The sequence below is a fragment of the Shewanella sp. c952 genome (assembly GCF_019654975.1).
GTDB lineage: Bacteria > Pseudomonadota > Gammaproteobacteria > Enterobacterales > Shewanellaceae > Shewanella.
In genome coordinates this window covers 57,672-115,342 of the sequence record NZ_BPEW01000010.1, presented here as the reverse complement: position 1 = coordinate 115,342, position 57,671 = coordinate 57,672, and the positions used below count along the sequence as shown (strand labels likewise).

Here is a 57,671-nt window from a genome sequence, read left to right as displayed (position 1 = left end):
GCATTGGCTTTATTTGCTGGACAATAGATAAACTGTAGATTGCCTGCTGTTCCAGAAATCATACCTTCAGAGTTAAAGCTTATGCTTTTAAGGCTGGTTTTAATAAAATCATTACTATTAAATGCATCTATTGTGCGAATAACCTGATCCTTAGTTGAATCATAAGAGCCGGTTCCTTCGACATCGATGAACACATCAAATCCATTAATCCAATCGGTTCCACATTTAGAGCCTGAGCGTGGGCAAACGGTTACCGTTGCTCCATAACTTATCGCATGGCTTCTAGCCATAAAGAGTGATTGCTGAATATTACTGCTGGCTGCTTCACTTCGCGAGTTCTCATAGAAATCGGTAAATGATGGCACTGCTATTGCTAATAAAATGGTAGCAATAGCCAGAGTGACCATCAGTTCTACTAATGTGAATGCTTTATCATAATATCGCTTATTCATTACTTATCTCACTTTTAATATCCTTCTTAGTATATGGGAGTTAATAGATAGTTACAGTAGAAATTAACGTTAATTTCCAGTCAAAATAATGACTAAGTAACTAAATGTTGGCGAGTAAGTACTGATGGCGTTTACGGCTATTTACAGGCAATGGTTTTGTTATTAGAAAACCTTGAGCGTCCCGATTGGCTGACAATAATCGCGGCTGAATATTGGCTATTTAGTGACTCGGGGCAATAAGTGAGTGTACCGTTGGTGCCAGAGGCTAGGCCGCTGGGCAAAAATCGTATTGCTCTACGATTATATTGAACAAAATCTCGAGAATCAAAAGGCCCAATAGTGAATAGTAATTGATCTGTTCCATCAATATGATTTGACTCTCCGGTGTCACTAAAAACTGAAATGTTGTTACCCCAGTTAGAATTACAACGGGTTTCTGTTAGCGGGCAAACTGTCACACGTTGGCCATAAGATATTGCATAACTTCTTGCTAGTTGAATGGATTGTTTTATCTCTTTTATGGATAAGTTTGCTCTAACTTGTGCATAGGCTGCACTTAAGCTGGGAATGGATACACTTAATAAGATTGTGAGGATAACTAACGTTACCATGCATTCTATTAGAGTAAACCCCTGATCTTGCTTTAACATCAAATTCAATCCTTGAATGATATAGTGGGATGGACTAATGAGTGTAGTTTTGTGGGCGAGTCAATCTAGGCTGATTATTTAGATTGTTCCGTTATAAGAAGACTGCATTTACTTTTAAGGTCAGCAGCAAATCACTTTAGACTTCAGAGTTTTGGGGCTGCGTGCTAAGCTATCTGCCATAGAATTAGTCAGTTCAGCAAGTTTTAGGAGTATTACAATGAAAAAGGTCGAAGCCATTATTAAACCCTTTAAGTTAGATGATGTGCGAGAGTCACTTGCTGATATTGGTATTACCGGTATGACGGTTTCAGAAGTTAAAGGATTTGGCCGTCAAAAAGGCCATACAGAGTTATATCGCGGCGCAGAGTATATGGTCGATTTTTTACCGAAAGTTAAAATTGAATTGGTCATACAAGATGAACAACTTGATCAAGCTATTGATGTGATTGTTGATACTGCCCGCACAGGTAAAATAGGCGATGGCAAGATATTCGTTACTGATATTGAGCGTGTTATTCGTATTCGTACCGGCGAAGAAAACGAAGAAGCTGTTTAAGCTTCGAGCAGCCTTTTCACATGCTTTAATCCAATAAAGCATGTGAAAAGTAGCTTAGTCTCGGCGCAGATTATTTGGCTAACGGTTTAAAACGATTATTTTGGAGAGGCTGATGAGTCGCGAATAACAGGCTCAGGTACAAATACTCTAGACTGTTCAGAAGTTTGGGCACGACGCTTTGCAATTAGCAGCTCGGTTGCTATCTGGGCAATTTTCTCGTTAGGCTGATGTACAGTGGTCAATTTAGGCCAAGTTTGACGAGAGAAAGGGCTATCCTCAAAACCAACAATTGAAACATCAGCCGGAATATCAACGCCCTCAAGCCTCGCTGCGAACAATGCTCCCGCCGCGATTTCATCGTTACATGCAACGATAGCGGTTGGTTTATCTGACTGACTAAGTAGCTTCTTGGCCCCTTCTACACCGGACTCAAATGAATATTGACCATCAATGACTAAACCATCATCGAGAGCAATGTGATTGTCTTTTAAGGCCTGCTTAAACCCTGATAATCGCTCTTTAGTTGATTCATGTTGCTCATCGCCACTAAGAAACGCTATGCGTTTATGGCCGAGATCAATCAAGTGTTGTGTGATCGAAATGGCTCCTGACTTATCGTTGACGAGCACCGCAAGACCATTGTTATTCTCAACTTTTTCACCCGCAATAATACGCACATAGCTAGCCTCAATCTGATCAAGGGCTGCCAATATTATCGGATCTTCAGATAACGGTGGGGTAAGCACTAATCCAGATAAACGGTTGTGCTTTACAAGCTTTATTAATTCTTCGCATATATCTGCAGACTTAGAGTCGCATGGATGGATAAGTAGTTCATAGCCAAGATCTTTACAAGCGGACAAAATACCATTTTGCATATCGATAATATAATAGGCATTCGGATTATCATAAATAAAACCTATGACATAAGAGCTTGTTCCCGCCAGATTTCTCGCTGCAAGATTAGGTTGGTAATTTAACGCTTGAATTGCGTCATTAACCTTATCAATGGTTGCCTGTTTAACTGAAGGTTCGTTATTAGTGACCCTCGAGACTGTTTTTATCGATACGCCAGCATATTTAGCGACATCATTAATTGTGACTTTCATAAAGCTGTTTTCTCATTAATTAGAGAGCTGGACAACAGTACTTCAGCGACTACACACCATTAACATTTAAGTCGTGCATAGCAGTATTTGTTATCGATTTTAGCCGTATAGTGCGAACTTTTAGGGGAATTAGCAATCATCAAGGCGTAGTTTTTTAGATTTTTTTCCAGAATTTAAAAAAATATTACATCTTTATCCAACAGACGTTAGTTATTTAACCGTCTGTATTTAAAGATTAATAATGTTCGACTCTTTATCTTAATGTTGTTTTTGAGAGATATATTTGATGCGCTAGTTATTTTGTTGTGGCGTAGCTGTTAAATATTGTGTAATGTTTGCTCTAGACATGACAGCGTTGTCATTCCGGTTGGGGAATGGTTATGGATATAAAAAAAAGATAATAAGTTATGGAAGGGAAACGAGATGCGACCATCTACTTTTAAGAAAACTGTACTAGCTACAAACATTGCATTACTGCTCGGTAGTGCTTTTTCTATGTCTGCTATAGCGGCTGATGCTGATGCAACAGCTGCTGCGGACGAAAATATTGAGAAAATTGAAGTGCGTGGTATTCGTGCTTCACAGGCTGCCAACTTGAACTCAAAGCGTTTTGCTGACGGAACAGTTGATGCCATCTCCGCTGAAGATATTGGTAAATTTCCAGATAAAAACGTTGCAGAAACCTTAGCGCGTATACCTGGTGTTACTATTGACCGAACATTTGGTGAAGGCCAAGGCGTAACTATTCGTGGTGTACAGCCTGACCAAAACTTAACACTATTAAACGGTCAAGCCGTTGGTACTAGCCAATGGTTTGTTCTTTCAGATGCGACCCGTAACTTTAACTTTGAGCTTTTAGCATCAGAAATGATCTCTGGCCTTGAGGTTTATAAAACTTCCCAAGCGGATATTGATGAAGGTGCTCTTGGTGGTACCGTTATTTTACATACCCGTAAGCCGCTTGATTTAGAAGCTAATACTTTTAATGCATCAGTAGAAGGCCAGTATGGCGATCTCTCTGAAGAGTGGGACCCAGGTCTATCTGGACTGTATAGCTGGAAAAACGAAGAAGAAACGTTTGGTATGTTAGTTTCTGCGTCGTACCAGAAGCGTTCAGTTCGCCGTGAAACGACCGAAGATTTTGGTTGGTTTGGCCCATCAATCGAGCGTATTGATCCATTAATGGAACCACCTAAAGGAGCTGATGAGAAAGGTGCTACTCCTTGGGGGATTGGTTCTGCATTGTTCGAGCAAGAACGAGAACGCGTCGGTTATGATGTTACCGCTCAGTGGGCGCCTACTGACGAGCTTGATATGACGCTGCATTACCTTAGCTCAACAATGAAAGCTGATAACGTTAACTCTAACTTAATTGGCATACCTTTCCGTGGTGTTGCTTTCTTAGGCGAAGATACTAACGAAGGTACAGTCACTAACGGTATTGTTGATTCACTGGACGTTACTGGTCTGCCAAACCGTCCAGGTTGGGCACGTCACATGGCTTACGATAATATTTTCCGTGATGGTTCTGAAATGTCGACCCAAGTTATCGATTTTGATGGTAATTACTCGCTAGATACTGGCAAGTTACATTGGCAATTGGGTATGACTGAAGGTAAGGGCACAAACCGAGATTTCTTTACTGAATTCTGGGTTGACGCTACGGACCCTCGAGCAGCATTTGATTTCACCAATCCAGGTGGAACGGCACCTGCTATCGACTTCACTGGAGCAAGCCCATGGTTGGAGAATCCAGGTGATGAGATGTGGTTAGGTGGTATTTTTGACCAATTGAATGAAACTACAGATAAAGAAACCTATGCACAGCTTGATTATTCTTGGTATGTCGATTTTGGTGGCGTCCAAGAAATAAAAGTCGGTGGTAAATACCGCGATCGTTCAATGGAGCAGAATCGTTGGAAGACAGATCTTAGTGGCTTAGATCCAATCGGTGCAGGTAGCTTAGGCCCTGCAAGTGATTTCTGGTCTGGTGATATGGTTAATGTAAGCCATTCAGATACCAGCATGCCATCTCAAAGCTATTTCATGCCTGACCGTGACACTATGTATAATGCGCTTTATGCCGTTAACGAGTGTACAGCAACTAGCGCTGGCCTTTGTCGTAATACCGATGTATTCCAAGGAAGCTCTTCTTTTGATGTAGCTGAGAAAATCAGTGCGTTATATGCGATGGCGAAATTTGATGTTGAAGGTGTACGCGGTAATGTTGGTCTTCGTTACGTAGAAACTGATACGACTTCAGAAGGCACTGTAGCTGGCGACCCAGTTAAATATGAGAGTGATTATTCTGAATGGTTACCTAGTATTAATATCGCGTATGACCTGTCATCTGACGTTATCTTACGTGCAGCAGCAAGCCGTGCATTAACTCGTCCAGCACCGTTCCAATTAGCTCCAGCGGTTAACTTGACCCCTGAGACTAGTTCAGGTTCTGCGGGTAATCCATTCCTAGAGCCACTAACCGCGGCTCAATATGAATTAGGTGCTGAATGGTATTTCACGCCTGAGTCTGTACTTGGACTAACGGCATTTAAGAAAGATATAAGCAATTTCATCTATACAACGACTGTTTCAGCTGTAATTGAAGGTGAGCAGATTAACCAGCTGAGAACTCCTGTAAATGGTGGTAATACATCTATTGATGGAGTCGAGTTCCAGATGCAGCATGCATTTGACAATGGTTTTGGTGGTTATGTTAACTATACCTACACTGATGTTGCAGATGCTAAAGTCACTGAAGCTGTATTGATTACCAATCCAGATGGCAGTGTTGTTGCAGCGACACAAGATAGTTATGTTGAGTTGCCAAATACATCTAAAAATTCATACAACTTAGGTGCTTACTACGAGGATGATCTATTTAGCGCTCGCGTTAACTATAACTACCGTAGTGAATACTTCCTTGCTAAAACAGAGATCGGTAACCAATATCGTGATGAGCAACAGCAAGTGGACGCACAGTTAAGTTGGAATGCGACGGAAAATATTACTATTTCTTTCGAAGCGCTAAACATTACCAATGAAATCTGGGAAAACTATTATGAGCGTGATTCAGACGGTGCTCGTTTAGGTGGAACTCAAAGTTCAAATGGCCGTCGTTACTACCTTGGTGCAAGCTTCCGCTTGTAAACCAATGTTAAGTAATGATTGTTAAATAGAAAGTAATAAAAGCCAGTCATTTGACTGGCTTTTTCTTTTAGTACAATGGTATAGAAAAGTAAAATGTAGCATTTTTCTAGATTTAATCATGCGACCTTAAGGAGTAAGAATATGAATACCCCTCGTCATATCGTTATCGTTGGTGGTGGCACTGCAGGGTGGATGGCTGCAAATTTAATGTCGCATCGATGGGCTAAATTAAATTGCACTATTACGTTAGTTGAATCAACAAAAATTGGCACAGTTGGGGTTGGTGAGGGAACAACTCCTTTTTTTCAAGGTTTTTTCGATCGTTTAGGCATCCAAGAGTCAGAGTGGATGAAAGCGGCAAATGCGACTTATAAATGTGGAATTAGTTTTCCCGATTGGGTAACAGCGTCAGATAAAACCAGCTACTTCCATCCTTTTTACTCCTATATTGACAGTCCTCAAGTACCACTATTTTTTTCAAATGCTAATTTCCGCCGAGAGGGAATGGATGTTAATGCGCATCCGGATGATTTTTTTGTCACCTCCAAACTTGCTATGCAATGCCGTTCTCCAATTGCGAAAAAGGAAGTTAGTCAACGTTTGGATTATGGCTACCATTTTGATGCTGGTCTGTTGGGTGAGTTTCTGAAGTTAAAGGGAATTGAAAGGGGGGTAAGGCATATTGATGATAAAGTATCTGATGTTCGATTGGATATAAATGGAGATATTGATAGCGTTGTTACGGCAAATAATGGTGAATTAAAAGCCGATCTATTTATTGACTGCTCCGGGTTTAAAGGCCTGCTGATTCAACAAGCATTAGGTGAGAAGATGATTAGTTATCAGTCTCAACTATTTAACAATAGTGCTGTCGCGATTCCGACTGCTATTGATAGCAATGATGAACTCTCTTCTGAAACCATTTCTAAAGCACTTAGCAATGGTTGGGTGTGGCATATACCTTTAGCAAGCAGATATGGTAATGGTTATGTATATAGTCGAGATTACCTATCACCTGAAGAGGCAGAACTTGAGCTTAGGCAACATTTGGGTGAAAAAGCTGAAGGTGTAAAAGCGCTGCACTTGAATTGGACTCCTGGGCGTATAAGCGAGCATTGGAAGAATAACTGCGTTGCGATAGGGCTCTCACAAGGCTTTTTAGAACCTCTAGAAGCCCCGATGCTAAACATCATCCAACGTAGTATTGAGAATTTTGTAGAGCTGTATGAAAAGTCAGGTTTTACACGAGAGTATCAGCAGGAATTTAATAATGATATTAACGCACTTATAGATGGCACTCGGGATTATTTGCAAGCACATTATAAGCTGAATGGTCGTAATGATTCGCAGTATTGGAAAGATTGCAGAGCTAACACATACCTGTCTAAAGAACTTAGCTCTATCTTAGATGGCTGGATTAGCAATTGTAATTTTGATCAAGTTTTAAGAGAAAATATACATAATCAAGTTTACTTTAAAACGTCTTGGTATTGCATTTTAGCTGGAATGAACCACTTTCAAGTCGCTAATAAACCTGCAGTCAGAGCAGGTAAGCGCAATCATCAAAGGGCTGAAGAGGCATGCCTTAAAAAGGCTGAAGGGTTTATAAAGCATAAAGAACAATTGATGCAAGTTTATAACTCGTAATACTGATTGGTATAATATGTAAGTTAAGCACCGTGGTTATCACAGTGCTTAATTTATGTTCACCTTACCTCTGATATACTTTTTCTAACTGTGCTTTATGGCTGATAAAATATTCATTTGCTACCTTTTGGCAATATTCCTTTGCTCTTAATGCGGGGACAGATTGAGCATTTTCGATAGTAGTAGAGGGAAAGCGTCCCATCCCTGAAAAAAGGCAGTACCAAGATGGGCGCAGGTATACCAGTGAGTCTTGTTGTTGCTTAAGCGCACTCTCAAAGTCACCTCCACTGTCCCACGTTGTTATCAAGTTAGCTAATGAATCTGGTGTTCGTGCATCTTCTCTGCATGCTTGCCAATAAGCGCTGTCATTACGACTATTTAACTTGTAGTGAGCAACAATATAATCTCTGACACCATCAAAAGTTTTATTTAAGTCTTTGTTGTAGTCAGCTTTAGTTAATTCATCGGACTTTGAATCGTCTTCAAAGCTGCTAATAAAACGGTCGATGGTAAACTGTATTAGCATTAGTGCTGTTGCCTCTAGTGGCTCAATAAACCCCTGTGACAGTCCTACAGCTAAACAGTTTTTGTGCCAATGTTGATTTAGGCGTCCAACGCGCATTTTTAAGTGTCTAGCCTCGATATCAGCATCTAATAGCCCAAGCTGAGTTCGTAATTCAGTTTCTGCACTATCAGGACTAATAAAATCAGAACTAAAAACATAACCATTACCCCACCTTGAGGTTAATGGAATTTTCCATGACCAACCGTTGGTTAATGCTCTAGAAACTGTTTGGGCAGGAACCTCAGTGTGTGACGCTAAATTGGTAGGTATAGCGACTGCAGAATCATTGAAAAGGGAGTCTTTATAACTGCAAAATGAAAGGCCTAATGTTTTATTAACAAGTAAACCTGTAAAGCCGGTACAGTCGATGAAAAAATCAGCGTTAAGTGACTGCTGAGCTTCCACATTGACGGCTGTTATATGCCCGTCAACGGAGGTGTCTACACTTGCAACGTTGCCAATGACGTGAGTCAGTCCGAGCTTTAATGCTCTCTCTTTTAAAAAACGACCTAGTTTTGCGGAGTCAAAGTGATAGCCGTAATCAACATCAAATGGAAGGTCAATTCTAGGCACTGGTGATTTGTTTAACTCTATAAGTTGCGATGATACAAAGTAGTGGTTAGGTAGAGCATCAACCTTTATTCCCCTTCTTCTTTGACCGCTATTATGAAAAAACAGATCTGCCGGTTTTAGATCCAGTTTGGAAAAGAAAGGGTGGAAGTAGCTTTCATATCCAGCTTTTGTAGACCAATCAGGAAAGCTGATGCCCGCTTTGTAGGTTGCATCACAAGCTGGCATCCATTCCGACTCTTTAATTCCCAAGCTGCTAAAATATTGTTTCAAATAAGGGGTGGAGCCTTCGCCAACCCCAATAATGCCAATATCTTTTGATTCAACAAGAGTGATTTGGACTGTATTTCCCCATGAAGAAAGTAAGCTATTTACTGCCATCCATCCAGCAGTACCGCCTCCAACAATAACGATGCTTTTTGGTTTAATTTTCATAAAAACACTCCCGCCATAAACATATCGTTGGCACCTTGCATTTAGATGCCCTAACTAACTATTACTTTATTAATAAATCAACTTGCCCTAAAGAGGATAAATGAGCGTAGATAGGACCAAATAGCCCTTGCTTGGCAAACATGACTAATTTGTCATCGGGTAGCGCTTTAAGGCGTTCTTCATCTATGGTGTAAATGCCTTGAATATTATGGTCTTTACCATTGGTTCCTTTAATGGTGAGCACTTTTTGTTGCAGCAACTCGTTGTCAGTTAAATGCTTTATAAATAATGATGTTATATGGTGATACTCGGCAATCTTTCCCATGAACGCTACCTGTTGTTTTAGATAGTCAGTTTGATCACCATTTTCATCAAAAAGGCGATTGCCTTCAGTTGTGTTAACAAGCTTTGAGTTACTGTTAAAACCTATCATGATGCTCTGCTGTTCATTTTCTCTAGCAATAAAAGGCTGACCTCGCAGCACCATTGGTAGATATCGTGCAGTCCATTTTCCTTCAACTACAAATTGATTGGTCTCGGGGGTTAGTCCGAATAAAGCGACGGCTTTAAACTGCATTGATTTTGGATCTTTGGTAAAGATGATGGGAAAAGATGCTGAAGCCTGTATAAACTCTTGCACCATCAATGGTGCCATATGATCATTGCTAAACTCTTCAAAATTGTTCATATCTTTTATACGAATATTTTGATGTTCTTTGTTATTTAAAGCTACGTATGCTGCTTCCATGTTGAATTCCTTATTTATATTTTCGTTAGTTATAGCAGCAACATAAATATGCCACTCCCGATAATCCAGCAAGAAAAAACTAGTTTCAGATTTTTAACAGACATTAACGTTACGATTCTTCGCGCTAATAACCCACCAAGAATAGCGCCAGGTCCAGCAAAGAGAACAATCTGAAAATAGGTTTGAGCTGATGGAGTAAAATGAATGTATGCACTAGCCCACACAGTCGCTGCTGATACGGTCACTCCTGCGGCTATAGCGACTATTGGTGCTGTTCTTTTTAATAGCAAATATATGACGACTAACTCACCGACACCAACAGAAAGCCAGCCAGTGATAATTCCACCCAAAAAGCTTATGAATACTATTGTATACAGCTCCTTCTTTGATAAAAGCCGACGATCTGATCGCTGATTTCGATAAATGCAATTGATCCCCAAAATAACTCCGAGAACAATGGAAAAGACCCCAAAAGTGAATGGCATCGATTGTGGAGGTTGAAGGTCGGTGAATTGACAAAGCCATAGGCCTGCAATAGAGGCCGGAATACAACATTTTAAAATGATTGGATACTGTGACCAATCATTAGCGTTGAGCTGTGAGTGATGTTTTACTTTGTCTTTATAGTATCTCCACCAGGTTAATGTTCCTGCTGTCATACCAAAGCATTGAATGGCGAAAGATGTGGAGAGGGCTTGAAGTTCACTTAATTCTAATGAATTAAAAATAGGAATAAACACCACTCCTCCACCCGCTCCCGTGGTATTGGCAAATATGGCACCGATAATACCTAAAAATAAAAAGTAGAAATAATGACTCGTCACTTCAAAGCTAGAGTCAAATGACATAGCCCAAAGAAGCCAAAGCAATGCTGATAGTGTAATGAAAGAGATCTTTTTAAATCTACTAGGCTGAAAACCAGCTAAAAACGACACAATAAAAAACACCTCACGAATTAGTTATTATTAAAATATCATTCAGATGTGTTCAAGATGTTACTTACTTTAGACAGCGTTGTCATTAAATTCTACCCGCTAAATTTTGCTGAAAGCCATAGTGAATAGGGGATCGTAGTTCTAGGCTCTTGATATAGTGATTCTTGCTAAAAACAATTGTCAAAAAAATGTAGAAATCTTGTTTGTTCTTGTGTATGTTTATTTATGACAGCGTTGTCATCTGCTTGTGTGACAGTTGTTTGTAAGGTCTGCATGGATAGGATGAGGTCTCCTAATTCGTGTTTTTTTAACAAACAAATAGTGTTTGTTATTCCTATAGTCTCTCCCCAGAAACTAGTGTGGGCCGAGTGCTTGTTAAGTGCTCGGCCATTTTTTTCTTAAGAGGCTTGGCCTGTTTTAATCATTAGATAATAAAAATAATAGCTCTTACCTAGCGTTGACTACCGTAGCCACGATTAGGCCATTAATGGAGTGACTAATATGAACAAAACAGTTATGACGCTTATACTGCTATTAAGTGCATTACTTATGGCCAGTCATGCGTTTGCAAAGGACGTGGTGACCACTATTCCTCAGAGTTGGCAATTAACGCTAATGGAAACAGCTCTTGAGCGAGTCAACAGCCAGTATCAGTCTAAAATAATCACCACTGAGATGAACCAAAAGCGTAAAGTTGAAGAGTCGCTAGCGGGCAATGTTGATGTGTTTTGGAGTATGACTTCAGCTGAACTTGAGTCTCAGGTTTTACCTATTCGGATCCCCATATTTAAAGGTTTGCTTGGCAATCGATTGCTTATTATTCGCAAGCAGTCTCAAGCTGATTTTAATCGTGTTCTCAATCAAGCAGACTTTGAGCAATTTACAGCAGGGCAAAATCATTATTGGCCAGATGCCGATATCATTCGTGCTGGCGGTCTTCCTATTGTTACCACCTATAAATACAAGAATTTGTACCCGATGCTTGAAGGTGAGCGCTTTGACTATTTAGCCCTTGGTGCACAGGAGATTTGGGGCGAATTAGATAAACATCCTGATCCTCGTTTAAAGGTTGATGATCGAGTGTTACTGCAGTATCGCTCTCCAGCCTATTTCTTCGTTTCTCCACAACAACCTGAGCTTGCTAAAGATCTATTACAGGGATTGGAGCTGATGGTTAATGATGGCAGCTTTGATAAGTTGTTTAATCAGCATCTGAAGATTGATGAACTTTATGCCAAAGCAAACTTTGAACAAAGAGCGATTATCCGTTTAAAAACCCCAGGGTTAAGCCCGCTCACGCCGATATCAAGATCAGAGCTATGGTTGGACCTGTTTAGTATTGAAGGAGCTATGTAATGAATTCTTTATCTACAAGAGTATTAATCGGTCTAGCTTCGGCGTTGTTTGTTGTCGTCACCATTCTTTTTAGCTCTGCATACCTACTTGAAAAATCTAAACTAGAGCAGCAGTTTGAAGATTACCAACTAAATACCTTAGCCAATCTAGAAGTTACCCTGGCTCAACCGATATTTAACTATGATTTTGAGCAGATTAGTGCAGCGCTATCGACATCATTAAAGTCCTCCCAAATCTACTCAATCTCAGTCCTCGACCATCGTGGTAAATCGATGGCAGAGACCAGTCAACCCTATTCCGTTGATGCAGGTGAGCTATTAGCCCACAGCATTAAATTTACCAATAATGGTAAGGCGACTGGGCAATTATCAATTGAGTTTTCAGCCGCGCCAATTCATAGCGCAATGAATGAGCTCATGACGACTTACATTGTTATGGCGCTGCTTATTCTGGTTTTTAGTGTTGTCGCTATATTCTTTATATTACGCGTATTAGTGATTGCCCCTCTGGCTCATGTCGTCGAGGCGATGAATGAGATTGCAATTGGTGATGGTGACTTAAGTCGTAAATTGCCGGTAGAGAGTCAAGATGAGATTGGTCGATTAGGCTTAGCCTTTAATCAGTTTATTGCGCAGATCCATGGCACTATCATTAAAGTCAGTGAAACCTCGGAGCAGATATTAGCCGACGCCACAGCGCTTGATGCACTTTCTAATACCAATAATCAGCGAGTACAGTCACAACTACTCGATGCAGAAGCCGCTGTAACCGCGATAACTCAGTTAAGTGGTAGCGCCTTTGAAGTAGCAAATAGTGCCAAATCAACAGCGGATGAGGCTACTCGAGCCGATCAAGAGGTTGAGCACAGCCAGTCACAATTTGATGCGGGGTTAGCGCTTACTGACCGTTTAGCCAATGAACTAACGCTATCTGCATCATCCGTTGAGCAGTTACAACAAGAGACGCAAAAAATTGATGAAGTTGTGGTGGTGATTAATGCCATTGCGGAGCAGACCAACTTACTGGCACTTAATGCAGCGATTGAAGCTGCCAGAGCAGGAGAGCAGGGTAGAGGTTTTGCGGTAGTTGCTGATGAAGTGAGAACTCTAGCGAGCAGAACGCAACAAGCCACAGGTGAAATTCAAAAGATGATCCAGCTGGTACAGCATCGAGTGACAGAGACTGTCACTGTAATGCAGTCGAGCCAACTTCTATCTAGCGAGGCGCTATCTCACTCTAAAGAGATTAAAGTTTTACTAGGTAACGTGACAGAAATTGTATCTAATATCAGCAATATGAATTTAGATGTTGCCAGTTCAGCAAAAGAACAAACAGAGGTTACAGCTGGGATCTCTAAGAGCTTAGATGATCTAGTGGCGGTGTCGGGTTCGGCTTCAATAGACAGTGAAAAACTTGCAAAATCAAGTGATCGTTTATTTCACCAGGGGGAGAAATTACGCGACTTGGTTAAATCGTTCCACCTATAAAAAAGAATATGGAAATGAGGATTGTAATGAAGAAAAGATTAATTGTAGCAGCTGTTGGCTTGATATTGGCGACCAGCGCGTGTTCTCAAAAGGATGTTGAAATAACGGCTAAAGGTGCACAAGACGGATCCCCCATTGCACTGAGTCAAGATAAGTTGAGCCTCATCGGTCAGCAGTTGGCTGTGAACTACCGAGTCGTGACTAATGTTGCTGATAATAATTGCGATAAAGACTCTGCAGCTGGCAAGTGCTTTGTGGCAGAAATAGATTTGACCTTTCCTGTGGATGTCGCGGCTAAAGATTGGGCTATTTACTACTCTCAGATGAGACCTGTGCAATCGATTGAAGGTGATGAATTTACCATTTCTCGTGTTAAAGGCGATCTGCACAAAATTGAACCTTCAACGGGGTTTAAAGGGTTAGTAAAAGGGCAGACTAAAACGATTCGTTTTAGAGGCGATAATTGGCAGCTAGCTGAAACTGATGCCATGCCTAACTATTATATTGTTGCTAATGGCTCAGATCCTGTACTCATCGACAGCACCAAGGTTGCCATTGATACCGAGACTGGCCTGGAGCTTCGGCCTTACGCTGCAGATTTTACCGATGCCGAAAAGCAGTATAAGCGCACCGAGAATGATAAAGTTGAGTGGGCGACATCGGGCGTTTTATTTCGTAATAATCTTGCGACTAAAACCGATGCTAAGTTGGCTGAAAACCGCATTATACCAACGCCTACATCGGTTGAGTTAACCGCTGATACTGCGCAAGTCTCTTTGAAAGATGGGCTAAAGGTCAACTATAACAAGGTTAAGCCTCAGTCAGTTGAGGCTGCACTTAAACGTCTAGCAAGATTAGGTGTTGCGGAGTCAGATAAAGGACTCTCAGTTACGTTATTACCGTTAGCAGTAAAAGCCGTGCCAGGCAGTTACCATCTCGATATTAGTGCACAACAGATTACTATTTCAGCTAATGACGATGCTGGTTTTTCTTACGGGTTAGCATCGTTAACATCTTTGGTTGATGTAAACACGCTAGTCGTAAACGCAATGTCGGTGGAAGATTCCCCACGCTATGATTTTCGCGGAATGCACATCGATGTATCTCGCAACTTCCATAGTAAACAGCTGATATTAGATCTGTTGGATCAAATGGCCGCTTATAAGCTCAATAAGTTACATTTGCATATGGCTGACGATGAAGGTTGGCGTCTAGAGATTGAAGGGCTTCCCGAGCTTACTGATATCGGCAGTAAACGCTGCCATGACTTAACTGAGGATAACTGTTTACTACCTCAGCTTGGCAGCGGTCCCTTTAGTGATGTAAAGGTCAATGGCTACTACAGTAAAGCTGACTATATCGAGATTCTGCAGTTTGCAAATGCACGACAAATCCAAGTTATTCCATCAATGGATATGCCGGGTCACTCTCGTGCGGCCATTAAGTCGATGGAAGCACGTTACCGCAAACTGCTAGCACAAGGCTTAACGGCTGAAGCAGAGCAGTATTTACTATCAGATAGTAACGACAAAACGATTTATTCATCGGTGCAATACTATGACGATAACACCCTCAATGTGTGTATGGAGTCGACGTTTACCTTTATCGATAAGGTCATTGATGAAATAGCGGAACTGCATAAAACGGCTGGTGTACCGCTATCGCTTTACCATATTGGTGCTGACGAAACTGCTGGTGCTTGGCTTGAGTCTCCTGTGTGTAAAACCTTTATCGCCAATAACGATAAAGGTGTTAAAGACAGCAGTGAACTTGGGGCTTATTTCATCGAAAGAACTGCTTCGTTACTTGCTGTAAAAGGCATAGAAGCTGCCGGTTGGAGCGATGGTATGAGCCATACTCGCCCAGAAAATATGCCAAAAAAGGTACAGTCAAACATTTGGGACATTGTTGCACATGCAGGCCATAAGCGCGCTCATCAACAAGCTAACTTGGGGTGGCAGACGGTATTGAGTCAGCCTGAGGTACTCTACTTTGACTTCCCCTATGAAGCTGATCCAAAGGAGCACGGCTATTACTGGGGCATTAGGCAAAGTAACAGCAAGCACGTGCATAGCTTTATGACCGATAACTTGCCTGCCAATGCTGAACAATGGACTGATATTGAAGGCTTGCCGTTCGAAGCTGATGACACCGTTCAACGTGATGAAAATGGCAATGTTGTAAGTGGACCGCTTGCTAAGTCGGCTAAATTTAGCGGTATTCAAGGTCAGCTTTGGAGCGAAACCGTTCGCAGTGACGAGATTGCCGAGTACTTGATGTTCCCGCGTGTATTGATGTTAGCCGAACGAGCATGGCATAAGCCTAGTTGGGAAGTGCCTTACCAATATCAAGGGGCTATTTACAACCAACAGAGCGGAATGTTTACTCAAGATATGCGAGCCCAACAGGCATTAGAGTGGCAGGCGATTGCTAACACCTTAGGCTACAAAGAGTTGATAAAGCTTGATAAAGCTGGCATTAGCTACCGAGTGCCGACTGTTGGTGCAGTAATAAAAGATAATAAACTATTCGCTAACCTTATCTATCCAGGACTGGCGATAGAGTATCGAGTTAATGGTGGCGATTGGCAGCTTTATAACGCGGGTGCGCTTGTTAAGGGCAACGTCGAAGTTCGAGCTATTGCCGCTGACGGTGTGCGAAAAGGTCGAACGTTGCGGGTTAAATAATAACAGCATCAGGCAGAGCGCTGTGATGATGTGAGTATTTACTTAGGTTAGATGCGGTAACTAACAGGTGTTACTGCATTTATTATTGTCCTAAAAGCAATGTGAAAAAACAAATGACAACGCTGTCATTGTTGTTGTAACATACAGTTAACTTATTGGGTTTTTCAGTTAAGTTTACCAGCTCAACATTAAATATTAGAACGATAAAGAGGTTTGTCATGGGCATAGGCCAGGCGAAAGAAGCATCCTTGTATATTGGTATTGATGGTGGTGGCAGTAAATGCCGCGCAACTATATATGCGAGTGATTTCAGCATTGTGGGAACTGGCGTCGCAGGACGTGCCAATCCGCTGCATGGTTTAGCACAAACATTCCAATCTATTGAAGAGTCAACTCAATTGGCGTTGGCAGATGCAGGGCTTAAAAGCTCGGACAGTAAACGCTTAATAGCAGGGCTTGGACTTGCAGGCGTTAATGTCTCTAGGCTTTATGAGCAAGTATTGAATTGGCAACATCCGTTTGCTTGTATGTACCTAACTACTGATCTTCATACTGCATGTATCGGTGCTCATGAAGGTGGTGATGGCGCCGTCATCATTACCGGCACCGGTTCTTGTGGCTACGCACATGTTGCTGGTGAGGAGCTTTGTCTTGGTGGTCATGGTTTTGGTTTAGGTGATAAAGGTAGTGGGGCATGGCTTGGACAACAAGCCAGTGAACAGGTGCTACTCGCGCTAGATGGTTTTGGAGAGAAAACCATACTCACAGAACGCTTATTCGCTCATTTCAATGTTAACAATGCCATGGGGATCGTAGACAATTTAGCTGGGCAATCGTCTAGTACCTATGCCAAGTTAGCGAGAAATGTGTTTGAAGCTGCCCAATTAAAAGATGGCGTTGCACAAGACATTGTGCGTGAGGGCGCTGGCTATATAAGCGAGCTGGCAAGAAAGCTATTCACTATAGAACCACCGCGTTTCTCTATGATTGGTGGTCTTGCTGAACCGCTGGCCAATTGGTTAGATGATGATGTTATAGCTGAAATAGCTCCGACGCTACAGCCTCCAGAGTGGGGCGCAGCATTCTACGCACAGCAACAGCATAATAAGCTGCAACAGAAATAGCTTGGTGCTGTTTCGATGGTGGCATAGACAAAAATTGATAGTGAGTTTCAAATGAAGCAGACAATAGTAGCAGAGCGACTTTTTGATGGGCAGCAGTTTCATTCTGAGCTGCCTATCACTTTTGAAGACGGCAATATTATCGCGTTTGATACCGTCAAGGGCGCTAAAGAGTCTAAAGTGAATGGCACTGTTTGCCCCGGATTTATTGATGTTCAGGTAAATGGCGGCGGCGGAGTACTGTTTAATGCAACCCCTACTCGTCAGGGAATCGAAGCAATAGGTCTTGCTCATGCAAAGTTTGGAACGACAGCCTACTTACCAACATTAATAACCGACAACGTAAGTGTAATGCAACATGCTGCCGATGCAGTAGCTGATGCTATAGCCGCTAAAAGCTCTGGTGTTTTAGGCGTTCATTTTGAAGGGCCACATTTATCAATACCGAAAAAGGGCGTTCACCCACAGCCACATATTAGGCGTATTTCAAATGCCGAGCTTGAGGTGTTTAGCCGTCAAGATTTAGGAGTAAGAGTTGTCACTCTGGCGCCGGAGAATGTTTCACCTGAAGTTATATCGGCGCTGGTGGAAAGTGGCGTAAAGGTTTGCTTGGGTCACTCTAATGCTGACTATGACACGGTAAAGGCGGCTTTAGATGCCGGTGCCACAGGTTTTACTCATCTCTTTAATGCAATGTCTGCTTTTGGCTCACGTAGCCCTGGCATGGTTGGCGCAGCGCTTGAGAGTGCAGATGCATGGTGTGGACTTATTGTTGATGGGCATCATGTCCACCCAGCAGCCGCTAAAGTGGCTATTAACGCCAAGCCTCAAGGCAAAGTCATGTTAGTCACTGACGCTATGCCGCCAGTAGGGCTTGATAGCGAAGAGAGTTTCGAGCTATTTGGCACAGAAGTCATACGTGTTGGTGATCGGCTTAATGCGGTAACTGGCGAGCTTGCTGGCTGCGTACTTGATATGGCTGGAGCTGTTAGGAATAGCGTTTCTATGCTTGATCTGTCACCAGAGGAAGCGATGAGAATGGCGTCTCTGTACCCGGCCAAATTCTTAGGTATAGATAAGCAGTTCGGTTCACTAGAGATTGGGAAGCGTGCTGATTTAGTGTTAATCAACGATGAATATAAGGTGCAGCAAACCTATATCGGCGGACAGTTAATTTTTTCTGCGCGTTAAAAGGTATTTGATTCATGTTACCTAAACCTCTGTAGCTTAGGCTATCGAGGTTTTTTGTTATACACCTAAATCGTTGAAATTGAGCCATAGCAGCTATTTGTTTAAAGAGTGATACTAATGACAATAATAAAAGATACCCATTCACAGACAGATCCCAGCCCTAAACAGAAAAAAGTAAGACTTAAGTCACTCGATGCGCTTCGTGGGTTCGATATGTTTTGGATCTTAGGCGGCGAAGCAATATTTGCAGCACTCATCGTATTAACGGGGTGGGGCGGCTTAAATTGGTTCGATAAACAGATGCACCATAGCACTTGGCATGGTTTCACCTTCTACGATTTAATCTTTCCGCTATTTATATTTTTATCAGGTGTTGCACTTGGGTTATCACCAAAAAGGCTAGATAAGCTGCCAATGCATCAGCGAATGCCACTCTATAAGCACGCTGTAAAAAGGTTACTGCTATTGCTATTGCTCGGGGTCATTTATAACCATGGTTGGGGCACAGGTGCTCCTATGGCATTGGGAGATATTCGCTACGCAAGTGTATTGGGTCGTATTGCTTTTGCTTGGTTCTTTTGTGCCTTACTCGTTTGGCATACGAGCCTCAGAACCCAAGTGATCACCAGTGTTACTATTTTAGTGGCTTACGCGGTATTGCAACTGTTTCCACTAGTCACACTTGATGGCACAGGCTCGTTTACAGCTACCGGATCAATAAATGCGGCTATCGATAGCATGTTATTACCTGGCGTCACTTATCAAAATGCAGCGGTTGACCCTGAAGGGATCTTATCAACTATTCCCGCAGTCGTTAACGGCCTCCTAGGTGTTTTTGTCGGTCACTTTATTGTTAAGACCCATGCCAAAGGGGAGTGGTATAAGCTTGCTGTAATGTGTTTGTTAGGTTTAGGGCTACTCGTTCTGGGCTGGCTGATATCACCTATTATTCCGGTCAATAAGACATTATGGACCAGCAGTTTTGTGCTGGTTACATCCGGTTGGAGTTTGTTGTTATTGACGCTATTTTATGGCGTTATCGATGTTATGAAGCTTAGTCGCTGGGCATTTCCGTTTATTGTGATTGGCTGTAACGCGATAGTTATCTACCTTGCCACCAGTATTGTTAACTGGAAGTATACTGCTGAAAGCCTATTTGGCGGGATTATCAATTGGTTTCCTGTACCAGCTCAGAGCTTAATGGCAGTAATCGGATTATTACTAGTGCAGTGGTTAGTGCTCTATTGGATGTATAAACGATCAATTTTCATAAAGGTTTAAGTCTTTGTAATTAAGCTGCTGAGTTGCGCCATTAAAGCGACTGGATAGCAGTTGCTGGTGTATGAAATTAATTCGCTAAAAGTTAAAATGACAGCGTTGTCTTTTTGGTGGTAATGTTTTAACATCAATGAAACAATAACCCAGCATTGGGTACTAAAAGCAGATAAAAATCTGTTGTTGATAAGTCAAGAACATGGAAGGATGGGATAACAGGCGATTCTGTTATCATCAAATTAATTACTATAAGAAGCAGGTTTAAATACATGACAGCAACGACTCAGGCTCAAGCTAGCCCTAAGAGCAGTATTCTACCTATGACCATAATAGGTGTGCTCTTTTTTATCTTTGGATTTGTGACATGGCTTAACGGCTCTTTGATCCCATTCCTTAAAATCATCTGTGAGCTGAATGAATTCCAAGCGTTATTTGTCACGTTTGCTTTTTATATTGCTTATACGGTGATGGCACTACCGATGTCATCGATACTCAAGAAAACCGGCTATAAAAATGGGATGGCTATCGGCCTTGCCATCATGGTTGTCGGTTCCTTGCTGTTCATCCCCGCAGCTCAAAGTGCCAACTTTATCCTATTCTTAGGTGCACTGTTTGTTTTAGGTACTGGACTTACTATTTTGCAAACAGCATCTAACCCTTATGTGGTGCATATCGGCCCTAAAGAGAGTGCTGCGATGCGAATAAGCATCATGGGTCTCATTAACAAAGGTGCGGGCGTTATCGTGCCTATTTTGTTTACAGCATTAGTACTGTCAGGTTTTGAAAACTTCACAGCAGACCATTTAGCAGCATTGAGTGAAGCTGAGCGAACAGCGCAAATTAGTGAATTGTCTTCACGTCTTGTTGCGCCATATATCTATATGGCTATCGCTCTGACATTTTTGATTGGCTTAGTGAAATTTTCATCACTGCCTGAATTAGAATTTGAAGCCGCGGACGATCACCAAACTAAAGGCAGCATTACTCATTTCCCGCAGGTGATATTAGGTGCCTTAGCACTATTTGCTTATGTCGGTGTTGAAGTGATCGCCGGTGACACAATTGGCTTGTATGGTGCTAGCTTGGGGGTGAATAACTTTGCCTCATTAACCTCGTATACCATGGTATTTATGGTGCTGGGTTATATTATTGGTGTCACCTGTATTCCTCGATTTATTACTCAAGAAAAAGCACTGTTAGGTTCGGCTATAGCGGGTATTTTATGTGTTGTTGGTGCAACGACTGCATCCGCTGATAGCACATTTATAGCGGACATTTTATGGGGCTGGAGTGGTATTCCTGTTATTCCCAATACGGTCACATTCGTGGCGATGATGGGGCTTGCGCATGCATTGGTTTGGCCATCAATCTGGCCTCTAGCGCTTGAAGGACTTGGTAAATATACCGCGCAAGGTTCTGCACTGTTAATTATGGGGATCTCCGGTGGCGCTATCTTACCGCTAGTTTTTGGTAAGGTTGCTCACTTTGCTGACAATACACAGCTAGCTTACTGGGTGTGTCTGCCTTGTTACCTATTCATTCTATTCTATGCGCTTAAAGGCCATAAGATGCGTAGCTGGTAGCTGGTACAGCTAGTTAACAGTTCATCGCAGCAATATCTATTTAAGGGAGCCATGGGCTCCCTTTTTTATTTGTCGCTAGGCTAGAGCAATAGAGTTCCTGTAGAAGGCTCTCTGATAGTTCTCTTTTTTACACTGAGGAGGGCATCTACCACTTAACCACTTTTGGACAGAAATGCCTTAGCACAAAGAGTTTAAAGGTCAGTATAAGGGTTCAGAAAATATATGGTAATTCAGCTGTAATGAGCTTTTGCAAGTCGCCGTGAATATATCCCTATAGGCTCTGCTAAATGATCCATGATTTAGAAGCTTGCACAGCTCAAATCAGATGAATAACGAGTAAGCCCACTTTAGTCGCTAACTTATTATTGGACAAAACCTTGTTAGAGTTAAAGCGCTTGGGGTGTTGAGTTTCATTAGGGAAAGTATGGCAAACGGATATGTGGTAACGCCTAATTAACGGGCTAAAAATAGTGGGCTAAAATGGAGCGAAGCGAACAGCCCACTGTTTTTAGTCCTGTTGAATTGCTTGTTATAAGCCAAAATGCGCACCTAACGAATTTGCTGCTTTAAATGCACCAAGGCAAAATAAGCCATAGGAAGACAAGACTACAAAAATATTAAAAGTATTAATGCTATGACCTAGCTTTAACCAACCGTTAGCAAACGAAAGTTGAGATAAATATGTAGTACCCGTAGCTAAAGCAGCACAAAGAACACCTAAACAGAAAATAAAGATGGAGCTTGTTAGGCTGTTTGCAACAACTTCAGATGTTGATGTTTCCCAAATTTTTCCAGTAAAAGCTAGAAGTGCAGCCGCCGCGCCACCGTTAATAACCATACTAGATTTTAATGCTGATTGACCTGCCGTAATTACAGATTTGAACATTTCAAGAGAATGGGCAGTTTCATTATTTGCGTATGCAATATTACGGTCATTTTCAGCTTTAAATTTAGCAAGCCTTGATTCGTGGTCTTGTGATTTATAATAAGTATCGTTTTCTACGTCTTTATCAAATAGTTTAAGATAATTTTCCATAGCCTCTATAGAGAAAGTTGAGTGCCCTTGTTTCTTTATTGGATCAAGTGCTTCTCTTATTTCTTTGAGGACATCAGATGCTTTCATATGACGCAAATTCCCTTTGGCTTATAACGCCCTGTTAAGGGGCAAATTGTTGTTGGCTAAAATGTGAAGCGAAGCGGAACCAGCCAACTGTAATTTGTCCCGCTTGAACAGCTTGTTATGTTTTCGTTAACACCAATCTGTCATTGCCATAGTTAATTGTAAAATGATAATTTTTGAAACCTTTACCTGTAGGTTTTAAAACCACATTTCCAGTTACGTTTTCTTTGTTAAGATTATTAACGTTTGCTTCAGGACCAATCCATAGCGTTGCCGTAATTTGAAATTCGTATTTTCCAATTTGGTTTAATACTATTTCTTCAACTCCATCACACCAATAGTACTCTGGAGTATGACAAGCTTTTAACTTCCACGAAAATAGCCACTCTAAATCTGAAGCTAAACTAGAATTTTCTACGTTAAATTGATTTCCAAGAATAGCGCTGAGCGTTAAAGCTCCATGCCTTTCCATTCGAAGAATACCACGACTAATCCTTAACTTACTCGAGTACAACTTTTCAAAATATCTATCTGATTTATATTCATCACACATTATTAATGCTTCAACGGAAGCTACTGAAAACATACAGCTTATTCATTAGTCGCTCGATAACGTTCTTAGCAACTCGTTAATTTTTTAACAAACTATCACTGCTAAGGCATTGCTGTAAATAGATAATTTCTAAGTTCAGGCTACAAAAACAGCCTTGTTGAGTGCGGAGAAAGAGAGCCTAGGGTGTTCAATGGGTCCGTGTATCACTTTTATATATTTCCCATGAGTCTGATTTTTATAGATTTTGTGAAATGTTAAAAAATTATCGATGCCTAGCAGGACAGTTTTTGGCATCTTTATTTGCGCGATAATGGGTCTTTTTAGTCACTTTTAGTTATACCTGTGTAAATATCCAGCTTCATTTCAACCTACATGAGAATACGTAATCCACGTTTAACCTAAAGTTAGCTAACTTTGGGGCAAAATTGAGTTACAAAACTAATAGAACATACCAACTCCCCATCGGAGTTGCCGAAATGCGGAGATGAAAATGCCGTAGAACCATCATGGTCTTTCCCGCGCATCCATGCACTTCAAGACATTTAAGCATCCTGTCTATCAGATGATGGTTCAGGCTCGGCGGGACATGGATGTCCCATCTGAGCCGTTAGGCCATTTTTATTGGAGCATGAGGAGCAACAACTCCGTAGGGGCGTCATGGTGGATGCAAGGAGGATAAGGACGAGCAGTCCTCCTTGCTCGGGTGTGGGCGAAGCGCCACGACTTTGATCAAGCGTAGCTTGATAAAACTTATAGAGGTCCAACTAACTTTGGGGCAAAAGTTAGTTTCAAAAACTTACAGAACACACAACTCCCCATCGAAGTTGCCGAAGTACGTTGAAGAAATAACCGTAGTGCCAACACGGGTGTGGGCGAAGCGCCACGACTTTCGTCAAGCGTAGCTTGATAAAATTAATAGAGAGTTAGCTGCTGCTAGGAGAGGCTGGTAAAGTGAGACTATTAGGCACAAAAAAGCCACTCTATAGAGTGGCTTTTTGTTTTTATGGTGCCGGCACCAAGAGTCGAACTCGGGACCTACTGATTACAAGTCAGTTGCTCTACCAACTGAGCTATGCCGGCTTATCTTGCTAACAAGTTACTGTCTACACAGAAAACTCATTATAAAATGTTGGTGCCCGAACCCGGAATCGAACCAGGGACACGAGGATTTTCAATCCTCTGCTCTACCGACTGAGCTATTCGGGCAACTATCGTTATATAAATAAAATGTATAAATATAAGCGTTAGATTTGCTACTTCAAACCAAGCTGTTAAAGCCTGTGTCGTTTGGAGTGCGCGTATATTATAGCGATGCTTTGCGTGGTGCAAGCGCTTTTTTCGATATATGGCTAACAAATAGCCGTACAAACTGAATTGTGATGATAATTGATTATTTGCCGATTATTTTGCCTAGAAAAAGCCCAGTTAATGCTATTCAAGTTAATGCCATGGCTTTCACCATGAATATTGGCCAGTCATTGATCTGGATAGTTGAGTGGGATTTTGCGTAGCAACCATGGTTTGGATCAAAGATAATACCAATTGCATTAAGTATTTGACCCGTTCAGAGCCCCTCAGTCTTTTCAATTCAAAGCGCATTGGTAAAGAAATGGTTATTCCCTTTTAAGCCAATACAAAGCAGAAGTGGAAAGACTGAGGGGCTCACGTAGTGCGGGTTTCAAAACGCTGTAAGCTTCGCTATGAGATTTGGATATAGAATAACTATTAGCTCAAATCCCACTACTTGCCTACAGCGCTTTGAATTCCCGCTGAATGGTCAAACTTTTAATGCAATTGGTATAACTAGCGAGTGAATGTAAATTTTAGGCACAAAAAAGCCACTCTATTGAGTGGCTTTTTTGTTTTTATGGTGCCGGCACCAAGAGTCGAACTCGGGACCTACTGATTACAAGTCAGTTGCTCTACCAACTGAGCTATGCCGGCTTATCTTGCTAACAAGTTACTGTCTACACAGAGAACTCATTATAAAATGTTGGTGCCCGAACCCGGAATCGAACCAGGGACACGAGGATTTTCAATCCTCTGCTCTACCGACTGAGCTATTCGGGCAACTATCGTTATATAAATATAAGCGTTAGATTTGCTACTTCAAACCAAGCTGTTAAAGCCTGTGTCGTTTGGAGTGCGCGTATATTATAGCGCTGAGTTTTATCCTGCAAGTGCTTTTTGTTTTTAGTCTTACTGTTCGCTTAGTTTGTGTGCAGTTGCAAAAAAAAGAACAATGCTAACGACTCATAAATAGGTTTTAACGGGAATAAATGAGCATTTAGTTAGCTAACACTAGCAGTTAAGGAGTTGGAGTTATTGCCCTGTAATGGCTTTCTATTCTAAAAAGTAGAATGTAAAGACCTATATTTACTGATTTTAGTTGTAAAAATAGAATGTATGATGGCTCTATATTACTTATTTAGGGGACATGATGCTGTTAAATACTAAAAGCTCTTATGGGTTAATTGCGATCCTGTTGCATTGGCTTTCTGCATTTACCGTAATCGGTTTATTTGCTGTTGGTTTTTGGATGGTTGATTTGACCTATTACAGTGAATGGTACAAAACTGCGCCGCATTGGCATAAAAGTATCGGATTACTGCTTCTTTTCGCGACATTTTGTCGAATACTATGGCGACTTTTCACCGCAAAACCTGAGAGTTTAACTACTCATAAAAGTTGGGAGGTCAAAAGCAGTCATGTTGCCCATTTCGTTTTGTACTTGCTTTTAGTGCTCATCATGTTGAGTGGATATTTGATATCAACTGCTGATGACCGAGGTATATGGGTGTTTGATTGGTTTGAAATACCTAGCTTTGGAGCCATTGTTGATGACCAGGCCGATATTGCTGGAGTTATCCATCAGTACGCAGCATACAGTTTGATTGGTTTGGCCATTGTGCACGCTATTGGGGCATTGAAACATCACTTTATCGATAAAGATTCAACATTACTTAGAATGATTAAAACTCAGCAAGACTAACATTTAAACAAGACTACATTTAAACAAGATTAGCACTTAAAGGGAGAGAGTAAGATGAAAAAAGGTTTATTAGCGACAACATTAGCAGCAAGTTTAATGATGGCAAGTTCCGCTCAGGCAGCTGACTATGTTATTGATACTGAGGGAGCACATGCATCGATAGAATTTAGGGTTAGTCATTTAGGATATAGCTTTGTTGCTGGCCGCTTTAATACCTTTGCAGGTGACTTCTCATTTGATGAATCTAAAATCGCTGACTCGAAAGTCAACGTTACCATCAATACTACAAGCGTTGATTCAAATCATGCAGAGCGCGATAAGCATCTACGTAGCGCTGACTTTTTAAACACGGCGAAGTTTCCTGAAGCAACGTTTGTATCAACCTCGGTTGATGACAAAGGTGATGGTAAGTTTGTGCTCAACGGTAACTTTACCTTTAACGGTGTCACTAAACCGCTAGCGATTGACGCTAAGGTAATAGGGGAAGGTAGTGATCCTTGGGGCGGTTACAGAGCGGGTTTTACCGGCAGCACCGAATTTGCGCTTAAAGATTACAACGTACAGATGGACTTGGGACCTGCTTCTTCCCATGTAAGCCTAAATCTGGTGGTTGAAGGGATTAAAAAGTAATTCGAGTTTAGAATAATAAAAAAGCGCCTTGCGGCGCTTTTTTTGTTGAAGACTATTCGTCGTCTTTTTGAGGTACATAACCCTCAATTTCAACGTCTTTACCTTCAAACAGAAAGTTAATCATTTGCTCTTCAAGGAACTTACGATCATCAACATTCATCATGTTGAGTTTATTTTCGTTGATAAGCATCGTTTGCTTGGACTGCCAAAGCGCCCACGCTTCTTTACTCACATTGTCGAAAATACGTTTGCCTAAATCACCAGGGTAGAGTTGAAACCCTAGACCTTCAGCTTCTTTCTTCAAATATACGCAGTTTACTGTGCGAGCCATGATTACTCCTTAATTAATACAGAACCTAAACTCGCTAGAATGCGCTCAGTCGCTGAGGCTAAACCAACTTTAGGTGGATGAGGTAAGTTATACCAGACAGAGGAGTCTTGTTCCATGATCTGGTTATCGCTAATCTTGTTTACTGAAACCAAAACTGGTTGAATATCGAGGTGAAAGTGGCTAAATGTATGCCTAAAGCCAACGAGATCTTCACGATGCTTGATGTTAAATGCTTGTTCACTTATATATTCTTCAAGTTCAGCTTGGCTGGTAAATTGAGGAAAACACCAGAGTCCTCCCCAAATGCCGCTTGGTGGTCTTTTTTGTAGGTGAACATGGTCATCGTGCTCTATTACTAGTAACCATGCTGATTTTTCTGGGATCACTTTTTTAGGCTTTTTACCTGGGTACTCAAGCTGACGTCCACTTAATTGTGCTTTGCAGTCAATTGCTACCGGACATGCTGCACAGTTGGGCTTGGAGCGAGTACATACCGTTGCGCCAATATCCATCATCGCTTGGTTATACTTCTGAATATCTTTTGCTGGGGTTAACGCTTCAGTGAGTTGCCACAGCTGGTTTTCTACAGGCTTCTTTCCTGGCCAGCCATCAATAGCTCCATGTCTCGCCAGTACGCGTTTTACATTACCATCAAGAATGGGGTGATTTAGTCCAAGTGACAATGAAAGCACTGCGCCTGCCGTAGAACGCCCAATACCTGGTAAAGATAATACCTCTTCAAAGTCAACGGGGAAGCTACCTTGGTGCAAGGCTACAATTTGCTGAGCGGCTTTATGCAGATTACGCGCTCTGGCGTAGTAACCTAAACCGGTCCAGTGATGGAGCACTTCATCTTGCTCTGCAGCTGCCAATATTTCAATGCTTGGAAAGCGACTAATAAACTTTTCAAAGTAGGGGATAACAGTTGCAACTTGAGTTTGCTGCAGCATGATCTCTGAAATCCATACTTTATATGGGGTTTTATTTTGTTGCCATGGAAGTTGTTTGCGACCATGTAGGTCGTACCAACTGATAATTCGCTGAGAAAAGGGGGCTGGAGTTTTCATCGGCGCAGTGTAACCACAGAGGAATACTTTAACAAGCAACAGTTGTTATCTCGTTTAAACGATTAACGTAAGTGAATCCTGCTTAAACGGCGGTAAAATAGCTGACTTGATGAGTATTTTTTGTAAAACAGTGCTTGTAACTCGCACAAACTGAGATTATTGGTATAATTTTGCCTCAATAGGGCTTGCACTAAAGGTTTAACTTTGGATAATGCCTTTCTTTTTAATTAATAGCTGTCTTAAGCGAGGGCGAAAATGAGCGACGTAACAACCGCTGAATTCAATGAAGAGGGTAAATACCTTCGCAAAGTAAGAAGCTTTGTATTAAGAGAAGGCCGCCTTACTAAAGGACAGGCTCAAGCGATGGAACAGCAGTGGCCATCTATGGGGCTAGATTATACCCCTGAAGCGATCGATTTAGTCGAGGTGTTTGGCCGCGAAGCTGACACTGTGCTAGAGATTGGTTTTGGTATGGGAGGTTCATTAGTCGAAATGGCTAAGGCGTCGCCAGAACTTAACTTTATCGGTATTGAAGTGCATAAGCCTGGTGTTGGTGCATGCTTGTCAGTTGCAGCAGAAGCTGGGGTGACTAATCTTCGTGTTTATCATCATGATGCATTAGAGGTGCTTGAAAATAGCATTGCCGAAGGCAGTTTAGCTCGGGTGCAGTTGTTCTTTCCTGATCCTTGGCACAAAAAGCGTCACCATAAGCGCAGAATTGTACAGGCTCCATTTGCTGAACTTATTCGCAGTAAGCTTAAAGTGGGTGGCGTGTTCCATCTTGCTACTGATTGGGAAAACTACAGCGAACATATGTTAGAAGTCATGAATGCTGCGCCTGGTTACAAAAACCAATCAGCTACTGGTGATGTGGTCGAGCGTCCAGAGCATCGTCCGCTAACAAAATTTGAAGCGCGCGGCCACCGTTTAGGGCATGGCGTTTGGGATCTCATGTTTGAGCGTGTTTAAGCGCTCTACTGAAATTGACATACTTATAAAATAACCTTTCTAGGAGAATAACCATGGCAGCTAATCGTAGTCGTCGTTTACGTAAAAAATTACGCGTTGATGAGTTTCAAGAGTTTGGTTTCGATACAAACTGGAATTTCAATGACTCTGTAACCGAAGAGCAGATTGACTCAATTGTTGATCAGTTCATTGAAGAGGTTATTGAGCCTAGAGACCTTGGTTTCCATGGTGGCGGCCATAAAGAATGGGAAGGCATTATTGCTACTCAAGCTATCGGTAAGTGTACTGATGAAGACAGAGCAGCAGTTAAAACCTTCTTTGAAGGTCAGCCAGTTTCTGATGTTGAAATCGGTGAGCTTTACGATATTTGGTGGAGTTAATGCCTGAGCTGGCATTGCTTGAAGAGGTTATTGAAAAAGTACGACCTCTTTTAGGTCAAGGTAAAGTGGCTGATTATATTCCAGCCCTTGCTGAGGTCAATGCCAATAAGCTCGGTATCGCTGTGACGACCAGCGATGGTGTCACAATAGGGGCTGGAGATTATCTCGAGCCCTTTTCAATTCAGAGTATTTCAAAAGTCTTCAGTTTAACGCTGGCACTAATGCATTACGAAGAGCCTGAAATTTGGTCTCGAGTAGGCAAGGAGCCATCGGGTCAATCATTTAACTCTCTGGTGCAAGTTGAGTTAGAAAAAGGCCTACCGCGAAACCCATTCATTAATGCGGGGGCTTTGGTTATTGCAGATCTATTGCAAGGTCGCTTAGGCGCGCCGAAACAGAGAATGTTGGAGATTGTCCGCGGGCTTAGTGATAATCAAAAAATTGGTTACGATAAAACGGTTGCCAGATCTGAATATCAACATAGTGCGCGTAATGCCGCTATCGCATATCTGATGAAGTCGTTTGGAAACTTCAATAATGATGTCGACACTGTCCTTAAGAGTTATTTTCATTATTGCTCCTTGAGAATGAGTTGTGCCGATCTGTCTAAAGCGATGATCTATCTAGCTAATGGTGGAAAGAGCTTGGCAGGTAAGCAGCTGATAACGCCTGTGCAGACAAGGCAGCTAAATGCGTTACTAGCCACTTCAGGCTTATATGATGGTGCTGGAGAGTTTGCCTATCGTGTTGGTATGCCCGGAAAAAGTGGTGTCGGCGGCGGGATCATCGCAGTGATCCCTGGTGATATGTCGGTGTGTGTTTGGTCTCCAGAGCTCGATGCTAATGGCAACTCACTCGCGGGAACCGCTGCGCTAGAGAGTCTTTGTCAGACTCTGGGCCGTTCAATTTTTTAGTATTCTTATCTTGCTCACTTAGCAATGTCATATTTAGCCAATAGTTCGCAATATTGGCTATTTTCTGCTGCCCAACAACTGCAATACTAAGCTTTAATCTTTGCTTTTGTTATCTTTAACAATTATTTAGCGCTATTGGCATGCTCTGTGCTTTATCTAGATTAATTATATTTATAAGCGATAAAGGATTACAGCAATGAAAAAACTTCTTACCTCTGTTGGCGTCTCAGCCGTATTACTGTCAGCTTCTAGTTTGCAAATGGTCAGTGCCCATGACGAGTCAGGTCAACACTTTAACAATGAATGTGAAGTATCACTTAATTATGATGTCACCGTTGAGCCTAAAAAGCTGACCGTGAGTGAAGTGGGTAAAGAGCAATACCGCATAGAGGTGAATAAACTTTTTGTTAATGGTGAGCAAATATCACTGAACAAGCAGCAACAACAACTTGTTAGCCAATATGCTGATGAAGTGTCATCACAGGTTCCTGAGGTCATTGAGTTAGTTAATGATGCTGTAGCGATGGCATCAACCGCTGTAAGTATGGCACTGACGCCACTATTAGGCGATGCAACCGGATCAAAAATTGATGAGATGATGGATGGGTTGCAAGATCGAATTCAAGAGGTCGCTTACCAAAATGGTGACAAGTTTTATCTTGGGGCTACCGAGTCTTCTCTTGAAAGTGCATTTGGTGAAGAGTTTGAAAAAGAGATGGAGCAGCTAGTTCAAAACTCAATAGGTACCATGATGATGAGCTTAGGCAGCCAAATGATGTCTGGCGATGGTGATTCTTTTGAGGCAAAAATGGATGCATTTTCAGTAAAAATGGACTCTATCGGTGAAGATATCGAGCTTCAAATGGAAGACCAAGCACAAGACTTAGAAGCGCGTGGAGAAAGACTTTGTGAGAACTTTGAGACTTTAGCAGTGTTAGAGAAAAAGCTTCAAACTCAAATCCCTGAATTAGCGAACTATTCTTTGGTGGCAACGGCAAATAAAGAGCTGCTTGAATAAGCACTATTAGTAACTGTTAAATGTAAAATCCTTGAAATAATCCTTGTGTTGCCTGACCAAATTGCAACAACCCCTGCATCCCACCTTTATGCAGGGGTTTTCGTTTAAACCCCATAGTTGTTCCGTTAGTTTTAGCTTTAACGCTAAATAGAATTAGCGGGCTTATATTTCAGTTACCGAAACCTCTGCCTTGAAACGCCAAAGCCTATAAAAATGCCTTACTTATGCTAGTACAAAAGTACTTATATGATGAGATCTAAGGTTTTTTTGGTATACTTCTAAAAATAAAAGCAAAACCATTTAGTGGTTAAATAAATACAACTCTACTCTAGCGTACGCATATTCACTTAAGATATTGTTCTGTAACATATTTGTGTGTCAGATTTATCTTAGCGATGGAAGTACTATTACTGTCGTAAACACCTTAAGGCGATTTACATGTTAGAACTTTTAGAACCAATCGCAATTTTTACTCATGTAGCTCGAGCGGGTAGTTTTAGCTCTGCAGCACGAAAGTTAGGTATATCTAAGTCTAAAGTTAGTACTCAAGTTGCAGATCTTGAACATAAGCTCGGTGTTCAACTTATACAGCGCACCACTCGTAGCTTAAGCCTTACCGAAGCTGGTCAGTTGCTTTATGCTCAAGGCGAAGAGCTGTTAAGAGATGCAGATCAAGCTGTTGCTAGCGTTCATAATTTAAATGATGCAACACGCGGCGTATTGAAAGTCGGTATTTCACAATCTTTCGGTACCATGCACATCATTCCCGCTCTACCAGAATTTATGGCAAAGCATCCAGAACTTGAGCTACAAGTTAGCTTACTTGATCATAAAGTTGATGTTGTCAGTGAAGGGTTAGATTTACTGCTGACTATGTCTGAGCAGTTACCTTTAGGTATGGTTGCTAGGCCGCTGATGAAGTGTCAGTTCTTGTTGGCTGCATCTCCCTCATATGTCGAACAACATGGTATGCCAAGCCGTCCTGAGCAACTGGTTGATCATAACTGTCTTGTATATCAAGGTGAGTGGCATGAGCACAGTGTTTGGCAGTTTAAGCAAGGTGATGACTATTGCGAAATTGGGGTCTCGGGTAATTTTAGAGTCGATAATGCCCCTGCGCTTAAATCGGCTGCTGTTAGCGGTTTAGGAGTTGTCTATCTAGCGAGTTACTTGCTTGAAGATGAAATAGCTAAAGGGACGTTAGTGCCTATTCTTGATGAATGGCAATTAACTCATCATCTACCTTTGCAAGCCGTTTATCCTCGACGTAAACACCTTGCACCAAAGGTCAGTGCATTTATTGATTTCATTAAAGATCATATTGGCTCACCGCCTTATTGGGATGACCCATATAAAGAATTGTATGCAAAACGTAAGTAAAAATAGGAAACATTGTTTTAAATATTGAACAATGAACTTTTGCCATGACTCTGTGATGGTTAAAAGTCTTTACTATCATGGCTTTACTATGTATTGCTGATTATTTAGTCGGTGCGAATTTAGGCGCTACTAATGCAGGTTTTTATGGTTTAGGTTGCAGTTTGTTCTTAATTTTATACAATGCATGCAGTTGATTCAAAATGATTTGAGTCCTATAACGCAATACAGAATGACCCCTCTTTATTGTGTTGTACAAATCAGCTTTACGCAGTTTTGATTCGATGCTGGCAGAAGTTTAAGAACTAAAACAATGCTAGCCTTAAAACCATCATCCTAGTTTTGGTTTACCCCGGCTTTTACCGGGGTATTTTTCTGTTAAGCGCTTGAACTTTATCTGTACCCTACAATTTGGGTTATTTACTACTATAAGTAAAAACCTAGATAGTGCTTATCAAAATCAGTTCAATAAAAAAGCCACTGTATTTAGTGGCTTTTTTATTGGTTTTTTGAGGGCTACTTTATTTGGATAAAGTAGCCTACGTATCACTAGCTGCTTTTTTCAATCCAAAGATCAATTTCAGACTCTAGTACATCTAACGGCACGGGACCATTTTGCAATACAATCGTATGGAAATCCCTAATATCGAATTTGTCGCCTAGTGCAGTTTGTGCTTTTCCTCGCAACTCAAGTAGCTTGAGCATACCGACTTTGTAAGCAGTTGCTTGTGAAGGCATGACAATGTGTCTCTCTACCATTTTGATGGCATCAGACTCGGCATTAGGCGTGTTAGATACGTAGTAGTTAATAGATTGTTCACGTGTCCATTTTTTGGCATGAATACCGGTATCAACCACTAAGCGGCAGGCACGCCATAGCTCCATTGCTAAACGACCGAAGTCAGAGTAAGGGTCTGCATACATGCCCATCTCTTTAGGAAAATACTCGCTGTATAAACCCCAACCTTCAATGTATGCGGTGTAACCGCCATACTTACGGAACTTAGGCACTCCCTCTAGCTCCTGTGCAATGGCTATCTGCATATGGTGCCCTGGTGTACCTTCATGGTATGCCAGCGCCTCCATTTGGTATTTAGGCATGGCTTTCATGTCATATAGGTTGGCGTAGTAGGTTCCAGGGCGACTTCCATCAGGTGATGGATTGTTATAAAAGGCTTTACCTGCTGACTTTTCCCGAAAAGCTTCGACCTGTTTCACTATCATCGGTGCTTTAGGTTTTACTTTAAACACTTCATCAAGACGGCTACTCATTGTGTCAATCAGCGCAATAGCTTCTTGTAAATAAGCTTGGCGACCTTGATCTGTATCAGCATAGTAAAATTGCTGATCATCTCGCATAAAGGCAAAGAACTCTTGGAGATTGCCTTCGAAGTTGACCTTTTTCATAATGTCGCGCATTTCACCGTGTATACGTGCCACTTCTGATAAGCCAAGCTTGTGGATCTCATCGGCGCTCATATTAGTGGTGGTTGTGCGTGCTAGTGCATTGCTATAATAAGTTTCGCCCTTTGGAAACTTCCAAGCACCATCGCGAGTATCCGCTTTGGCTTCTAGCTTACCCATGTAACCAATCAGCTTGTCATAGGCTGGTTTTACGTCATCAACTAATGCTTCCTTGGCTGCTGTTAGCAATTGCTGCTGCTCATCTGAACTGATTGATAAGGCGTTGACTTTACGTTTGAAGTCCGCCCATAAAGCACTGTCTTCACCTTCATCAAACGGGGCGCCTTTGACAATGTTTTTGCTATCGGAGATGACATATGGAAAGACGAATTTTGGTGCAATAATGCCTTTGTTAACACGAATTTCAAGTGCTGTTTGCAGCTGCGAAAGGCGCTTAGGTACGCCATTTAGACGGCTAATATAGGCTTTAGCATCTTTAATATCGCTGATCTGATGTTGGTTGATCAGGAATGAGGCTATTTGAGAGTGACCACCATACATCTGGTTGACTGGGTAGCTATGGTAACGCCATTGATCATCTTTTATCTCTTGCTCAAGCTTTTGAGTCAGTAGTTGATAACTCAATTTTGTTTGCCTATCTAGCTTATCTACATTGAGCATATTTAGTTGGGCTAAATGCTTTTTAGTGCGCGCTAAATTTGCATCTGTTGCCGCATCACTCATCTCATCCCATTTGTCATAATCGGTTTTTATACCGAGATAAGTTTGAGATATTGGACTTGCTTGCACATTCTCCATGAAAATGGCTTCAAACAGCGCATTAGCTTTTTCTGATTCACTATTAGTCTTTTGAGCCACTGGCTCACTTGGACTTAAATCGGGAGCTGACGTTGGCGCGGCATATACCGCTGAACTTAAGCAAATAGAGAGGGACAGAGCGACGACAGTTATTTTTGTTTTTATTGGCATTTTTAGACTTCCTTAGAATTATGATTGTTATCCTAAAGAAGCCTAGAGTTAATTTTTTGATCTAAGTGTTAGAAAATGTTTCTGTTGAGCTATTTTGTTTAGTAATGACGAATATATTCAATGCTTTATAAGAATTGTGACAATAAGTCATTTACAAACATATGTCCTCTAGGTGTTAGTTGCCAGTACTCTTGGCTTTCTGTCATAAGCCCTTTAGCACAAGCTTGCTCGATACCTTGAGAAATAACACTTCGCTCTAAGCCCGTTCTTTGTTCAAACTCTTCTTTAGGGATTGGAGTCATTAGTCTTAAACGGTTCATTAGGTACTCCAACGGCCTTTCTTCCTCTTCTACAATTGTGGTCTCAGAGGTGTAGTCAGTTGCCGTTAGGTAGCCTTTGGGATGCTTGATTTTTACCGTTCGTACTATTTTATTGTGCGCTACTTGAGTTATTTTTCCGTGTGCGCCGCAGCCTATTCCTAAGTAATCACCGAATTGCCAGTAATTAAGGTTGTGTTGACACTGAAACCCTTCTTTCGCATAAGCCGATATTTCATATTGAACGTAACCGAGTTCAGCAAGTCTTTTCTGCCCTTGCTCGTAAATTCGCCAGAGTTTTTCATCATCGGGTAGCTGTGGAGGTTTGGAGTGAAACAGCGTATTGGGTTCGATAGTGAGTTGATACCAAGACAAGTGCGGCGGGGCAAGCGCTGCAGCAGTTTCAATGTCGGCGAGCGCTTCATCAAAGCTTTGATTTGGTAAGCCATGCATTAAGTCCAAATTAAAGCTTTTATAGCCTGATGTTTTTGCCTTTTTAGCTGCTACTTGCGCTTCTGTTTTATCATGAATACGACCAAGCAGATTGAGTTTATCACTGGAAAAACTCTGAACTCCAATAGACAAGCGTGTAACGCCTGCTTGCTGATAGGCCTCAAAATCATCATGTTCTAAGGTACCTGGATTGGCCTCCATGGTGATCTCTATGTTGGCTTTAAACTTAATCAGTTTATCAACCTCTATGAGTAAGCGTTTTATCTGCGCTGCATCAAACAGAGAGGGGGTGCCGCCACCAATAAAAATTGTGTGTAGCTGCCGACCTTGGACATAATGCAAATCCTGTTTTAAGTCAGCAATAAGCGCGTCGACATATTCCGTCTGTGGTAGCTCTCCATGTTGGCCATGGGAGTTAAAGTCGCAGTATGGACACTTCTGTACGCACCAGGGGATATGAATGTACAAGCTTAATGGTGGCAGGGTTAACATTAGCTAAAAATACCTTGTTGCTTCATTGCTTCAATCAGTAAAACCAACGCTTTACCACGGTGGCTCAATAAGTTCTTCTCATCGCTACTCAGTTCCGCGGCACTGCACTTATGTTCAGCAGGAATAAAAATAGGATCGTAGCCATGACCATTGTCACCAAGTGGGCTAAAACCTATGCTGCCCTCCCATGATGCTTGGCAAATAATGGGAGTCGGGTCTTTTGCATGGCGCATATATACTAATACACACTGAAAACGAGCACTGCGTTGTGTTTGGTTATCTAAAGCTTTTAGCAGCTTAGTGTAATTTTGCTGATCTTTAGCTCCTTCACCAGCATAGCGAGCCGAATATATTCCTGGTGCGCCTTGCAGAAAATCGACCTCTAGACCAGAATCATCAGCAATCGCTGCATGACCGGTTATCTCTGCCGCATGTCGCGCTTTTATTATGGCGTTCTCGACAAAAGTGGTTCCCGTTTCTGCGACTTCAGAAACGTTAAACTCACTTTGGGCGAGGATCTCCACACCATAATCGGCCATCAGTTCGGAAAATTCTTTGAGTTTGCCTTTGTTGCCACTTGCAAGGACGATTTGGTTCATCGGGGACCTTTGAGCTGTCTGAAAATATGGCGGCAATAATAACGAACCGTACCGTTAAATGCATCACTTATATCAAGCAGAAAAGCTATAAGCAGAGGGAGGGGAACTTCTGATGTGTTGATAAATAGGTGCATTTCTACTGAGAGAACATTGCACCTTCATCTGCTGAGCTACAAGTTTGGCAGATGGAGTGGGGGATTGCTCCCCCTACTAAAGATTACTCTACGTAGAACTTCTGTTTGAACTTGAGCTGCGTATTGAGTTTAGAGCCATGTTTAACTGCAATATTAAAGTTTATCTCCTGATCATCACGGTAGGGGACTTCTGCAATGTAGTAAATTGAATCACCTTCACGGATCTCTCTAAATTTTAACTCTACCCGTGCATCGAGAAGGTTGTTCGCCACCCCAGTAATTTCAACAGGGACAGCGGGATTACCGTCGACGCTGGTATCTAGCACCGAAATATTTAAGATCCCTGAATAACTGCTACGTTTGATGCCGTACGACTTGGCAATGCTGGGAGTTAAAAAGGTGCTACTGAGGGCGACATAATGAATATCGTAGTTGCCGACGTTTTGTTTCTGTTCAGCAAATGCGCTACCGGTTAGGCAGAGGCTGAGCAGCAAAACAGCTATTAGTGAGCGGAGCATATTGGCTTTCCTTAGGTATTAGCTTTGATATTAGTATAGAACTTAAGTGTGGTAAGCGCCTTATACTTCTTATAAGTATAAGGTTACAAAAGGTTTTGTATTTCAGCGGGAATGATCTTGGGCGAGGAGATAAGCACTTGCTTATGACGTCCCGTGAGACCTTTAAGTATGTCAATGTCGCCCTTTGGGACCTTGAATGCTTTAGCAAGATATTTGGTCAGATGAATGTTCGCTTTACCATCAATAGGTGGAGCTGTGATGGCTATTTTTAGCTCATCGCCATGCAGCCCTACTATCTGATCTCGACTCGCTTTAGGCTGAACATAAAGCTGAAGCAGCAGGTTTCCCTGCTGCATACAGACTGCTACCACTATACGTTTGCCCAGAAAGGTACGTATTGGGCAAGTAGGATGTTGAGGAAGTTTAGAATAATCATCATCACTAATAGTGATAAATCTAAGCCACCCATTTGTGGCAGCATGCGGCGTATTGGCGCTAAAAGAGGTTCAGTCAATTGTCCCATAACCATCTCTATTGGGTTTTGGCCTTGGCTCACCCAGCTCAATATCGCCCTTAGGATAAGCATCCAAAACAGTAATACACCCGCTTCTTTGAATACAGACACTAAAGATATAAGCAAAATACTTGGTACGTTTAGCGCGGCGCCAGCCATCAAACTAAGCAGCACAAACTTGGCAACCACCACGGTAAGAGCCAGTACAAACGAGGCGGTATCAAAATTGCCAAATGATGGAATGACTCGTCTTAATGGACCAACGATCGGGTGTGTCGCTTTAACGATAAATTGACTAAATGGATTATAAAAATCGGCTCGAGCGAGCTGTAGCCAGATCCGTAAAATGACCACCATTAAGTATAAATCGAATACTGTACTTACTAGAAAACTAAATGCATTCATCTGTTTACTCTACTTATCACGTTTAATAAAAATTAATATTGCTTTGCCATCTCTTGCGCCCGAGCAATACAATTTGTCATTGCATCATCAACTAGGCCTCGTATATTACCCTCTTCAAAAGTGGCGACAGCTTGCGCCGTGGTGCCGCCTTTTGAAGTTACGTTATTTCGTAGTTGCGCTAAGCTCAAATCTGGATTCTGTTTAACCATTAATGCTGCGCCCAATGCCGCTTGTTGTGCCATTTCTCTTGCACTAACTTCAGACATGCCACTCTTAACGGCACTTTCAACCATGGCTTCTAAAAACAGGAAGAAGTATGCAGGCGAACTTCCTGCCAGAGCGATGACCTGGTTTAACTCTTCTTCTTTGTCGACCCATACAACCTCACCACCGGTTGCCATTAGTGTCTCGCATAATGTTTTATCTTCAGCTGAAATATCATCACCTGCAAATAATCCCGTTAAGCCTACACCGATCTGAGTTGGGGTATTAGGCATAGTGCGTATTAATTTGATCTCTTGCTTAAAATAATCACTATAGCGTTTAGCTGTTACACCTGCAGCGATGGTGATGATTAACTTATTTGAGAGATCCAAATCACTTAACTGCTCACCAACTAATGCCATTAGGTGAGGTTTTACACCTAACACGATGACATCAGCAGATTTTACTGCTTCAATATTATTGTTAGTCGTGTTGATGCCAAAGTCTTGCTTTAGCGCATCAAGCTTGGGTTGACTTGGGTTTGCAGCTGTAATGCACTCGGGGGAATAGCCACTTTTCACTAATCCACTTACGATGCTGCGGGTCATGTTACCAGCGCCAATAAAACTGACATTTTTTTGTGACATTGATTTCTCTTTTTATTTTAGTTAGGACGACACTTTTACTATTTTTAAATCTTTAAACTGATTAGTATTACACGTTATTAAGGCTTAATATTTGGGTGAGGTAGCCCAATACCAAGCCCTTTAAGTATTAAACATTATTTATCTAAATAGTTGAGCCTAATTGCTGATGACTCCATTTTAGGGGGAATCACGTGCGCCAAATATAGCGCTACCGATCCGTACCATGGTTGAGCCATGGGCGACTGCCAATTCAAGGTCATTACTCATGCCTACGGACAACGTGTCTACACTCGGGTATTTAGCTGACAAATGCTGATATTGCTTTTGTAACTCAGCAAGTTCGGCGGTTGCAGTGACATTATCAACGCTGGCTGAGGGGATTGCCATTAATCCACGCAAGTTTAAGTTAGGCAGCGAGTGGATTTTCTCTGCTAAGGCCGCAATTTCAGCCGTTGTCACTCCAGATTTACTGGTTTCTTGACTGATATTGACTTGAATGCAGACATTTAATGGGCTCATGTGCTGTGGTCGTTGGTCATTTAGTCTGCTAGCAATTTTCTCTCGTTCAACGGTGTGCATCCAATCAAACAGACCTGCAATTATTTTGGTCTTGTTCGATTGCAAAGGGCCAATGAAGTGCCACTCTATATCGGGGTAATCTTGACCTAGGCTTTTTATCTTTTCCTCGCCTTCTTGTACGTAGTTTTCACCAAAACGCCTTTGGCCAGCAGTATAGGCTTCTATGATCTGCTCGTTTGGCTTAGTTTTACTCACCGCCAAAAGTTGCACATCTGCAGAGTTTCGTGAAGAATTTTGTGCCGCTTGTTCAATCCTGTGCTGGGCGAGCGCTAGTCTGTCTGTTATTGTTGTCATGTTGTATATTTTTGGTTGAATGGATATCCCAAACTATGGAAATCACAGAGTTACTTGCCTTTAGTGTAAAGCACAATGCATCAGATCTACACCTTTCTGCGGGGGTTTCTCCTATGATCCGTGTTGATGGTGAAGTGAGGAAGATAAATCTTCCCGCTCTAGACCATCAAGGTGTTCACAGTCTTGTGTACGATATTATGAATGATAAGCAGCGCAAAGATTATGAAGAGCATCTAGAGATAGATTTCTCATTTGAAGTACCCGGCCTTGCACGTTTTCGTGTTAACGCCTTTAACCAATCTCGTGGTTCTGCAGCTGTGTTTCGTACCATTCCAAGCGATATATTAAGTTTAGAGCAGTTAGGAGCGCCGGAGATCTTCAAGAAGATATCGAGCTTCCCGCGTGGACTTGTATTAGTTACCGGGCCTACGGGCTCAGGTAAAAGTACCACCTTGGCTGCAATGGTTGATTACATTAACGAAAACAGACACGACCACATATTAACCATTGAAGACCCGATAGAATTTGTACACCAAAACAAACAATGTTTGATTAACCAACGAGAAGTACATCGCCATACTCATAGTTTTAATGCGGCTTTGCGCAGTGCATTACGTGAAGATCCAGATGTTATTCTTGTCGGCGAAATGCGAGATCTAGAGACCATTAGATTAGCAATGACTGCTGCTGAAACCGGTCATTTGGTATTTGGTACCTTGCATACGACTTCTGCGGCTAAAACCATTGACCGTGTGGTCGATGTATTCCCTGAAGGCGAGAAGGGCATGGTTAGAACGATGTTATCTGAATCACTGCAAGCGGTGATCTCTCAAGCGTTGATTAAGAAAGTGGGCGGTGGTCGAGTTGCTGCTCATGAGATCATGATGGGCACGCCGGCAATACGTAACTTGATAAGAGAAGATAAAGTGGCGCAAATGTATTCTGCAATTCAAACGGGCATGGCGCATGGTATGCAAACGTTGGATCAATGTTTACAAAACTTAGTCAATCGCGGTCAAATCAGTCGTGAAGATGCCTTGCTTAAGAGTTCAAATAAGCAAACCAATTTTTAATAGGTAAATACTTATGGATGTTCGTCCTTTTTTAAAGGTGATGATTGAGCGAAAAGCGTCAGACCTTTTTATTACGGCTGGTTTTCCCCCTAGTGCCAAGATAGACGGTGAGCTGCGCCCTCTTAGTGAGAATGCATTTAACCCAGCACAAGCATTGGAGTTTGTTGAGTCGTTAATGACTGACGTGCAAAAAGAGGAGTTTCATGAGTCTCGTGAGTGTAACTTTGCTTTTGCGGCTAAAGATCTTGGACGATTTCGTGTCAGCGCCTTTTGGCAAAGGGAAGCACCAGGCTGCGTAATGCGCCGTATTGAAACCAAAATCCCCGAAGTTGACGATCTAATGCTGCCGCCTATTTTAAAAGATTTAGTGATGAGTAAGCGTGGCTTAGTCATTATGGTTGGTGGCACGGGAACGGGTAAATCGACATCGCTGGCTGCACTCGTTGGCTACCGAAATGCTCATGCGCGTGGCCATATTCTGACCATTGAAGATCCTGTTGAATTTGTTCATGATCATCGAAAAAGTATCATCACTCAGCGAGAAGTGGGCATTGATACAGAGTCTTTTGATGCGGCGCTCAAAAGCTCGCTACGTCAGGCTCCAGATGTAATTTTGATTGGTGAGATCCGTAGTCAGGAGACCATGGAGTTTGCGCTGTCTTTTGCTGAAACGGGCCATCTTTGTATGGCGACATTGCACGCTAACAATGCTAACCAAGCACTTGACCGTATTATGCACCTTGTGCCAGAAAGTAAGCATCATCAGTTATTGTTTGATTTGTCGCTTAACTTGCGTGGTATTGTGGCGCAGCAACTGGTGCCTAAAAGCGATGGGACAGGGCGTAGAGCGGCGATTGAAGTATTGATTAACACGCCGCGAGTGGCGAGTTTGATTGCTAAAAATGAGTTACATTCGCTAAAAGAAACCATGTCTAAGTCGAACGAGCAGGGGATGCAAACATTCGATCAGGCACTATTAAAATTATATAGTGACGGCGAAATTAGCTATGCGGATGCGCTGCATCATGCAGATTCGCCTAATGACTTGAGGTTAATGATCAAGTTGCAAGGTTCAGATGCTACCAGTACATCATCAATGGATGGTGTCACCCTTAACCTTGATTAACATCAGTGTTTTAGGCTCTGGATAACCAGGGCAATTCATCTTTGGCTAAGGTCAAGCTGGCAATATACTGTATTGTCAGCTTTTTATTATAAGAAATTGATCTTTTTATGTATCTGAGCGTAATAAAAGCTAAGGTACGCTAGGTATTCAAAGCTACTGCTATTCTTGTTTCGGTTATCTATTTCAACATTAAATTTTAAGGAGTTCTCTTGGCTAAGTTTTCTGGGTTATCCAAGGAAGAAGGGCACAAAAAACGCAGTAAAACCGGTGTATTGCTAGTCAATTTGGGCACGCCTGACGAAGCCACACCTTCGGCAGTAAGGCGCTATTTAGCAGAATTTTTGGCTGACCCCCGTGTCGTTGAAATTCCAAAGTTAGTTTGGATGTTGATCCTTCATGGGATTATTCTGCGAGTAAGACCGGCTAAATCTGCAGCACTTTATCAGCAAGTTTGGACTGAAGATGGTTCGCCATTAATGGACATCACTAAACGCCAAACAAAGAAGTTAGCAGAGCACTTTGAAGGCTCGGAAGACATTTCTGTGAAGTTCTGTATGCGTTATGGCCAGCCGTCGGTGGCTTCAACGTTGAAAGAGATGCATAAAGAGGGGGTTGATAAGTTAGTCGTACTGCCGCTCTATCCGCAATATGCTGCGCCAACTACAGCGTCGGCATTTGATGCGATAGCGAAAGAGCTGATGACATGGCGCTATCTGCCCGCGTTGCACTTTATCAACACTTACCACGACAACCCTGACTTTATAGATGCGTTAGCTGCATCTATTACTAAAGATTTTGAGCTCAATGGACAGCCACAAAAGTTGGTGCTGTCTTATCATGGTATGCCTGAGCGTAACCTTCATCTTGGCGATCCCTATTATTGCTTCTGTAAAGTCACTACTAAGCTGCTGGTTGAAAAACTTGGGCTAACTGAAGAGCAGTATATTACAACCTTCCAATCTCGATTTGGTAAGGCAAAATGGCTGATGCCCTATACAGATGCAACGATGGAGTCTTTGCCGAATGACGGTATTACTGACATTGCTGTGGTATGTCCGGCGTTTAGTGCCGATTGTTTAGAAACCCTAGAAGAGATAGCGGGTGAGAACAGACTGATTTTTGAAGAAGCTGGCGGCAAACAGTTCAGATATATCGCAGCGTTAAATGATAATGATGACCATATTCAAATGATGGCTAATATCGTTAAACCTCATCTTTGAGGTACAACAGACTAGGAGGGCAAGCTCAATTGAGAGCTTGCCCTCGTTTTAGCTCTAAGCGTGAAAAACTAAGCAAAAAAGGCACATTACAGACTGTCTATTTGGCTGGTTAAATATTGCTGATAGGTATCTTCACCCCATGCAACAAGACTTCCCTGTTTAAATAGCAGCGGAGTGCATTCCTCTTTAGTTGTTTCGCCATCAGACTCTTTGTGTTGAGTACGGTAAAATAATATCTGCAAATTTTGTTGATTGGAGATTTTAGCTTCACTGAAGTCAGCTTTACCAAACATGGTTTTTATTTCATCGATGCTCTGCCCGATCGCGAGTTCTGTCAATTGGGCTCTATTGTAAGCTTGTCTATCTTCCCAATCCATTTCATCCGGAGTAGGGTCATAAGTGGCCATAATGACAGCGACAAAGGCAATATAGGCTACAAAGATTGAGCCTATGATTACGGGGACTTTGGATTTCATTTGTACTCGGGTTCCTTGCGAGGCAATTCCAATTACTGGCTACGATACTATGCAAACTGATTGTGGTAAACGCCAAATTGCTAACTTTTTGTTAACAGTTGTAAGTGGTGTAACATCTGAGTTTAGTATTCGTTACTGTTCTTTTGGCAGTCTAAATTGCTTAAGGTTAGCATTAAGTGGCATATCCAATTGAAGTTGAACAAGTTTATAGCTAAGCCTTGCAAGTTGCTTACCCTCTTCGAGTTTTTTGGCTTGTTTGGAACCGACCTGTTCTATCGAGCTGTAAATGTTGGCAAGTGACCTGAATATCTTTAACAATTCAACCGCAGATTTCGGCCCAATGCCGGGCACTCCAGGGATCTTATTGCCGCTATCACCCGCAAGTGCTAGATAATCAATAAACTGTTTATGTTCAACACCTAGCTTTTGCTCCATGGCTTCAACCGTCATATAGGTTTGGTTAAAGTGATCCCACTGCTTGATGTTTGGGTGCTTTAATTGGCAGAAGCCTTTATCAGTCGAAACGATAATCGCTTCTCCACCAATGCTGACAAGCTTAGTGGCTAAAGTGGCGATAACGTCATCAGCCTCAGAATCAGCTTCTAGTGAAGCAATATGATGCTCGGCTAGATAGCGCTTGATATCGTCAAGGCCGTTAGCTAACGCTTCTGGCATCGGTTTACGGCCCTTCTTATAATCTTCGTATAACGCCTTACGCCAAGATAGCGCATTACCATCCCATACAATTGCCACATGGGATGGCTGGTGGAACTTTAGTAGCTTTTTACAAGCACCATGAACACGCTCTTTAAGCCCACTGATATCAGTTTCATTAGGTTGTGCGGCGTGGATGCGCCGCACTAAGTTCATACCGTCTAGAATCACAAATTTATTCATTTAATTACTTTGTAGCAGGGAACGTAAGCGCTTCCTGGTAACTTCATTCGTTGTTGTGAAACAAAAGCGTTAAGGAGTTCATCCATTAATGCCATGAGTTTAGGTTCGCCTTTTAGCTCAAAGGGACCCTGTTCTTCAATTCTTTTGATGGTTTCCATTTTGACGTTGCCTGCGACAATGCCGGAAAATGCTTTTCTTAGATTTGCCGCAAGCTCAGCCTTATTAGACTGTTCGTGAAGATCTAAATTACTCATCACTTCGTGAGTCGGCTCAAAAGGTAGCTGGAATTCAGGTTCTATTTTTAAAGACCATTGGTATTGATAGGAGTCGCCATTATCTTTACGAAATACTTTAATTTTCTCCATCGCTTCTTTTTGAATACGCGCCACTTCAGCAGGATCATCGATGACAATTTGATACTTGCTTTGCGCTTCAGCGCCTAGCGTTGCTGCAATAAACTCATCGATACGAAGAAAATACTCTTCACTCTCTTTTGGACCGGTTAACACCAATGGGAAGGGGATGTCTTGATTGTGCTTGTTAAGCAAAATACCCAATAAATAGAGCAACTCTTCGGCTGTGCCTGCACCACCAGGAAAAATGATGATGCCATGCCCAAGTCTGACAAATGCCTCTAAACGTTTTTCGATATCGGGCAAGATAACCAGCTCATTCACGATCTGGTTTGGTGGCTCTGCGGCAATAATACTCGGTTCTGTTAAACCGATATATCTCGCATGATTGACCCTTTGTTTAGCGTGTCCAATAGCGGCCCCTTTCATCGGTCCTTCCATTGCACCAGGTCCACAGCCGGTGCAGATGTCTAGTTTACGTAAACCGAGTTCGTAGCCGACTTCGCGAGTATATTGGTACTCAATGGCGTTGATGCTGTGTCCGCCCCAACAAACGACGATATTTGGATCGAACATTGGCATTGTTCTGGCGTTACGCAAAATATCAAACACAACGTTAGTGATGTGATTGGCATTGGTTAGATTGATATGCTTTAAGTTCTCATATCTATCATAGATATAAACAATATCGCGTAAAACGGAAAATAGATGTTCTTGTATACCTGCGATAATTTCGCCATCGACAAAGGCTTCTAAAGGGGGATTGGTTAGCTCTATCTTTATGCCACGCTCTCGCCTCAGCACATTAATATTAAAATCGGAGAATCGACTGAATAAGTCTTTAGCATTGTCACTTTGCAAGCCTGAGGCTAAAACCGCAAGCGAACAGCTACGATAGAGCTGGTAAAGCTCACTCTTAGCATTTTGTTTGAGACGGTCAACTTCGAGTTGTGAAAGCTGATCTAAGCTTCCTCTAGGACTAATTTTCACTATCATAGCAGCTCCTTAGCAGCGATAGTTTGGCAGTCCCTCAAAGATAGATGGCGTTAACAATGGATAACGCCTGGGGAGAGCCTATGAGTCAATGATGACTCTATCTCTGCTTTGATGTTTGGCTTTATACAGCGCCGCGTCAGCTCGTTCAAAAGTTTCAGTAATGAGCTCATTTTCAATAATTTGTGCTGCGCCTATAGATACTGTAACTGTAATTCTCTGATTTTTAAACTTAAAGGGAATACTTTTTACTTTTTCTCTTACTCGGTTCAGTAAAGGTTTGATATCACTTTCGCTAACATCAGGTAAAAGAAACACGAACTCTTCACCGCCAAATCGTGAAACAAATTCTGTATCTCGTAAAGAATTTTTAAGAGCCATTGCAATGACTTGCAACGTTTTGTCACCAGTACTGTGGCCAAAACTATCGTTTATAGATTTAAAGTGATCAATATCCGCTACAGCTACCCATAAAGGTTGTTTAGTGCGTTTATAATTGCGGTATTCAATTTCCATTCGCTCCTGCAAAGCGGCTCGATTTGGCAATTGCGTTAGGGTATCGAGTAAGTTTAGCTTTTGTTGTTCAAATAAACGTTCTTTATAGCTCTCTGTCTCTTTACTAAGTTCATTGAGCTCTCGACGCAGTGCGTCGACAGATTGTCTTAATTGGATCTGCTCTCTATTTTCTAACGCCTCTTTACGACTGAGTGCGGTTCGTAGCGCAAGTAATTGCTCTGTAACCTGGTTTTTCAAATGACTGATATCATTAATATCAGTTACAGATCCATCAATATTATCTACTTGGCTATTTATCTCGCCGTTGAGCTTTTTGGCAACTTGAAAACTTTTAACTGAATGACTGTAAGAATCAGTAACGACTTCTCGTACGTTGGTTAGCGCACCGTTGAGTATGAAAAGGAACTCTTGAGATGCCGTTTTCTCTTTAGCGATATTATCGAGAAGTAGGCTTAAAACTACCTGGTAAGCACTTAATAGCGTATCGAGTTCGAAATCATCAGTTAACGATAACTTTATTGCAGAAATCTGCTCTTGTTGTTCTTTTCTAAATTCAATTTCTGATAATATTTGCGCCAGCTCTTGAGCTGATTGGCGATGTTTAGGTAAGACCTCAAATTTGTCACCGAGCTTTAGCTGCTCGTTAAGGATCTCATTGTAGAAATGCACAATCTTTTCCACTTTAGGAATGTAATCCCAATAGGTATGAAAAGGTTTTGCTAGCTCTTTTTTAAAATAGGAGATCTCTTTCTTTAGCTTAGTAGGAAGAGAGTCAAGTCGCTGGATTTGGCTGATAATGCTGGATAAAGAACCGCGGCTTTCTTCTAATTGCTGCATGACACGGCTATATTGTTGCTTCAATATTCCGTCGACCTCTTCGAGATCGGCAAGAGACTCATCAATCTGACTAAAACGACTTAGCTTGTGACGCAGCTTTGCTAGTTTGTTGTCTAGCTCAATATTTTGCCCTTTACACGCTATGCTTAATTGAGCAATGAATTGTAAAAGTAGTTGTAACTTTTCATTGTAGTCTTCACTCATGTCATCAAGGGCTTGCCTCGCTGAGTAAAGCTTTTGTTGTAGAACACTTAGCTGTGACGTGCTGGCTACTGCATCCTTCATCTAATTAGATTTTCCTTTATCAACACGTTTAGACTCAATTTATTACTGCTTCATCAACAACTTTGATCGTTGCGTTTTGAAGACTAAGTGTATTTTTATTTTAACAGTTGTTATTTGTAAGTTAAATGCAATTTGGCTCTACATGAGTTTGATTAATCTAACTCAGTGCTCAAGTTGACATTTTTATGACTTTTCCACCTTGGCCAAACAATATCACTCTTATGACCGTTGGTCTCTATTTTGATGATGCCGCGTATAATACTTTTCTCTATATTGAGATATAGCGGCGGAACAAATATGCCTGACGATGCAAATTTAAGCGGTTTTAATGTCACATAGTAGTCTTTATCACTGCCAAGGGTGACTGCGGCAGATAGCATCATCTGCAGCGCGCCAAAATGTTGCTCTGCAGAAAGTTTAAGCGCTGGGTTGGTCAATAACGGCAGACTGACCAATCCCATGTGTAAGCTCGTATCGCCATAATTGTCTTGTAAGCTATTCCTAACATTATTTAATAGCGTATCTGGGGCAACTTGAATATCGAAATTAAGCAGAAAGATACCTGGGCGAATGAAGTAAATAATACAACCTAAGTCATTAGATAGAGCGCTTAGCTGCTGTTTATTCATTTTGGTATTACATTCATAGCCTTGAGCGAGATCAAAGTTAAGCTGATCTGTTAACGATATTAAAGCGAGCGTCTTAAAAGTATTACTATAGTAGCCAAAGTCGCGGATAAAGGCGGCTTGGTTAGCCGTTTGGGTTAACGGATCCAAGAGGCTGTTTTTTTCTAATTCAACCGATTGTGCCCGCAGAGTTTTCTTCATACGCCATAGATACAGAGATAGCATCGTCATTAAGGACAATACTAACAAAGTGAGGACTAGGACTAGGACTAGCTGACTGCTTGATAGCTGGTCTTCCGTTTTTTGTAATGCAGTCTTAGTCTGGCTTTGTTCGAGTTTGATTTTTTGCAGCTGAAATAATGTATTTGCCTGATCTTCATTATTTACTTGATGGGTGTCTATGGTTTTCAGACTCGATATTCTCTTAATATGTTGATAAGCCAGCTTGAAATCACCAAGCTGTTCTAGAGCCGCAGCGCTATAGCCCAATGCTTCGATATGCTCATCATTCAGTTTCATGTCAACGGCTATGTTGGCGGCTGAGTTGGCATACTTTAAAGCCAACTCCCACTCTGAGAGGCTGCTGTATACCTGTGCGATTAATAGATGATTGTAAACTAGGTAATGGTTGCTGTTACGCGATACAAAGATATCACTGGCTCGAAGTAGGTGTGATATCGCATTTTTAGTGTCTTCTATTTTGTAATAAGCTTCGCCGAGGTTATGAAAGTTCAATGCCTGGCCGATATAATTGCCGAGTTTGGCATCGATTTGCTGGGCATTTAAGTAGTAGTCAATGGTTTTATACCATTGCCCTTGTTCAGCATAAATCATCGCCATCACGGTCATCGTTGAAGATACATATGTTTCTTTGCCAAGACGCTGATAAATATCGGAGGCGCCAGTAGCATAAAGAATAGCGTCATCCCAGGACTTTAGTTCACGATAAACCCGTGAAAGCTGCAGCTGTATATGAGCATCTTGAGTTGGGTTTTCCTCTACCTTAGTATGCTTAATGGCTTCAGAGTAATGTGATAGCGACTTGCCAAATCGTTTCAGTTTGTAATAGTACTTTCCAAGTACAGACTCTGCGTGAGCACGGATATAGGGATCTGCTAATTCTAGCGCAACATTTCTTGAACTCATGAGATACTGCAGAGCGGGGTCTTTCTGTCGCAGCATCATATGTAGCACTCCTAAGTGATCATTGATGATGAAGAGTAATACTTGTTCCTCTCTATTTTTAGTCGCGGGTAGTGCGTTAGCTGCTTGTTGATATAGCTCAATAGCGGTATGAAAATCTTGCTTGTTCTTGCCTATGTAGCGGCCATTTAACATCAGTACATAACTGTTATCAAAACCACTTTCAGCCACCAGCTCAAGCTGATCAATGATTTTTCTAGCTGTTATATATCGAGCATCATCTTTAGATGATAGATCGAGTGATAACCTTGCCAGCAAGCGTAATTCTTGCTTTATGTCAGCGACAGCAATACCTTTTTGAACTGCAAACTGACGCAGTTCATTTTCATTAGCAAATTCGGGAATGACAGGCAGGTTCAGATTAACGGATTGGCGTAGTTTATTTGGGAACTCTCTAAATTCACGTTCCGTCGCAACAGCATCTCGGCTTATTGCATAAGCTGACTGGCACATGGTAAAAGATAATATTATGAAAAAGAGAGTAAACAAACTTCGCATGGGAACATAATTCCTTGCTCTAAGCATCTGCTAATGAGCTAAATATTTTTGTTATTTTAATTGGTGTAATTAAGCAAAATGTTATACTTTTCGGCTTAATTAAAACAATAATAACAGAAGGAAGCGAGAGTGAAACCAGTACTCCCCCTAATATTAACTTTTAGCGCATTAATTTCTCCAGTAGCGATTGCAGACGTTGATTACTCAATAGATTTACTGAATCCACAGCATCATTTAGCTAAAGTCGAAGTGAGCTTTCCTAAAACATCATCTGCAACATTAGTGGTAAATCTTCCAGTTTGGCGTACCGGTAAGTACGAAGTGCTGCCTCTGGCCGATTCTGTAAGGCTTTTTACTGCAAAGGACTCCAGTGGGAGTGTGCTTCCATGGACAAGAACAGCAAGTGGAGAGTGGACCGTTGCGCTTGATAAGCCAACGGCTGTGACTGTTTCTTATCAGCTGTATGCAAATAAGCTTGGGCAACGAGTCAATCATATTGATGCCTCTCATGCCTTTCTCGATGCTAGTGGTACATTTGTGTACAGCCCAGAGTTTAGAGCCGAGCCCATCAATGTCAGTTTGTCTGTACCTGCTGAATGGAATAGCTATTCAGGTATGGATAAAGGACAAACAGCCCATAGTTTTACCGCTGCTAATTACGACATTCTGGTTGATTCTCCAATAGAAACCGGGATCAACGAGCATCGAGAGTTTACAGCTGACGGCAAGCAATATGAATTGGTGATTTGGGGCGAGGGGAATTACGACATCGATAAGATGGTTGATGACTTGAGCAAACTAAGTGGCCAAGCAGAGGTCATTTGGGACGATTATCCTTTCGAACGTTATGTTTACATGGTGCATGCAACCAGCGGAGCTCGTGGTGCCACAGAGCACTTGAATTCAACCATTATTCAGCGCCCGCGCTTTAGCTACCGCGACCGTAAAGATTATCTTGGCTTTATTAAAACGGCTTCTCATGAGTTTATTCATACTTGGAATGTCAAAGCTTACCGTCCTCAAGGGTTAGTTCCTTATGACTATCAAGAGGAAGGGATTACACAACTGCTTTGGATAGCAGAAGGCTCAACAAGTTACTTTCAAAGCCAGTTACTGCTACGTGCAGGAGTCATAACAGCAAAAGAATTTTTTGAGGATTTAGCTAAAAGAGTGACGCAAAGTGAGCAAACGCCAGGGCGTGAAATTCAATCGGTTGCCAGCGCCAGTGCTAACCAATGGGCTAGTACCGGTGGTGATTATGCGGTGAACCATAGTACAAATATTTATTCAGAAGGTTATTTGACATCGTTAGCGCTTGATTTTTCGTTGCTAAATGAAACTAAATTAAAGCATTCATATCGAGACGTTCATCGAGAGCTGTACCAATCGCATCGTATTCCAGCTGGCTACAATATCGATGATGTAAAGAGTATCTTGCAGCAACTTTCAGGTACGAGTTATGAGAAGTGGTGGCAGCAACATGTTAATTCACCGATAAGTTTAGACTTTGAATCTATGTTAGAGCAAGCAGGATTAGCTGTTGGCTATGGCGCTGATGCGAAATCAGAACCTTTTATTGGAGTGACGCTGGGATCTGATAGTTTGATACTGTCACGTGTATTACGCAATGGGCCGGCATGGAATGCAGGTATAGTGCTTGGCGATGAAATCGTTGCAGTTAATGGCTTAAAAGTGACAGCAGCAGGGTTTGACTCTCGTATCAAAGATTTTAAAGCTGGTGGAGAGATCACCCTGACTCTGTTTAGTAATGACAGATTGAAAGAGGTCAAACTGACGCTCGGCGAACAGAAAAGTGGCAAAATGGCGATTAGTAGCGTTGCTAAGCCAAGCCGTGCCCAAAAAGCATTCTTTAAAGCCTGGTTAGGAATTGACTGGCCGTTTGATAGCGATGGGAAGTTAACAAGCGTTGATTAACGATAAAAAGGCGCCGTTGGCGCCTTTTTGTTAAACGGTTTTACCGGTAATTATTTGGTATTTGACCAGTAGCTCATCATCAGATTCTTTGTTGTCTGGATCGACGGCAATGCAATCAATAGGACAAACTGAAATACAAGTTGGCTTATCGTAATGGCCTTTACATTCAGTGCAAAGCAGCGGTTCAATCTCATAGATCTCCTCGCCCATGGTGATAGCCTCATTTGGGCACTCTGGTTCACACATGTCACAGTTAATGCAGCTGTCGTCGATTAATAATGCCATTGCTTACTTAATACCTTTATCAAGGCGCTGATAACGCGCCTTATTGTTTTGTCTGATTATTTAGCTGCTGCGTCAGTAGCTTGATGAGGATTTCGAGTATCCTGGCCTTGCGGTAAGTTACGCAGTAATACCGCCTTATCTAGCTCAACGCCAGCAGGAACGTCTAAGAAGACAAAGTGCCCTGAACCTAGACCCGCTTCAACACTTTGGCCTTTGCGGTTGATTAGGCTATCCACCTTAATTGTAAGGTTACCCTGTGGTGTCATCACTTCGACGCTATCACCGACGAGGAATTTGTTCTTAACATCAATCTCTGCAAGGCCTGCTTCGTTGCGTTGGCCGGTAAATTCGCCGACAAACTGCTGTGTATCGCTGATTGAGTAGCCGTAGTCATAGTTTTGGTATTCATCATGCACGTGGCGGCGTAAGAAACCTTCGGTATAACCTCTATGCGCTAAGCCTTCAAGGTTATGCATTAATGTTCTGTCAAAGTCTTTCCCTGACGCGGCATCTTCAATCGCTTGACGATATAGCTGCGCAGTACGAGCTACGTAGTAGAAAGATTTAGTACGGCCTTCAATTTTTAGTGAGTCAACACCCATTTTTGTTAGGCGGTCAACATGTTGGATAGCACGAAGATCTTTAGAGTTCATGATATAAGTACCATGTTCATCTTCAAATGCTGGCATATATTCGCCTGGTCTGCCGGCTTCTTGTAATAAAACCACTTGGTCTGAAGGCTCACCTGCACCGAGTGTTGGCGTTTCTATTTGCACATCTGGGTTAACGGCAATTATATCGCCTGTGTCAGTCTGCTTTGCTTCATGGACATCATATTTCCAACGACAAGCATTGGTACATGTACCTTGGTTAGGGTCGCGCTTATTGATATAACCAGAGAGTAAGCAGCGGCCTGAATACGCCATGCACAATGCACCATGGACAAATACTTCAAGTTCGATGTCTGGACAGCGCTGGCGGATCTCTTCAATTTCATCAAGAGAAAGCTCACGAGAAAGAATGACACGCTTAATGCCTTGAGACTCCCAAAACTTAACCGAAGCCCAGTTAATTGCATTTGCCTGTACCGATAGATGTACGACTTGATCAGGGAAAGCTTCTCTGACCATCATGATAAGACCTGGGTCAGACATGATCAGCGCATCTGGCTGCATTGCTACAACAGGCTCCATATCTTTGATATAGGTTTTTAGCTTGGCGTTATGCGGGGCAATATTACTCACCACATAAAGCTTCTTATTTAAGCTATGAGCTTCTTTAATGCCTGCAGCAAGGTTTTCCATTTTAAAGTCGTTATTACGTACTCGAAGACTGTATCTTGGCTGACCGGCGTAAACAGCATCAGCGCCATAGGCAAAGGCGTAACGCATATTCTTAAGGGTTCCGGCTGGGGATAGTAGCTCAGGTTTAAACATAATAACTTCTCTGTTAACGGGTAAGGTTTAGGCAAACGGCCGCGCATTTTACTTAATCAAAGGGGGCTAATGCAAGGCGCAGGACCGCTTATATTAAGTGCTAACGCAGCGAGCTGAGTCGTTTATTTTGAATTCTTGTGATGCTGGTAACGTTTTTTACTCAATTCATCTTTCATTTGAACAATTATCTAAGTATTAACCTAATATGGCTATTTTGCACGTGCTCACGAGGATTCAACTGATATACTCGACCAGCTGCAAATTAATACGAGTAATATAGGGAGTAAAGATGTCAAAAGAGCATCAAGTATTAGTTGGTTTGTTAAGAAAATTAAAAGCAGATTCATTAGTATTGCCGACCTTGCCAGAGGTCGCTATGCGAGTGCAAGAGGTCGTAGGTCGCGACGACACTAGTCTAAAAGATGTTGCCGATATTATTGGACAAGATCCCGCTATTTCAGCCCGAATAATTAGGGTGGCAAATAGTGCAATATATTCACGTGGCGTACCAGCTGGTAACGTCAATGCGGCCATCAACAGAATTGGATTGGCCCAAATAAAGACCATTGTGACTTCTATTGCGATGGAGCAGTTGTTCATATCGACGAATGAGTTAGTGTGGGAAGTGATGGATGAGGTTTGGCGTACTTCTATTGATGTCACCTCGGCAGCGGTCGCTTTGTTGCAACTCTATAACCGTAAGCACCCTAATAGCGGTCTAAATGCAGATACTATGACACTTGCGGGTTTGGTACATAATATTGGTGCTTTACCTGTTTTAACGGAAGTTGAAGCGGATCCAAACCTCGTTGATGATATCGACCAATTAAGAACTTTAGTGCGTAAACTACAAGGTCCTATTGGCCGTGCAGTACTTAAAAATTGGGCTTTCTCTCCCAGTGTCATGGAAGTGGTAGAGCGCTGGGCTGACCTATCTTACTCTAGCGAAGAGGTGGGTTATCTCGACTTTATTCGCGCTGCAGCACTTTATACCGGTGAGCTGCGTTCGGGTAATGAGTTAGAGGCTCGATTGGCAGTCTTTAGCGCCAAAGCAATTCCTGTATCTCCTTCAGAGTTAGCAAGTGATGAATTTCTGGAGATTTACTACTCAATTAAAGCGAGTTATGAGTAAGCTACTTATTAAAGGCTAGGCTATAGTTTAAGGCAGCTTTAGAGTGGATAGCATCAGGTCTTCTTACTGCATCAAATTCATGAGGAACACGCGATTAAAATACCTAGGCAGATAACAGTTAAAGTTATATTGAATGGATAAAGTTGAGCTACTCTCGGTTGCATGTATGGTGCTCGTACTGCTATTAGCTGTAGCTTTTTGGCAGTATCTGCTTTGCCGGCGTCAACTTAAGCAATTGTACTCATCTGTAAGTCACCAATCAGGTGAACCTTTTCGGGTTAATTCTTCATTAGAGAGTGCGCCGCAATCACTCTCGCAAGTTGAGCAGGTGGTTTCTCAATTAAAACAGCAATTGCATCTAGCTGGATACGATAAATTAACCGGGTTAAGTAATCGTTTAAGCATTAAGCAAAAGTTGGCCAGCATGATGCCGCTTAAGCGGGGAAGCCTGGTATTGCTTGATATATATCGATTCCGCTATGTGAATGACCTCTTTGGTTTCAGTTTTGGTGATGAGCTATTGAAGCAGATTGCTAACAGGATTGAAGTTGATGTCCATTCCAGTTCAACTATAGCCAGAATGAATGAAGATGAGTTTCTGATCTATTTTCCTGAAGGAGTGACAGAGACAGAGCTAGGCATTTTTATTCAATATTTACAGCAGCCCTATAGTGTGTTTGAAAGCCCGATTACAGTGCGTGTTCAGATTGGGCATTTAGGGCTGGAGCGTTTTTATGGCGACATCAGCACTATGTTGCGTCGGTTGGATTTAGCCCTTAAAAAAGCTAAAAAGTTCGATAGCGCCATAGCTCATTATGAACTTGGCGATGATGCAGTGCAGTTACGCGAAGTATCGATTATTAATAGCCTAGTGAAAGCGCTGCAGGACGGCGAGCTCTATATGGTCTATCAGCCTAAACAAAACTTTCGGCCATTAGGGTGTAACCAAGTTGAAGCGTTAATGCGCTGGCAACACAAAACCTTAGGCAATATCTCTCCGGCTGAGTTTATTCCGCTAGCAGAGTATGCCGGAATGATTGATTTGATCAGCCAATGGGTGCTCGATCAAGTGGTTATTCAACAAGCTAAGTGGCGTAGATTGGGGATCGAACTGCAAGTTGCTGTTAATTTGTCGACTCAAGATTTAAAGAATCAGGCACTCATTGAAGAGATTGAAGCTAGGTTAGTCAAGTATCAACTTCCCGCTGACGCGCTATCAATTGAGCTAACAGAGAGTAAATTGATGGAAGATATTGATAGCGCAGTTCTTGCTATTAATCGATTACGTAATATTGGGGTTGATATCGCTATAGATGACTTTGGCACCGGCCACTCTTCACTCGCATATTTGAAATACTTGCCCGTTGATGAAGTAAAAATAGATCAAGCGTTTGTTGAAGGACTAGAAACTGATGAGCAAGCAAAACACATAATGGATACCAGTATTCGTTTAGCAAAAGGCTTGGGGTTTAAAGTTACTGTAGAAGGCGTCGAAACCGAAGTGGTAAAACAGATTATTGTTCAAATGGGCGTAGATAAAATTCAGGGCGATGTGTTTGCAAAGCCTTTGACTCCGGCCGAACTTGAGGTCAAGTGGCCGAAGTTGTCATCCGTTATCCAATAGCACGAACTAAAAAGTAACAGGCTGTGAAAATGCTTCGCCAAGTCGATTGATTAATATCTGAGGCATAGGGCAAAGTTGGCGGTTCTTGTTCATACATATCATCTCGATTTGTGCCGTTACTGCAGGCTTTTTAGCGTTAGGGCGCCAAATTTCTTGCAGCCAAACTGTGCGATATTTACTTTCAAAATAAAAACGAGTCCTAATATCGATAATGTCAGCAAACTCTACGCCGTCATGACAAAGCATGTCACTGCGATAAACTGCAAAACCCAAATCATGCTCGTCCCATAAACTCGCTAAGCTCTTGGCACCAATCACATGTTCACGAGCACGCTCAAAATACTTCAAGAAATTAGGGTGATACACAACACCAGAAAAATCGGTATCTTCATAGTAGATCTGTACCGGGAAATTAAAGGTTTTACTTTGTTGTACTGATTTAGTCGAGGGCATATTTATTGTGGTCTAATGATAAATATTGATGAAAGTGGCACCAGTTTAACATACCTATATGCAAACCACTTGGAGTGGCTGATTTCAATGACAGCGTCACCTTCACCAGCAACATTTCCATCGCTTGGTTCTAGCGCCATAAGCCGTGAGTTCGAGCGACTTTAGGTTGAATGCTAAAACTGTGAGACTAATTTGAGTTTTTACCAGTAAATCCATTAGAATAAACTCATTGAATTAAATCTAATGGAGTGATGTGAAAATGGCGAATAAGACTATTGAAGTAAA

At 41.9% G+C, this 57,671-nt stretch carries 51 protein-coding genes and 4 tRNA genes (2 of these 55 cut by a window edge); 25 read left to right on the top strand and 30 right to left on the bottom strand.

Going from position 1 to position 57,671, the window contains the following annotated elements:
* Both K5R16_RS09565 and K5R16_RS09560 read right to left on the bottom strand, forming a co-directional pair.
* On the bottom strand, positions 1-452 hold the 5' portion of the coding sequence (locus K5R16_RS09565) for a GspH/FimT family pseudopilin (RefSeq protein WP_220737335.1). 73 nt of this gene lie to the left of the window's left edge; only the first 452 of its 525 coding nucleotides appear in the window; the start codon lies at positions 450-452; its stop codon lies beyond the left edge, outside the window.
* 137 nt (positions 453-589) lie between these two features.
* The gene (locus tag K5R16_RS09560) at positions 590-1,102 is read right to left on the bottom strand and encodes a GspH/FimT family pseudopilin (RefSeq protein WP_220737334.1); all 513 of its coding nucleotides are present in this window, start codon (positions 1,100-1,102) and stop codon (positions 590-592) included.
* 217 nt (positions 1,103-1,319) lie between these two features.
* On the opposite strand from K5R16_RS09560, the gene K5R16_RS09555 reads away from it, so the two are divergent.
* Positions 1,320-1,658 carry a P-II family nitrogen regulator gene (locus tag K5R16_RS09555; protein ID WP_020913743.1) on the top strand — a complete coding sequence of 113 codons (339 nt, stop codon included), beginning with the start codon at positions 1,320-1,322 and terminating at the stop codon, positions 1,656-1,658.
* Between the two features lie 95 nt (positions 1,659-1,753).
* Here K5R16_RS09555 and K5R16_RS09550 read toward each other — a convergent pair whose 3' ends face one another.
* A complete protein-coding gene (locus tag K5R16_RS09550; RefSeq protein ID WP_220737333.1) occupies positions 1,754-2,767 on the bottom strand; it encodes a LacI family DNA-binding transcriptional regulator in 1,014 nt (337 codons plus the stop codon).
* A gap of 423 nt (positions 2,768-3,190) precedes the next feature.
* Between K5R16_RS09550 and K5R16_RS09545 the strand changes: the two genes are divergently transcribed.
* Positions 3,191-5,917, top strand: a complete 2,727-nt coding sequence (locus K5R16_RS09545) for a TonB-dependent receptor (RefSeq protein WP_259649816.1) — start codon at positions 3,191-3,193, stop codon at positions 5,915-5,917.
* Positions 5,918-6,058: 141 nt separating this feature from the next.
* Entirely contained in the window at positions 6,059-7,564 is a 1,506-nt protein-coding gene (locus tag K5R16_RS09540) for a tryptophan halogenase family protein (RefSeq protein ID WP_259649815.1), read from the top strand.
* Positions 7,565-7,628: 64 nt separating this feature from the next.
* Here K5R16_RS09540 and K5R16_RS09535 read toward each other — a convergent pair whose 3' ends face one another.
* From K5R16_RS09535 to K5R16_RS09525, 3 genes are all read right to left on the bottom strand, one after another.
* Positions 7,629-9,134, bottom strand: coding sequence for a tryptophan halogenase family protein (locus tag K5R16_RS09535; protein WP_220737331.1), 1,506 nt, complete (start codon positions 9,132-9,134; stop codon positions 7,629-7,631).
* 61 nt (positions 9,135-9,195) lie between these two features.
* Positions 9,196-9,882: a SapC family protein gene (locus tag K5R16_RS09530; protein WP_220737330.1), complete on the bottom strand. Its 687-nt coding sequence runs from the start codon at positions 9,880-9,882 to the stop codon at positions 9,196-9,198.
* A gap of 29 nt (positions 9,883-9,911) precedes the next feature.
* Complete coding sequence (locus K5R16_RS09525; RefSeq protein WP_220737329.1) at positions 9,912-10,817, bottom strand: sulfite exporter TauE/SafE family protein; 906 nt, start codon at positions 10,815-10,817, stop codon at positions 9,912-9,914.
* 516 nt (positions 10,818-11,333) lie between these two features.
* Between K5R16_RS09525 and K5R16_RS09520 the strand changes: the two genes are divergently transcribed.
* The 7 genes from K5R16_RS09520 (at position 11,334) to K5R16_RS09490 (ending at position 21,517) form a co-directional block, all read left to right on the top strand.
* Positions 11,334-12,173, top strand: a complete 840-nt coding sequence (locus tag K5R16_RS09520) for a transporter substrate-binding domain-containing protein (protein WP_259649819.1) — start codon at positions 11,334-11,336, stop codon at positions 12,171-12,173.
* Positions 12,173-13,660 (top strand): methyl-accepting chemotaxis protein, encoded by a 1,488-nt coding sequence (locus K5R16_RS09515; protein ID WP_220737327.1) that lies wholly within the window; start codon positions 12,173-12,175, stop codon positions 13,658-13,660. Before K5R16_RS09520 ends, K5R16_RS09515 begins: the two co-directional genes overlap by 1 nt.
* 26 nt (positions 13,661-13,686) lie before the next feature.
* Positions 13,687-16,347, top strand: coding sequence for a family 20 glycosylhydrolase (locus tag K5R16_RS09510; protein WP_220737326.1), 2,661 nt, complete (start codon positions 13,687-13,689; stop codon positions 16,345-16,347).
* A 218-nt stretch (positions 16,348-16,565) separates the two neighbouring features.
* On the top strand, positions 16,566-17,471 hold the full coding sequence (gene nagK, locus K5R16_RS09505) for an N-acetylglucosamine kinase (RefSeq protein WP_220737325.1): 906 nt from the start codon (positions 16,566-16,568) through the stop codon (positions 17,469-17,471).
* A 51-nt stretch (positions 17,472-17,522) separates the two neighbouring features.
* Positions 17,523-18,659 carry an N-acetylglucosamine-6-phosphate deacetylase gene (gene nagA, locus K5R16_RS09500; protein WP_220737324.1) on the top strand — a complete coding sequence of 379 codons (1,137 nt, stop codon included), beginning with the start codon at positions 17,523-17,525 and terminating at the stop codon, positions 18,657-18,659.
* 117 nt (positions 18,660-18,776) lie between these two features.
* On the top strand, positions 18,777-19,940 hold the full coding sequence (nagX, locus tag K5R16_RS09495) for a transmembrane glucosamine N-acetyltransferase NagX (RefSeq protein WP_220737323.1): 1,164 nt from the start codon (positions 18,777-18,779) through the stop codon (positions 19,938-19,940).
* A gap of 263 nt (positions 19,941-20,203) precedes the next feature.
* A complete protein-coding gene (locus tag K5R16_RS09490) occupies positions 20,204-21,517 on the top strand; it encodes a sugar MFS transporter (protein ID WP_220737322.1) in 1,314 nt (437 codons plus the stop codon).
* A gap of 529 nt (positions 21,518-22,046) precedes the next feature.
* Here the strand turns inward: K5R16_RS09490 and K5R16_RS09485 are convergent.
* The 4 genes from K5R16_RS09485 to K5R16_RS09470 form a co-directional block, all read right to left on the bottom strand.
* A complete protein-coding gene (locus tag K5R16_RS09485; protein ID WP_220737321.1) occupies positions 22,047-22,640 on the bottom strand; it encodes a hypothetical protein in 594 nt (197 codons plus the stop codon).
* Between the two features lie 115 nt (positions 22,641-22,755).
* Complete coding sequence (locus K5R16_RS09480; RefSeq protein ID WP_220737320.1) at positions 22,756-23,223, bottom strand: hypothetical protein; 468 nt, start codon at positions 23,221-23,223, stop codon at positions 22,756-22,758.
* 971 nt (positions 23,224-24,194) lie between these two features.
* Positions 24,195-24,270: transfer RNA gene (locus K5R16_RS09475), tRNA-Thr, on the bottom strand.
* Positions 24,271-24,320: 50 nt separating this feature from the next.
* Positions 24,321-24,396: transfer RNA gene (locus K5R16_RS09470), tRNA-Phe, on the bottom strand.
* A 173-nt stretch (positions 24,397-24,569) separates the two neighbouring features.
* Here K5R16_RS09470 and K5R16_RS22490 point away from each other — a divergent pair.
* Complete coding sequence (locus K5R16_RS22490) at positions 24,570-24,701, top strand: hypothetical protein (protein ID WP_259649814.1); 132 nt, start codon at positions 24,570-24,572, stop codon at positions 24,699-24,701.
* 357 nt (positions 24,702-25,058) lie between these two features.
* On the opposite strand, the gene K5R16_RS09465 is transcribed toward K5R16_RS22490, so the two are convergent.
* Together K5R16_RS09465 and K5R16_RS09460 are read right to left on the bottom strand one after the other, a co-directional pair.
* Positions 25,059-25,134 (bottom strand) — tRNA-Thr (locus K5R16_RS09465).
* 50 nt (positions 25,135-25,184) lie between these two features.
* Positions 25,185-25,260 (bottom strand) — tRNA-Phe (locus K5R16_RS09460).
* 370 nt (positions 25,261-25,630) lie between these two features.
* Here K5R16_RS09460 and K5R16_RS09455 point away from each other — a divergent pair.
* Both K5R16_RS09455 and K5R16_RS09450 read left to right on the top strand, forming a co-directional pair.
* Entirely contained in the window at positions 25,631-26,182 is a 552-nt protein-coding gene (locus tag K5R16_RS09455) for a cytochrome b (RefSeq protein ID WP_220737319.1), read from the top strand.
* A gap of 54 nt (positions 26,183-26,236) precedes the next feature.
* Positions 26,237-26,812: a YceI family protein gene (locus K5R16_RS09450; RefSeq protein ID WP_220737318.1), complete on the top strand. Its 576-nt coding sequence runs from the start codon at positions 26,237-26,239 to the stop codon at positions 26,810-26,812.
* A gap of 52 nt (positions 26,813-26,864) precedes the next feature.
* Here K5R16_RS09450 and K5R16_RS09445 read toward each other — a convergent pair whose 3' ends face one another.
* Positions 26,865-27,143: an oxidative damage protection protein gene (locus K5R16_RS09445; RefSeq protein ID WP_020913719.1), complete on the bottom strand. Its 279-nt coding sequence runs from the start codon at positions 27,141-27,143 to the stop codon at positions 26,865-26,867.
* Positions 27,144-27,145: 2 nt separating this feature from the next.
* On the bottom strand, positions 27,146-28,210 hold the full coding sequence (mutY, locus tag K5R16_RS09440; RefSeq protein WP_220737351.1) for an A/G-specific adenine glycosylase: 1,065 nt from the start codon (positions 28,208-28,210) through the stop codon (positions 27,146-27,148).
* A 255-nt stretch (positions 28,211-28,465) separates the two neighbouring features.
* Between mutY and trmB the strand changes: the two genes are divergently transcribed.
* The 5 genes from trmB (at position 28,466) to K5R16_RS09415 (ending at position 32,871) form a co-directional block, all read left to right on the top strand.
* Positions 28,466-29,179, top strand: coding sequence for a tRNA (guanosine(46)-N7)-methyltransferase TrmB (gene trmB, locus K5R16_RS09435; protein WP_220737317.1), 714 nt, complete (start codon positions 28,466-28,468; stop codon positions 29,177-29,179).
* A 53-nt stretch (positions 29,180-29,232) separates the two neighbouring features.
* Positions 29,233-29,559 (top strand): YggL family protein, encoded by a 327-nt coding sequence (locus K5R16_RS09430; RefSeq protein ID WP_220737316.1) that lies wholly within the window; start codon positions 29,233-29,235, stop codon positions 29,557-29,559.
* On the top strand, positions 29,559-30,473 hold the full coding sequence (gene glsB / locus K5R16_RS09425) for a glutaminase B (protein WP_220737315.1): 915 nt from the start codon (positions 29,559-29,561) through the stop codon (positions 30,471-30,473). The genes K5R16_RS09430 and glsB overlap by 1 nt, the downstream gene beginning before the upstream one ends.
* Before the next feature lie 196 nt (positions 30,474-30,669).
* Positions 30,670-31,491, top strand: coding sequence for a YggN family protein (locus K5R16_RS09420; RefSeq protein WP_220737314.1), 822 nt, complete (start codon positions 30,670-30,672; stop codon positions 31,489-31,491).
* 438 nt (positions 31,492-31,929) lie between these two features.
* Positions 31,930-32,871, top strand: a complete 942-nt coding sequence (locus K5R16_RS09415; protein WP_220737313.1) for a LysR family transcriptional regulator — start codon at positions 31,930-31,932, stop codon at positions 32,869-32,871.
* A gap of 546 nt (positions 32,872-33,417) precedes the next feature.
* Here the strand turns inward: K5R16_RS09415 and K5R16_RS09410 are convergent.
* From K5R16_RS09410 to K5R16_RS09375, 8 genes are all read right to left on the bottom strand, one after another.
* Positions 33,418-35,262, bottom strand: a complete 1,845-nt coding sequence (locus tag K5R16_RS09410) for a DUF885 family protein (RefSeq protein ID WP_220737312.1) — start codon at positions 35,260-35,262, stop codon at positions 33,418-33,420.
* A 125-nt stretch (positions 35,263-35,387) separates the two neighbouring features.
* The gene (gene hemW / locus K5R16_RS09405) at positions 35,388-36,524 is read right to left on the bottom strand and encodes a radical SAM family heme chaperone HemW (protein ID WP_220737311.1); all 1,137 of its coding nucleotides are present in this window, start codon (positions 36,522-36,524) and stop codon (positions 35,388-35,390) included.
* Positions 36,524-37,123 (bottom strand): RdgB/HAM1 family non-canonical purine NTP pyrophosphatase, encoded by a 600-nt coding sequence (gene rdgB, locus K5R16_RS09400; RefSeq protein WP_020913710.1) that lies wholly within the window; start codon positions 37,121-37,123, stop codon positions 36,524-36,526. Before rdgB ends, hemW begins: the two co-directional genes overlap by 1 nt.
* A gap of 217 nt (positions 37,124-37,340) precedes the next feature.
* Entirely contained in the window at positions 37,341-37,775 is a 435-nt protein-coding gene (locus K5R16_RS09395; protein WP_220737310.1) for a DUF4426 domain-containing protein, read from the bottom strand.
* 83 nt (positions 37,776-37,858) lie between these two features.
* Complete coding sequence (yggU, locus tag K5R16_RS09390; protein ID WP_220737309.1) at positions 37,859-38,146, bottom strand: DUF167 family protein YggU; 288 nt, start codon at positions 38,144-38,146, stop codon at positions 37,859-37,861.
* Positions 38,146-38,694 (bottom strand): YggT family protein, encoded by a 549-nt coding sequence (locus K5R16_RS09385; RefSeq protein ID WP_220737308.1) that lies wholly within the window; start codon positions 38,692-38,694, stop codon positions 38,146-38,148. The genes yggU and K5R16_RS09385 overlap by 1 nt, the downstream gene beginning before the upstream one ends.
* A 32-nt stretch (positions 38,695-38,726) precedes the next feature.
* Entirely contained in the window at positions 38,727-39,545 is an 819-nt protein-coding gene (gene proC, locus K5R16_RS09380; RefSeq protein WP_220737307.1) for a pyrroline-5-carboxylate reductase, read from the bottom strand.
* Between the two features lie 177 nt (positions 39,546-39,722).
* Positions 39,723-40,418: a YggS family pyridoxal phosphate-dependent enzyme gene (locus K5R16_RS09375; protein WP_220737306.1), complete on the bottom strand. Its 696-nt coding sequence runs from the start codon at positions 40,416-40,418 to the stop codon at positions 39,723-39,725.
* 35 nt (positions 40,419-40,453) lie between these two features.
* Between K5R16_RS09375 and K5R16_RS09370 the strand changes: the two genes are divergently transcribed.
* From K5R16_RS09370 to hemH, 3 genes are all read left to right on the top strand, one after another.
* Entirely contained in the window at positions 40,454-41,491 is a 1,038-nt protein-coding gene (locus K5R16_RS09370) for a type IV pilus twitching motility protein PilT (RefSeq protein WP_044556009.1), read from the top strand.
* A 13-nt stretch (positions 41,492-41,504) separates the two neighbouring features.
* Positions 41,505-42,617 (top strand): PilT/PilU family type 4a pilus ATPase, encoded by a 1,113-nt coding sequence (locus tag K5R16_RS09365; RefSeq protein ID WP_220737305.1) that lies wholly within the window; start codon positions 41,505-41,507, stop codon positions 42,615-42,617.
* A gap of 209 nt (positions 42,618-42,826) precedes the next feature.
* Entirely contained in the window at positions 42,827-43,837 is a 1,011-nt protein-coding gene (gene hemH, locus K5R16_RS09360; RefSeq protein WP_220737304.1) for a ferrochelatase, read from the top strand.
* Positions 43,838-43,923: 86 nt separating this feature from the next.
* On the opposite strand, the gene K5R16_RS09355 is transcribed toward hemH, so the two are convergent.
* From K5R16_RS09355 to K5R16_RS09335, 5 genes are all read right to left on the bottom strand, one after another.
* On the bottom strand, positions 43,924-44,313 hold the full coding sequence (locus K5R16_RS09355; protein WP_220737303.1) for a DUF3192 domain-containing protein: 390 nt from the start codon (positions 44,311-44,313) through the stop codon (positions 43,924-43,926).
* 132 nt (positions 44,314-44,445) lie between these two features.
* Entirely contained in the window at positions 44,446-45,210 is a 765-nt protein-coding gene (xni, locus tag K5R16_RS09350) for a flap endonuclease Xni (protein WP_220737302.1), read from the bottom strand.
* A complete protein-coding gene (ppnN, locus tag K5R16_RS09345) occupies positions 45,207-46,559 on the bottom strand; it encodes a nucleotide 5'-monophosphate nucleosidase PpnN (protein ID WP_220737301.1) in 1,353 nt (450 codons plus the stop codon). Before ppnN ends, xni begins: the two co-directional genes overlap by 4 nt.
* A 78-nt stretch (positions 46,560-46,637) precedes the next feature.
* A complete protein-coding gene (locus K5R16_RS09340) occupies positions 46,638-48,194 on the bottom strand; it encodes a GGDEF domain-containing protein (protein WP_220737300.1) in 1,557 nt (518 codons plus the stop codon).
* 152 nt (positions 48,195-48,346) lie between these two features.
* On the bottom strand, positions 48,347-50,521 hold the full coding sequence (locus K5R16_RS09335; protein WP_220737299.1) for a lipopolysaccharide assembly protein LapB: 2,175 nt from the start codon (positions 50,519-50,521) through the stop codon (positions 48,347-48,349).
* A 129-nt stretch (positions 50,522-50,650) separates the two neighbouring features.
* On the opposite strand from K5R16_RS09335, the gene K5R16_RS09330 reads away from it, so the two are divergent.
* Positions 50,651-52,456, top strand: coding sequence for a M61 family metallopeptidase (locus tag K5R16_RS09330; RefSeq protein ID WP_220737298.1), 1,806 nt, complete (start codon positions 50,651-50,653; stop codon positions 52,454-52,456).
* A 30-nt stretch (positions 52,457-52,486) separates the two neighbouring features.
* On the opposite strand, the gene K5R16_RS09325 is transcribed toward K5R16_RS09330, so the two are convergent.
* The gene (locus tag K5R16_RS09325) at positions 52,487-52,741 is read right to left on the bottom strand and encodes a YfhL family 4Fe-4S dicluster ferredoxin (protein WP_220737297.1); all 255 of its coding nucleotides are present in this window, start codon (positions 52,739-52,741) and stop codon (positions 52,487-52,489) included.
* A 56-nt stretch (positions 52,742-52,797) separates the two neighbouring features.
* Entirely contained in the window at positions 52,798-54,177 is a 1,380-nt protein-coding gene (yegQ, locus tag K5R16_RS09320) for a tRNA 5-hydroxyuridine modification protein YegQ (RefSeq protein WP_220737296.1), read from the bottom strand.
* A 289-nt stretch (positions 54,178-54,466) separates the two neighbouring features.
* Here yegQ and K5R16_RS09315 point away from each other — a divergent pair, with 289 nt between their 5' ends.
* Together K5R16_RS09315 and K5R16_RS09310 are read left to right on the top strand one after the other, a co-directional pair.
* Positions 54,467-55,309 carry an HDOD domain-containing protein gene (locus tag K5R16_RS09315; protein ID WP_220737295.1) on the top strand — a complete coding sequence of 281 codons (843 nt, stop codon included), beginning with the start codon at positions 54,467-54,469 and terminating at the stop codon, positions 55,307-55,309.
* Between the two features lie 133 nt (positions 55,310-55,442).
* Complete coding sequence (locus tag K5R16_RS09310; protein WP_220737294.1) at positions 55,443-56,933, top strand: bifunctional diguanylate cyclase/phosphodiesterase; 1,491 nt, start codon at positions 55,443-55,445, stop codon at positions 56,931-56,933.
* Between the two features lie 6 nt (positions 56,934-56,939).
* Here K5R16_RS09310 and K5R16_RS09305 read toward each other — a convergent pair whose 3' ends face one another.
* Positions 56,940-57,386 carry a thioesterase family protein gene (locus K5R16_RS09305; protein WP_220737293.1) on the bottom strand — a complete coding sequence of 149 codons (447 nt, stop codon included), beginning with the start codon at positions 57,384-57,386 and terminating at the stop codon, positions 56,940-56,942.
* Between the two features lie 259 nt (positions 57,387-57,645).
* Here K5R16_RS09305 and K5R16_RS09300 point away from each other — a divergent pair, with 259 nt between their 5' ends.
* On the top strand, positions 57,646-57,671 hold the 5' portion of the coding sequence (locus tag K5R16_RS09300) for an OsmC family protein (RefSeq protein WP_220737292.1). It continues 415 nt past the right edge of the window; 26 of the gene's 441 nt are visible here — the first part of the coding sequence; it begins with the start codon at positions 57,646-57,648; the stop codon falls past the right edge of the window.

Coding starts and splice junctions, on each gene's coding strand:
- K5R16_RS09485 (WP_220737321.1), bottom strand. CDS start 22,640: ATGAAAGCATCTGATGTCCTCAAAGAAATAAGAGAAGCACTTGATCCA.
- K5R16_RS09480 (WP_220737320.1), bottom strand. CDS start 23,223: ATGTTTTCAGTAGCTTCCGTTGAAGCATTAATAATGTGTGATGAATAT.
- K5R16_RS09530 (WP_220737330.1), bottom strand. CDS start 9,882: ATGGAAGCAGCATACGTAGCTTTAAATAACAAAGAACATCAAAATATT.
- K5R16_RS09340 (WP_220737300.1), bottom strand. CDS start 48,194: ATGAAGGATGCAGTAGCCAGCACGTCACAGCTAAGTGTTCTACAACAA.
- K5R16_RS09325 (WP_220737297.1), bottom strand. CDS start 52,741: ATGGCATTATTAATCGACGACAGCTGCATTAACTGTGACATGTGTGAA.
- K5R16_RS09545 (WP_259649816.1), top strand. CDS start 3,191: ATGCGACCATCTACTTTTAAGAAAACTGTACTAGCTACAAACATTGCA.
- nagX (WP_220737323.1), top strand. CDS start 18,777: ATGACAATAATAAAAGATACCCATTCACAGACAGATCCCAGCCCTAAA.
- K5R16_RS09515 (WP_220737327.1), top strand. CDS start 12,173: ATGAATTCTTTATCTACAAGAGTATTAATCGGTCTAGCTTCGGCGTTG.
- K5R16_RS09445 (WP_020913719.1), bottom strand. CDS start 27,143: ATGGCTCGCACAGTAAACTGCGTATATTTGAAGAAAGAAGCTGAAGGT.
- mutY (WP_220737351.1), bottom strand. CDS start 28,210: ATGAAAACTCCAGCCCCCTTTTCTCAGCGAATTATCAGTTGGTACGAC.
- nagK (WP_220737325.1), top strand. CDS start 16,566: ATGGGCATAGGCCAGGCGAAAGAAGCATCCTTGTATATTGGTATTGAT.
- K5R16_RS22490 (WP_259649814.1), top strand. CDS start 24,570: ATGATAATTGATTATTTGCCGATTATTTTGCCTAGAAAAAGCCCAGTT.
- K5R16_RS09420 (WP_220737314.1), top strand. CDS start 30,670: ATGAAAAAACTTCTTACCTCTGTTGGCGTCTCAGCCGTATTACTGTCA.
- hemW (WP_220737311.1), bottom strand. CDS start 36,524: ATGTTAACCCTGCCACCATTAAGCTTGTACATTCATATCCCCTGGTGC.
- K5R16_RS09415 (WP_220737313.1), top strand. CDS start 31,930: ATGTTAGAACTTTTAGAACCAATCGCAATTTTTACTCATGTAGCTCGA.
- K5R16_RS09450 (WP_220737318.1), top strand. CDS start 26,237: ATGAAAAAAGGTTTATTAGCGACAACATTAGCAGCAAGTTTAATGATG.
- xni (WP_220737302.1), bottom strand. CDS start 45,210: ATGAATAAATTTGTGATTCTAGACGGTATGAACTTAGTGCGGCGCATC.
- glsB (WP_220737315.1), top strand. CDS start 29,559: ATGCCTGAGCTGGCATTGCTTGAAGAGGTTATTGAAAAAGTACGACCT.
- K5R16_RS09535 (WP_220737331.1), bottom strand. CDS start 9,134: ATGAAAATTAAACCAAAAAGCATCGTTATTGTTGGAGGCGGTACTGCT.
- K5R16_RS09395 (WP_220737310.1), bottom strand. CDS start 37,775: ATGCTCCGCTCACTAATAGCTGTTTTGCTGCTCAGCCTCTGCCTAACC.
- K5R16_RS09455 (WP_220737319.1), top strand. CDS start 25,631: ATGCTGTTAAATACTAAAAGCTCTTATGGGTTAATTGCGATCCTGTTG.
- K5R16_RS09315 (WP_220737295.1), top strand. CDS start 54,467: ATGTCAAAAGAGCATCAAGTATTAGTTGGTTTGTTAAGAAAATTAAAA.
- K5R16_RS09385 (WP_220737308.1), bottom strand. CDS start 38,694: ATGAATGCATTTAGTTTTCTAGTAAGTACAGTATTCGATTTATACTTA.
- K5R16_RS09520 (WP_259649819.1), top strand. CDS start 11,334: ATGACGCTTATACTGCTATTAAGTGCATTACTTATGGCCAGTCATGCG.
- K5R16_RS09555 (WP_020913743.1), top strand. CDS start 1,320: ATGAAAAAGGTCGAAGCCATTATTAAACCCTTTAAGTTAGATGATGTG.
- K5R16_RS09375 (WP_220737306.1), bottom strand. CDS start 40,418: ATGACAACAATAACAGACAGACTAGCGCTCGCCCAGCACAGGATTGAA.
- yegQ (WP_220737296.1), bottom strand. CDS start 54,177: ATGTTTAAACCTGAGCTACTATCCCCAGCCGGAACCCTTAAGAATATG.
- ppnN (WP_220737301.1), bottom strand. CDS start 46,559: ATGATAGTGAAAATTAGTCCTAGAGGAAGCTTAGATCAGCTTTCACAA.
- nagA (WP_220737324.1), top strand. CDS start 17,523: ATGAAGCAGACAATAGTAGCAGAGCGACTTTTTGATGGGCAGCAGTTT.
- rdgB (WP_020913710.1), bottom strand. CDS start 37,123: ATGAACCAAATCGTCCTTGCAAGTGGCAACAAAGGCAAACTCAAAGAA.
- K5R16_RS09335 (WP_220737299.1), bottom strand. CDS start 50,521: ATGCGAAGTTTGTTTACTCTCTTTTTCATAATATTATCTTTTACCATG.
- K5R16_RS09510 (WP_220737326.1), top strand. CDS start 13,687: ATGAAGAAAAGATTAATTGTAGCAGCTGTTGGCTTGATATTGGCGACC.
- K5R16_RS09365 (WP_220737305.1), top strand. CDS start 41,505: ATGGATGTTCGTCCTTTTTTAAAGGTGATGATTGAGCGAAAAGCGTCA.
- proC (WP_220737307.1), bottom strand. CDS start 39,545: ATGTCACAAAAAAATGTCAGTTTTATTGGCGCTGGTAACATGACCCGC.
- K5R16_RS09370 (WP_044556009.1), top strand. CDS start 40,454: ATGGAAATCACAGAGTTACTTGCCTTTAGTGTAAAGCACAATGCATCA.
- K5R16_RS09310 (WP_220737294.1), top strand. CDS start 55,443: ATGGATAAAGTTGAGCTACTCTCGGTTGCATGTATGGTGCTCGTACTG.
- K5R16_RS09355 (WP_220737303.1), bottom strand. CDS start 44,313: ATGAAATCCAAAGTCCCCGTAATCATAGGCTCAATCTTTGTAGCCTAT.
- K5R16_RS09305 (WP_220737293.1), bottom strand. CDS start 57,386: ATGCCCTCGACTAAATCAGTACAACAAAGTAAAACCTTTAATTTCCCG.
- K5R16_RS09540 (WP_259649815.1), top strand. CDS start 6,059: ATGAATACCCCTCGTCATATCGTTATCGTTGGTGGTGGCACTGCAGGG.
- K5R16_RS09560 (WP_220737334.1), bottom strand. CDS start 1,102: ATGTTAAAGCAAGATCAGGGGTTTACTCTAATAGAATGCATGGTAACG.
- K5R16_RS09410 (WP_220737312.1), bottom strand. CDS start 35,262: ATGCCAATAAAAACAAAAATAACTGTCGTCGCTCTGTCCCTCTCTATT.
- trmB (WP_220737317.1), top strand. CDS start 28,466: ATGAGCGACGTAACAACCGCTGAATTCAATGAAGAGGGTAAATACCTT.
- K5R16_RS09430 (WP_220737316.1), top strand. CDS start 29,233: ATGGCAGCTAATCGTAGTCGTCGTTTACGTAAAAAATTACGCGTTGAT.
- K5R16_RS09490 (WP_220737322.1), top strand. CDS start 20,204: ATGACAGCAACGACTCAGGCTCAAGCTAGCCCTAAGAGCAGTATTCTA.
- K5R16_RS09550 (WP_220737333.1), bottom strand. CDS start 2,767: ATGAAAGTCACAATTAATGATGTCGCTAAATATGCTGGCGTATCGATA.